We start from the raw sequence: 57,671 nt of genomic DNA, 5'->3' as shown, positions 1-57,671 counted from the left end.
GACGCGTACGTTGCCTGTGGCGAGGGGTTGGGCAAGGCGGGCGGCTATGCGATCCAGGGCCGGGCGGAGGCGTTCGTGCGCTTCCTCTCGGGCAGCCATTCGGGCGTGATCGGCCTGCCGCTGTTCGACACGCGCGCCCTTCTCGAAACCGCCGGCGTCGCGCTTGGCTGACTGGATCGTCGAGCGCGGTATCGGCGAAGTCCGCGCCGCGCGTATCGTCGACGGCGACATTGTCGAGGCCCGGATCGAACCCGACGACGCGTTGCGCGCCGGTACGATCCTTGCCGCCCGACTGGTCCGCCGCCTGCCCGTCCGGAATGAGGCCATCGTCGCGTGGGACGATGGCGAGGCGCTGATAAGCCCCCTTCCGCGTGCCGTGACCGAGGGCGCGACGCTGCTGGTCGAGATCACCCGTCCAGCCCTGTCCGAACCCGGCAAGCCCAAACGCGCCCGTGCCCGTCCTGCCGCGCCCGACGCGCAACCATGCGACGGCCCTTCGATCGCGGACCTGCCCGGCGCGCGCCTCGTCGGCCCGTTCGATCGCGATCTCCTCGGCGATGCCGGCTGGCCGCTGCTGATCGAGGAAGCGACCACGGGGCAGGTCGCCTTTCCCGGCGGCGCGCTGTCGATCGCACTGACCCCGGCAATGACACTGATCGATATCGATGGAGAACTCGCCCCCGCAGCGCTTGCCATCGCCGGTGCGCGCGCAGCGGCAGCGGCCATCGCCCGGCTCGACATCGCCGGGTCGATCGGCATCGACCTGCCGACGGTGAACGACAGGGCCGTCCGGCAGGCCACGGCCGAAGCGGTCGATGCGATCCTGCCGCAACCGTTCGAGCGCACCGCCGTCAACGGCTTCGGCTTCCTGCAGATCGTGCGGCGGCGGTCGCGTGCCTCGCTCCCCGAACTGTTCGCCCATGTGCCCGCCCATGCCCGCGCGCTGCTGCGACAGGCGGAACGCACCGGCGGCAGCGGCGAACGGACGCTGGCCGCGCATCCCGCCATCGTCGCGGCCATCGCCGCCCGGCCCGACTGGATCGCGGCGGTCGAACGCACGCTCGGCGCATCGCTCGCCTTGCGGGCGGAGAGCGGCCTCGCCATATCCGCGGGCCATGTCCAGGCCCGCTTCCCGTAACCGCTGTCCGCTGTGTTCGGCTCCGACCGAACCTGCCTTCCGTCCCTTTTGCAGCCGGGGGTGTCGCGACCGCGACATGCTGAACTGGATGGGCGAAGGGTATCGGATCGCGGGTCCTGCCGCTTCTTCCGACGAAAAATCGGAAACCGGGCTGGACAGCGACGATTCGCGCGGCTAACAGGCCGGCTCTTCCGGTCACCCGGACAGGCCCAGGTAGCTCAGTTGGTAGAGCATGCGATTGAAAATCGCAGTGTCGGCGGTTCGATCCCGTCCCTGGGCACCACCCCCAACATCGTTGTTCTGACCGGATAATTCCGCGCTGGTTCCGGCTGCTTCGGCCCCGGCAGGGGAACCGCAGTCATGGTCCCGCAGCTTGTCCAGGGCGAGCCGGTCGACGCCCGCCGAAATGCACCGTCCGCGTGACCGGTCCTGTCCCGAGCGTTGGCAGGGATGCCCGTGCCGTCCGTATGCGGGGCTGACGGTGATCGCGATCCCGGCTAGACGCAGCTTCGACCGACTACCCTGCCGATACCGGCATTTCGACTGGAGATCATGATGACCATCGGCGGATCGACCCCGGCCACGGAACTCGCCGCGATTCGGCCCGTCGCCCCCGCCCCGGCGATTACCGCCACCGAACGCGCGGAACGGATCGAGCGCGCACGGGCCCGGACGGCTAAGGCCGGTGCCGATGCGCTGCTCGTCCATACCGGGGCGTCGCTCGACTATTTCACCGGTATTCCATGGGGTGCCAGTGAACGGATGGTCGCGTTGTTCCTGCCGGTCACGGGTACGCCACGCATCGTCTGCCCGGCATTCGAGCGCGGTACGCTGGAGGCCGACCTAACCGTCGCCGCCGACCTGCTGCTGTGGGAAGAGGATCAGGACCCGACCGCGCTGGTCAAGGACGCGCTGCCCGCCGGGGCCACCCTCGCCATCGATCCGTTGCTCCCCTTCGCCTGGGGGCAGAAACTGGCGCGCCACGGCCTGACCCTGACCGACGGCGCACCCGCGATCGACGGCTGTCGCATGGTCAAATCGCCCGCCGAACTGGCGCTGCTGCAAAGTGCCAAGGACATGACGCTGGCGGTACAGGCCGCCGCCGCCCGCATCCTGCGTCCCGGCATCCTCGCCAGCGAGGTCGTCCGCTTCATCGACGAAGCCCATCGCGCGATCGGTGGCGGCGCTTCCTATTTCTGCATCGTCCAGTTCGGCCGCGCCACCGCCTTTCCCCACGGCCTGCCCGGCGACCGTGCGCTGAACGAAGGCGAACTGGTGCTGATCGACACCGGCTGTCGCGTCGGCGGCTATCACAGCGACATCACCCGCACCTATGCCTTCGGACCGGTCGGTGATGACGTCCGCGCGATCTGGGACATCGAACATGCCGCGCAGGCCGCCGCCTTTGCCGCCGCCGCACCCGGCGTGCCGTGCGAAGCGGTCGATGCCGCCGCCCGCGCGCTGCTGGTGCGTGAGGGTCTTGGCCCCGACTACCGCCTGCCCGGCCTGCCGCATCGCACCGGGCACGGCATCGGCCTGTCGATCCACGAACCCGCCTATCTGGTGCGCGGCGACACGACGCTGCTCGCCCCCGGCATGTGTTTTTCGAACGAACCGATGATCGTCGTTCCCGATCGCTTTGGCATCCGGCTGGAAGATCATTTTCACGTCACCGACACCGGCGCGGCATGGTTTACCAAGCCGCAGCCGTCGATCGACCGCCCGTTCGGATGACGCCGCTGATCGCGCTGCTGCTGGCGACGGTCGCGGTGCCATCGGCTGCCGCGCCCGGCCGCTATGCCGCGACGACGATCGGACCGCCACCCGCCGACCTCCGGCTCGACCCCTTCTACCAACGATATGTCGATGCCGGCGGCGTGCCGGTCGTGTCGTCGGCGAAGGTGCCCGACGACGCGCTGCTGTTCGCGCGCGACATCGCCATCGCGATGCTGGCCGATCGCCCCGACCTGCGCCGCTGGATGGCGGCGTCGGGCTATCGCGTCGCGATCATCGCCCTGACCGAAGGGCTGATCGATCTGCCCGAACAGCGCCACTGGACCAAACCCGCCGCCGACGATCCCCGCCTGACTCTGTGCGAGCGCAAACACTATGTCGAGCGGATCGGACGGCTGAGCGACCGCGATTACTGGAACAATCGTGCCCGCGGCATGGGTGGGCCGTTGACCACCGCCCCGGCCGAAAACCTGCTCGGTACGCCGGGCACGTGGTATTATGGCGAGAACACCTTCGTCCACGAATTCTCGCACGCCATCCTCGCCGCGATCCGGCAACGCGACACCGCGCTCCATGCCGCGGTAGAGCGTGCCTATGCCACTGCCATGGCGCGGGGGGCGTGGCGCGGCGAATATGCCGCGACGACAGTCGACGAATATTGGGCGGAGGGAACGCAGCTCTGGTTCAATACCAACCGCATGATCGTCGTCGATGGGCAACGGCTGCTCAACGACGACGACCTGCAACGCTATGACCCGACGCTCTACACGTTGTTGGCGCAGGTCTATGGCGACCGCCACCGCCTGCCCGGCGACGTCTTCTATCGCCATCCCGCGCGCATACCGCCCGGCGATCCGCCCAGGGCGACGGCGGAAATCTGCTGAACCCGCCGCGCCGCCGGTCGTCGTGTTCAGGGCAGCGGGTACGGCCCCTTGCCCTTGGCGGCGATGAAGCGGTCGACCCGCGCATCGATCATCGGCAGCGGCACCGATCCCAGGCTGAGCATCGCATCGTGGAACGCGCGATAGTCGAACGCCTCGCCCAGTGCCGCCTGCGCCTTCGCCCGCGCGTCGAGAAACGCCAGCTCGCCCATATAATAGCTTAGCGCCTGCCCCGGCCATGCGATGTAGCGATCGACCTCGGTCGTGATCTCGTGGTTCGACAGCGCGGTATTGTCGCGCAGGAACGCCTGCGCCTGCGCACGCGTCCAGCCCTTGGAATGAATGCCGGTATCGACGACCAACCGGGCCGCGCGCCACATTTGATAGCTGAGCATACCGAACAGGTCATAGGGGGTCTCGTACATCCCCATATCCTCGCCCAGCGCCTCGCAATACAGCGCCCAGCCCTCGCCATAGGCCGAGATATATTCGTTGCGGCGATATTCGGGCAGGTCGGTCAGTTCCATCGCGAACGGCATCTGGAACGCGTGGCCCGGCGCGCTTTCGTGCAGCGTCAGCGCCGGGAGCGAATACAGCCCGCGCGACGGCAGGTCATAGGTGTTGAGCAAGTAAATGCCCGGTCCGCCCCGCCCGCTGGTGTAGAATGGCGCGATATCGGGGTCCACGGCCTTGATCGCGAACCGCATCCGCGGCAACCGGCCGAAATAGGTCGCGGCCTTGCCGTCGAACGTCTTGGCGATCCATGCGGCACGGTTGAGCAGGTCCTGCGGCGTCTTCGCATAGAATTGCGGATCGGTGCGCAGATGGTTCAGGAACGACGGCAGATCGCCCTGCCACCCCACTTGCGTCATCACCGTCTGCATCCGCGCGCGGATCTTCGCCACCTCGCGCAGGCCGATCGCATGGATTTCCTCGGGCGGCAGGTCGCGGGTTACGAACTCGCGTACCTTCGACCGATAATAATTCCGCCCGTCGGGCAGGTCGTACGCCGCCAGCTTTTCCTGTGCCCCCGGAATATACTCATCGCGCAGGAACGCCATCAGCGTCGCATGTGCTGGCACCACCGCCTGCGCGATCACCCGCTTCGCATCGGCCCGCAATGCCGCCTGCCGCGCCGCCGGGATGGTCGCCGGCAGCGTCCGGAACGGCGCGTAGAACGGCGACGCTTCCCCCGCGCCCGCCTCCACGACCGCACGCACCCCGGCATCGCGCCCTTGCAAGGTGACGCGCGGCGGCGTGAAGCCCCGCTTCAGCCCGGCACGCATGTTCGCGATCTGCTCATCGAAATAGCGCGGGACGCTGGCCAACTGCGACAGATAGAGCCGCAACGCCGCCTCATCGCGGTAATTCTCGCGCGCCATGCCGGCCAGATCGATCCAGAAGCTGGTATCGGCGTTCAACGGCTTTTCATAATCGCGAAACTGCTGCCGGGCGAGCAACGCCGCGATCTGTGCGCGATAGACGGTATAATCGTCGCGGGCGGCCGGCCCCAGCGTCGCCGGATCGATCCGGTCGAGCGCGGCCATCGTTTCGGTCCAGCGTTGCGTCATCCGCGCCTGCGCCGCCGGTCCGACATCGGGCAGCGCCGCGTTGCGGCTGGTCGGCGAATCCTCGCCCGGACCGGTCAGCGTCTTGCGCCACGCATATTCGCGCTCGGACAATTGCCGGAACGCTGCGTCGCCCGACGCAGCCGGCGCGGCGGCGATGGTCGTCGTCGCCTGCGCGGCCACAGGTGCCGCGATCGACAGCGCCAGTGCCAGCGTGATCTTCATGCCCTGTCCCCCGTAACGTCGTCGATGTCGCGCAGCAGCGCCCGCGACACCCAAACTCCCTCGCGCTCGCTGATCGGGCGCAGCGCGTGGCGACGCGCGCCCGACACCCGCGCGCCCTGCCCCTCGATCGCGGCGAACACCGCCTCGGCACGGGCCATCTGCGCCGCGGCCTCGGCTCCCAGAAACCCGGCGGGATCAAGCGCGAGGATCAACTCGCCGCCCAGTGGCGACCCTTTACGCCCCGCATCCCATGCGATCGATTCCGCGCTGGTCAGGTCGCCGATCAGCGGCCCGGCGAGCAGTTCGACCATCAGTGCCAGCGCCGATCCCTTATGCCCGCCGAACGTCCGCATCGCCCCGGCCAGCACCGCCGCGGCGTCGGTCGTGTCGCTGCCGTCGGGCGCATGGCCCCAGTCGGTCGGCACCGGCCGGCCCGCGCGGCGATGCAGTTCGATCTCGCCGCGCGCCACCGCGCTGGTCGCGAAATCGAACACGAACGGCGCGGCACCGGCGCGGGGCCAGCCGAACGCGATCGGATTGGTGCCGAACACCGGCTGCGTGCCGCCGGCCGGCGCGACCCACGCATGGTTCGACGTCACCGCCAGCGCGACCAGCCCATGGTCGACCAGTGCCTCGACCTCGGGCCACAGCGCGGCGAAGTGGACGGCATGGTTGATCGCCAGCGCCGCGATCCCGTTCGCGCGCGCCGCCTCGATCAGCGCATCGCGACCGGTCTCGAACGCCAGCTGGGCAAAGCCGCCTTTCCCGTCCACCCGCACCACGCCCGCCGCCCGTCGTTCCAGCACCGGGACCGCATCGGGCACCACCACGCCGCTCGCAACCGAATGCGCCGCGACCAGCAACCGGTACAGGCCGTGCGCGCCGCAGCCATCGCGCTCCCCGACGACGATCGTCTCGGCGACCGCCGCGACATGCGCCGGGGCCAGCCCGACACGGGCAAGCGTCGCGCGGGCATAGTCGCGCACCTCGGACAGGGTCATGCGGACTTGCGGCTCGCTCACGCGGTGGCACCCGCCTTTGCGGTGAACAGCCGGACACCGAACACCGGCCCCGCGCTGTTCCTGTCATGCGGCACGAAGCGCACCTTCACCTGTTTCTTGCCTTTGGTCAGCGGCTCGGGCACCGGGTAATCCACGTCGAAGAACGCCCCCGGCCGATCGGCGTCGAGCGTCTGGGTTGCGATCCGTTGATTGTCGATCAGGATGTCGAAACTGCGCTTGCGCTCATCCCCCCAATAGGTTGCCTGCAGGACCAGCGGTCCGGGCTTCACCGCCATGGCGAATTCGAAAAAGCCCCCGGTGCGCGCGTCGCGCCCGTTCCGCCCGCGATAGACCAGCGGGTAGGAAATCTCGGACGTCAGCTGATGGTCGCGCTCGGGCTGCATCTCGCCCAGATGCATGACGTCGACCGACCGCGCCGCCAGATCCTTTTGCCGGGCCTGTTCGGCAAGGAAGCCGGCTTCCTCCACTTTCCACTGCGCATCGGTGAACCGCTTGAAATAGACCGCCGAGCGGCGATCATATTGGCGATAGAAGGGGACGAAGCTCAGGTCGCCGGGCCGGATCAGCCCGCGCGTCGCATATTGCGCATCCTCGCCCGCCACCGACACGAACCCGGCGAGCAGGTCGTCGCCGACCATCGACGGATCGGGCCTGTCCCATTCGCCATCGGCACGCCCGAGGTCGCCGGCCAGCACCAGCGGCCCGCGCAGCACCGCAATCGTCTGCGCATCGCCCGGCGTCGCCTCGATCCGCAGGTCGAGCGGCAGGCGGATCGTGACCGCATCGCCCGCCTTCCACCGCCGGGTGACGATCGCATATCCCCCGGCGGAGGCCGCGTCGACCGGTTTGCCGTTCACCAGCAGCTCGCGCCCCTTCGCCCAGCCCGGCACGCGCAGCGCGACCGGGAAGGTGCCCGCCTTGCCCAGCGATGCGAAGGTCAGCGTCGCCTCGCCCGTGAACGGATAGCCCGTCTCCAGCGCCAGCGTCGCGTCGCGCGCCTGCCATTTCGCGTCGGCGGGGATGTAGAGGTTGACGATCAGGGCATCGTCCCCGGTCCAGAAGATGCTTTCGCCGTGCTTGGCATGGCTTTCCATGCCGGTGCCGACGCAGCACCAGAATTCCTCGCCGTCGCGCGCCGAATAGTCGCGCTTCGCCCCGGTCATCAGCGGCGTCATGTAGGTGAAGCCGCCGTTCACCGGTTCCTGCTGCGCCATGACATGGTTCAGATGCGCGCGTTCGTAAAAGTCGAACAGCGCCCCGTCGGGCTGCCACGCATATAGATGCCGGGTCAGTTTCAACATATTGTACGTGTTGCAATGCTCGCACGTCTGTTCGGTGATGTGCTGCGCGATCGTGTCCGGCGCGCTGAAATATTCGCGGTCGGCATTGCCGCCGATCACATAGCTGTGATGCCGCGTCACCTGTTCCCAGAAGAAGCGCGCGGCGGTCGCCTGTTCGGGCTTGCCGGTGATCTCGTGCAGCCGCGCCAGCCCGATCAGCTTGGGCACCTGCGTATTGGCATGGAAATTCGCCAGCTGGTCACGCTTCTGCGTCAGCGGATCGAGGTTGCGCTTGTCATAGATCCGCTCGGCCAGCCGCAGCCAGCGCGCGTCGCCGGTCCGCGCGTGCAGTTCGGCGAAACTCTCGTTCAGCCCGCCATATTCGCAGGCGAGCATGACCTGTACCTGATCGTCGCTCAGCGCGGCGAACACCCGGTCGATATAGCCACCCAGTCCGATCGCGATCGCCATCGCCTGCTCGTTCGCGCCGATATGGTCGATGACGTCGAACAGCCCGGTATAGAGCTTGTGCCAGTTGTAATAGGGCACCCAGCAGCCGTTGAGATCAAACCCGGCCGACCGGATGTCACCGCGCATGATCTCCGGGAAAATCTCCTTCCCGTCGACGACGGTCCCGTCCTTGCGCTTGCGGGTGAAGCCCGCGACATAGCCGTCGCCATGGGCCGCCTGACACCGCGCCAGTTCGCCGATGATATAGGTCGCGCGCGCCACGCAGTCGGTGCAGCCGGTCTGGGCATGGGTCAGCGCCAGCCCCGACAGATAATGCCCCAGCGTATGGCCGGCGATCGTGTCGCTTTCCCATCCGCCATAGACCGGGGCCTTGGGCGTCATGCCGGCGAACTTGTGAAAATTGTGGAGCAGCCGGTCGGGCGACAACCGCAACAAATAGGCGCGGTTCACCTCGACCGCGCGCGCATAGTCGGACGGGCGCAACCGCACCGCCGACAGCGGAAACGGCTTGGCCGTTGCCGGCAACGCCGCCATGGTGCGCGCCGCCGCCGGCAGCGCGAGCACCGGCAACGTCGCGGACGACATCAGGAACGCACGACGTCCAACCAGCATTTCCATCTCCCAAGAATATTGTATACGATAGGGTAAGATGGGTCGGAGTCAACCGATCGGTTGCAGGCAGGGGGCAGGGTTATGCGGCGATACACGGTATATCTGGGCAGCGTGGCATTGGGCACGATGTTGTCGCTGGGGGCCAGCGCGATGCTGACCGCCGCCCCCGCGCCGATGCGCCATGCCGCCGCCACGCTGACGCTCACCCTCGATCCCGCCAGCCAGACGCTGCGCACCCTCTCCCCCGCCGCCGAACCGGCGTTCGATTTCGTACCCGGCGGGCGGGCCGCGACGCGCAAGGGCGATGGCTTCAACCAGATCGGCGATCTCCACCTGCGCGTCCGCAGCGCCGGTGGCACGTGGCGCGACTTCTCGTCGGCGCAGCACCGCGTTCCGGTCCGCGCGCTGCCGGCCGCCGGCACCGTGATCGCGCGCGCCGACATGACCGCGACGATGGGCGCGGGGTTCCCGCTCACCGTCGAGCGCACCTGGCTGCGTGAGCGCGGCACGCCGGTGCTGCGCTTTACCCTCGTCAATCGCGGCACCACGCCGGTCGAGGTCGGCGCGCTGGGGATGCCGATGGTGTTCGACAACATCATCACCGATCGTTCGCTGGAACAGGCGCATGCGCAGGCGAGCTTCGTCGACCCGTATATCGGCAACGACGCCGGCTATCTTCAGGTCACGCGCCTCAACGGGAAGGGGCCTGCGCTGCTGGTCGTACCCGATGGCCGCACCCCGCTCGAACAATATCGCATCCTCGACGATGCGCGGCGGAAGGGCGCGGGCAGCGTCTTCACCGATCGCACCCCGCGCCAGCAGACGTTCGAGGGCTTTTACGACTGGATGGTCGCCAGTGCTGCGATGGCGGACAAGGGGCAGCCATGGAACCCCGCGACCGGCTTCACGCTCGCCCCGGGCGAGCGGCGGACGTTCGGCGTGCGGCTGGTCACCGCGCCGTCGATCCGCGCGATCGAACCGACGCTGCAGGCCGAGCGCCGGCCGGTCGCGATCGGCTTTCCCGGCTATGTCGTCCCTACCGACAGCCCCGCCGACCTGTTCGTCCGTGCCGCGCAGCCGGTGCGCGACGTCGCCGTCACCCCTGCCGATGCGCTCACGCTGACCCGCGTCGCCGGCCCGGCGGGCTGGAACCGCTGGCGCGTCACCGGCACCGGCTGGGGCCGGGCGCGGGTCGCGATCACCTATGCCGATGGCAGCGTGCAGAGCGTCCATTACTACGTCACCAAGCCGCTCGCGCAGGTCGCCGCCGATCTCGGCCGCTTCAGCACGACGCGGCAATGGTTCGACGACGCCGCCGACCCCTTTCACCGCGCGCCCGCGATCCTCACCTATGATCGCGAGGCGAACCGCATCGTCACGCAGGACCAGCGCGTCTGGATCGCGGGGATGAGCGACGAGGGCGGCGGCGGCGCATGGGTGGCCGCGACCATGAAGCAGCTCGACCATCCCGATGCCGGCGAGGTCGCCAAGCTGGAGCAAATGGTCGACGAAACCGTGCTCGGCCGGTTGCAGATGGCGAGCGGCGGGGTGAAGAAAAGCCTGTTCTATTATGATCCCAAGGCGTTCGGGTCCTATTACGACAAGGGCATCGACTGGTCGACCTGGGCGTCGTGGGACAGGAAACAGGCCGACGATCTGGGCCGTTCGTATAATTACCCCCATGTCGCGATCGGGCATTGGGTGCTGTATCGGCTCGCACGCCATCACGCCGGGCTGGTCACCCGCCACGACTGGCGCTTCTATCTCGCCATGGCCGCGCGCACGACCGTCGCGATGATGCGCGACGCGCCGCATTATGCGCAATTCGGGCAGATGGAGGGCGAGATCTTCGTCGAGATCCTTACCGACCTGAAGCGTGAGGGGCTGACCGACGACGCGCGCGAGGTCGAGGGATTGATGAAGGCGCGCGCCGATCACTGGCGGACGCTCGCCTATCCGTTCGGCAGCGAGATGGCGTGGGATTCGACCGGCCAGCCCGAGGTCTATGCGTGGATGCGCTATTTCGACCACCCGCGCGAGGCAGCGGTCACGCGCGAGGTGATCCTGGGCTACGACCCGACGATCCCGCACTGGGGCTATAACGGCAATGCCCGCCGCTACTGGGACTTCCTCTACGGCGGCAAGGTGAAGCGGATCGAGCGTCAAATCCATCATTACGGCTCCGCGCTGAACGCCGTCCCGTTGTTCGACGCCTATCGCCGCGATCCGGCCGATCTTCATTTGCTGCGCGTCGCTTATGGCGGCCTCATGGGCGGCATCACCAATGTCGACCGCGAGGGCTTCGCCTCTGCGGCGTTCCACTCCGAACCCGATATGATGCGCTGGGATGCCTATACCGGCGATTACGGCATGGGCTATTTCGGCCATGCCTATGCCGCCGCGACCTATCTGGTGCAGGACCCGACCTTCGGTTGGCTGGGCTTCGGCGGGATCGTGCGCGAGGATGGCGGGGCGATCGCGATCGAACCGCGCGACGGGGCGCGCACCCGGCTGTTCATCGCCCCCGCCGGACAATGGATCACACTGGCGGCGGGAACGATCGCGCGTGCCCGCTGGCTGCCGGCAACGCGCCTTATCGAACTGACGCTCGACCCGGCGACCGCGACCACACCGACCGCGCATCTGTCGGTCGAGGCACCGGCCGGCGGCGCGGCCTATGCGATCGACAAGGGTGTGGAGGAGCGGGGGTTCACGACCGTCGCGCTGTCGTCGACCGCCACGACCTTGACCCTGTCCCCGCGCTAGCCACCACCGTCATCCCCGCGGAGGCGGGGATCCAGAACCTCTGACGACTGCGACTCCATCGCCGGACCTGCGCGTCTGGATCCCCGCCTTCGCGGGGATGACGGATGGGGTATGTCTACCGCGCCCCACCCAGCGCGCGCAGGAAGAAGTCGTATTCGCGCCGTTGCCCATAGGCGACCGGCCCGGTCGACCGGCCGGCGGCATGTTCGCCGTTCGGCACCACCAGCAGTTCGAAATCCTTGTCCGCACGAATCAGCGCGTCGACGACCTGCATCGTCGACGCCGGATCGACGTTCGAATCCTGCTCGCCGACCACCAGCAGCAGCTTGCCCTGCAACTTGTCGGCATGGACCACGCCCGACGCCGCCAGATAGCTCGCATCGACCGGCCAGCCGAGCCATTGTTCGTTCCAGTCGATCTTGTCCATGCGGTTGTCGAAACACCCGGCGAACGCGACCCCGGCCTTGTAGAAGTCGGGATGGAACAGCAGCGCGTTGAGCGTGCTCTGCCCGCCCGCCGACCCGCCATAAATGCCGACCCGCGACAGATCGACCGACGCGTCCTTCGCCGCCAGTGCCTTCATCCATGCGATCCGGTCGGGAAAGCCGCTGTCGGCCAGATTCTTCCACGCGACGTCATGGAATGCCTTCGACCGGTTGGCCGTGCCCATCCCGTCGATCATCACGACGATGAAGCCCAGATCGGCGATCTGCTGCATCCCCATCGCCTTGTCGCCGCCGGAAAACCCGCCGAACGGCCAATATCCCTTCGGCACGAAACTGTCGTGCGGCCCGGCATAGATGTTCTCGATCACCGCGTACCGCTTGCCCGGATCATAGTCGCGCGGCCGCACCACCATCCCGTAGATGTCGGTGGTCCCGTCGCGTCCCTTGGCGACGAACGGCTCGGGCGGGCGATAGCCGGCGGCGGTCAGCGCGCGCACGTCGCCCCGCTCCAGCGTCGCGATGATCCGGCCGCTCGACGCATCGCGCAGGTCGGTCACTTCCGGCAGGTCGGTGCGCGAATGCACATCGACGAAACTGGTGCCGTCGGGCGAGAAGCGCGCCTCGTGCGTTTCATCGCCATCGGTCAGCCGGGTCAGGTTACGCCCGTCGAAATCGATCCGGAACCAGTGTTTGTGATACGGGTCCTCGCCCGGGGTCACCCCGCCGGCCGAAAACCAGATGCGCCGCGCATCGTCATCGATGCGGGCGATATCGCGCACGACCCAGCGTCCCCGCGTGATCGGCCGCACCCGCCCGGTCGCGCCGTCGACCCAATACAGATGCCGCCAGCCGTCGCGCTCCGATGCCCAGATCAGTTCGCGCCCCTCGCCCTTCACGTCGTGCACGAAGCGGCGTTCGTTGAAGACGAAGGTCTTCGCATCCTCGCCGATAACGGCACGCGCCGTGCCGGTGGCGGTATCGACCGCGATCACCTTCGCCTGCTGGAAACCGCGCCGCAGATACTCGAACGCGAAGCTGCGGCTGTCCTTGCGCCACTGGATATCGGCGAGTTGCCACGGGTTCGGGAACAATGCGTCGGACACGTCGATCCGCCGTCCGGTCGCCGCCTCGAAGAGCACCGGCCGCTCCTGATCGATCGCATCGCCGGGCTTGGGATACAACTGCTCGGCCAATTTGGGCTGCACCTGCCCCACCGGCGACGACACCACCCGCGTCACGATCCGGCGATAGCCGGGCCGCACCCGGTACAGCGCCAGCCATTTGCCATCGGGGGACCAGACGAGCGTCTCGGGATCGTAGAAATCGCCGGGACTGCCGTCCTGACTGCGCCACGCCTCCGCACCGCCGTTCGCACCGCGCACGACCAGATTGTCGTCGACCATCAGCGCCTCGCGCGCGCCGTCGGGCGAGCGCTGCGGCACGTTCAGCGCCGGGACCTTCAGGTCCCGCACCACCCCGAACCCGCGCGGTCGCCGGCCCGGTTCGTCGACCGGCGCGCAGACATAGTCGGTCAGCGTGCAGCGCCACGGGACGTAATCGATCGCGAAGCGGATCGCGCGCCGCGCGCCCTCGAAATCGAAATGCTCGAACGGCAGCCGCAGCGGATCGACCGCCTGTCCCTGCGCCTTCGCAAGTCCCCTCGCCACCGCCGCCGCATCGAACGCCGCCGACTTGGCGCGCGTCGCGGTATCGACGTCGACGAACGCGAACCCGCCCGCGACCGTCTTGCGATAATGGAAGTGCCGCCCGTCCGCGTCCCATTCCGCCGGAAAGGCGATGTCGCGCGTCAGCCACTGCCATTGGTCGCGCAGCGCGATCGACTGCGCGACCCGGGGATCGGTCTGTGCCTGCACCGGCCCTGCCAACAGTGCGAGCGCCAGCAACAACCGCTTCATCGTGCCGCCTCCAGCGTGAACGTCCAGTCGATCGGGCGGAGCGGCACGCGATAGCGCATGTGCGGCCGCCCATCGGTGCTCCATCCGGTATCCCCGCCGACACCGCTCTGCGCGACGTCGATCAGCAGAGTACCGTCGCCATGCGGGCGGATGTCGCTGCTGTGCGCCTTGGCCGGCGGCTTTTCCATCAGATCGGCATAGGGAAAGGGCAGCGCGTTCACCGCCAGCGGCCGGTCACCGGTAACCCGTACGCCGGCCCCGTCGGCACCGGTCACCGCGATCCAGCGCACATCCTGCTTGGTCCCCGATTCCTGCGGCCGGGCATAGCCATGATATTGCTCGGCCAGCGTGCCGGCATACTCGCCGACCAGCGCCGCTGTCTTGCGATCGGCATAGCTTTCCCACGGCCCGCGCCCGTACCAGCGGATGCGGTCGAGCGACGGCGGCGTCCGGAACTGCATGCCGATGCGCGGCGGATCGGGCAGGTCGTCGCGCAGCGGCACGAACCGTACCGCCGCCCGCGCCACGCCGCCGGCATCCATCGTCCAGCGCGTCGTGACCTTCACCGATCCCACGCCCATGTCATGACGAACGACGATCGCATCGCCGTCGATCGCGATCGCATCCAGCCGCCGGTTGTTGCTGAACTGCTCCCACATCCGGTGGCTCTTGGTCATGCCGGTGCCGACGTCGTTGTCGGTCGGCGCCCGCCAGAAATCGGGCGCACCGCCGCTCAGCAACGTCGTCCGCCCGCGCGCATAGCGCCGGACCAGCCCGGTCGCCCGATCGATCTCCAGCACCGCATCGCCCGCCGCCAGCCGCAGGACGTCGCCGCCATCGACCGGTGTCGTGCTGCCCTGCGCCGCCGCCAGCGGACGCGGCGGCGACAGCGCGAATTGTTCGTACCCGACGACATGCCCCGCCGCGACCAGCGGGATCGCCCCCGCTTTGGCCCGTGCGCGCAGCACCAGCATCCGTTCCGCCCCGGCATCGCGCGCCGGCGGCAACGCCAGCGACAGCAGCGCGCGCTGCCCCGCTGCCACGACCGGCATCGCCACCCGCCCCGTCGCGACCGCGCGCCCGTCCTCCAGCACCGCATAATCGAGCGTGAAGCGCGACAGGTCGATATGGTCGTGCCGGTTCAGCACGACGAACCCCTCGTCCGCCCGCGCGAACGCGATCGGGGCATAGACCTTCGCCATCTCATAATATTCGGGATCGGGCGTCCGATCCGACCGGATGACGCCGTCGCCGACCGGGCTGTCGTCGCCGTCAGGAACGAAGTCGCGGCCCTGCGCCCAATAGTCGCGCCCCGCCGCGTCCTTGCGCAAGATGGTCTGGTCGACCCAGTCCCATACGAACCCGCCCTGCAATTTCCGGTGGGCGCGAATGACGTCCCAATAGTCCTGAAAATTGCCGAGGCTGTTGCCCATCGCATGGGCATATTCGCACAGGATCAGCGGCTGGGTGAATTCGGGCCGCTCGGCATAATCGACCATCTTTTCGACATCGTCGTACATCGGCGCGAAGATATCGACATAGGCATTGGTCGGGTGCCGCCACCCGCTCATGCTGTGCCCCAGAAAGCTGACCAGCCGGGTGTCGTCGCGCGCCTTCACCCACTTCGCCGCCGCCTCGAAACTGGTGCCGACGCCGGTCTCGTTGCCCAGCGACCAGAAAAGGATCGAGGGGTGGTTCTTGTCGCGCTCCACCATCCGTTCGACCCGGTCGAGATGCGCGGCCTTCCATTCGGGCTTGTAGCCGAGCAGCGTGCCCTCGAAATCACCGCTCTGTTGTGCCTGCGACAGATAGCCGTGACTCTCGATATTGGCCTCGTCCATCACGTACAGCCCGACCGCATCGGCCAGTTCGTACAGGCGCGGGTCGTTGGGGTAATGCGACGTGCGGACCGCGTTGACGTTCGCCGCCTTCATCAATTCCAGATCGCGGCGCAGCGTCGCTTCGGACACAATCCGGAAGGTATGCGGGTCATGTTCGTGCCGGTTGACGCCGCGGATCATGATCCGCCGGCCGTTGACGCGCACCTCGCCATCCTCGATCGTGACCGTGCGGAACCCGATCCGGCGTTGCGTCGCCTCGACCACGCGCCCCTTCGCATCGAGCAGTTCGACCAGCAGCGTATAGAGATCGGGCGTCTCGGCGCTCCATGCCCGCACCGCCGGCACGTCGCCGGTCAGCCGGACGGTGCGCTGCGCGTCCGGCACCCCCTCGCGCGTCAGTACCGCCCGCCCGCCATCGAGGACGCTTGCCCGCACCCGCACCCGCACCGCCGCGCTCGCCCCCGCCACCGCAACGTTCAGCACCAGCGTGCCGTCGCGAAACCCGTTCGCCAGCCCGGCACGCACATCGATGTCGCGCAGGTGCGTCGCCGGCGCGGCATATAGCGTCACGCTGCGCTCGATCCCGTTGACCCGCCAGAAATCCTGATCTTCCAGATAGCTGCCATCGGCATAGCGATACAGTTCGATCGCGACCGTGTTGCGCCCCGGCCGCATCGCCGCGGTCACGTCGAACTCGGCGGGCAGCTTGGAGTCCTCGGAATAGCCGATCCGCTGCCCGTTCACCCATAGATAATAGGCCGCACCCGCCGCCCCGATCGTCAGCAGCATCCGCCGCCCGGCAAAGTGCGGCGGCACCGTCACCTCGCGGCGATACGATCCGACCTCGTTCAGCCGGTGGTCGATTCGGGGCTGGTCCATCGGAAACGGATAACCCGATCCGACGAACACCGGCGTCCCCTGCCCCTGCGCCTGCAGGATGCCGGGCACCGCCACCGTGCCCCAGCCGCCGACGTCATAGTCGGGCCGTTCGAAGCCGACCGGCCGCGTTTCGGGGGTCGCCGATCGGTGGAACCGCCACTGGCCGTCCAGCGACAGGTGATAGCGCGATCGCACCGGATCGTCGCGCAGCGCGAGCGCCCGCGTCTCGAAGCCGTCGAACGTCGCGTGCATCGGTTCGGCACCGATCCGGATGACCTCCGGCCGCTCCCATTCGGCCGGTGCCGCCGTCTGCGCGGTGGCGGTCGCGACCGCCAGTGTGGACACCAGCATGGCAAGCGCGACGCGACCGATCATTGCTTCTTCTCCCTAGCCCGGTGGCCGATACCGCAGGGGCACCGGCCACCGGTATCCTTCCTCAGAATTCGGCCGACAGACCGACGAAGAAGGTCCGCCCGGCGACGTCGTACACGCCGGGATAGGTGTTGCCGTTGCCAAAGGACGCCAGCACGCCCTGTGCGATCGCCGGCGGATCGCGGTCGAGCAGGTTGTTGACGCCGATGCGCAGCGCCACATCCTTCATCACCGTCGCGCTGGCCGCCAGATCGAAATAGTTGGCGACCGGCAGGCGCGAATTCACGACATAGGTCGATCCCTTCAGGTTCTCGTCATCGGTGTTGAACGAGTTCTTCGTCGCGCCGATGTAGCGCCAGTTGAGCGAGATCGAACCCTTGCCGTCGGTGGAGGTCCAGGTGAAGCGCGCCTGGTGCCGCCACTCCGGGCTCGGCTGGCCGCAGGTGCCGCCGAACAGGCCCTTGCAGTCATAGGAACCAAGACCCGGCAGCGGTTCGGTCGTCAGGTCGCGCAGCCACGTTCCGACCATGCTCACGCTGAAATCGCCGAGGGCGGTGTCGACCCCGTAGTTCACCCCGAGGTCGAGACCGCTGGTGGCGAGCGAACCGGTATTCTGCGTCGTCGAGGTGACGAAGCCGGCGGTCGTCGCGTCGCCGCCGAACAGCACGCCGTTGCGCGGATTGCGGTTGAACAGCGAACAGAAGAACGGATCGCCGGTCGCGATGCACTGGCTGATCGTCAGCGTGACCGGGATCACGCCGATATAGTCCTTCACCTTGATGTTGAAATAATCGACCGACAGCATCAACCGCTTGGCAAAGCGCGGGGTCAGCACCAGCCCGGCGGTGTAGGTGTCCGCCTCTTCGGGGCGCAACGCCTGGTTGCCGCCGAAAAAGCCGGTGCACTGCTCGCTCGGGCATTCGATGATGTTGCCATATTGCGCGGCGGTGACGCCGGTATTCTGGCACTGCTGCAACGTCGCCGCCGGGCTGGTGCCGGAGCACGGGTCCTGCGTCGTCACATTGCCCGGGCTTTGCGCCCCGAACAGTTCGGAAATATTGGGTGCCCGGATCGCGCGGTTATATCCGCCGCGCAGGCGCAGGTCGCGCGACGGTGCCCAGGCGATTTCGCCCTTGTAGGTGGAAATGCCCTTGTCGCTGGTGCTGTAGTTCGAGAAGCGATAGCCGCCGGTCAGCGACAGTTCCCTGAAGAACGGCCGGTCCTCGACGATCGGCACCCGGACTTCGGTGAACCCTTCGGTCACATTGAAGCCGCCCTCGATCTCCTTCGTGCCCTTGGCGAGCGCCAGCGCGTCGGCCCGGAATTCGAGCGATTCACGACGATGCTCGACGCCGAAGACCGCGCCGATCCCGCTATCGGCCCATGGCAGCTTCACGCCATATTCGCCGCCGTCGACGGTCAGCGTGCCCGACAGGACCGTTTCCTTGTCCAGCCCCTCGGTGCTGGTCGGCGCATAGACATAGGCGAGCGCCGCCGCGGTCGGCCCGCCGAACTGGAAGACGTTGAGCGGAACGCAGCTCGGGTCCGAACCGTCGACGACCGAGCGGCACGTCGGCACGCCATTGACCAGATCGACCTTCAGCGCGCGGTTGGCGCGTTGCGGGTCGATGTCGTTCCGATACGTCTCGTTGAAGATCACCGTCGAAAACAGCGCATTGGCATCGTAGCGGATACCCGGCGCGATCTCGCCCCGGAAACCGCCGCTGACGCGATAGTCGGTGTGGCGCAGGTCGTCGCGGCGCGGCTGGGCCGGGGCGGCGACCGGACGATAGCCGATATAGACGTCCTGGTTGACGTTGGTGCCCGCCGCCGCGCTGCCGCACAGCAACCCTGCCTGCTGCGCGCTCATCAGCGGGTTGTTGCAGTTGATCGAATACGGATACCCCTGGAACAGGGCCGACGGCGCGACCTGCGAATTGGTGCGGTCGTCCATGAACATGAAGCTGCCATAGACTTCCACGGCCGGATTGACTTCATACTTCGCAAAGGCACCGGCAATGAAGCGGGTGTCGTTGCGCTGGAAGTAATTCAGCGGCGCGTAGTTGTAGCGGAAGTCGGGGTTATACTGGACCCAGGTCTTCTGACCGTCCTTGATATTGTTATACCCGCCGGCAGCGATGCCCGAGCGCAGCGGCACGAACCGCCCATACTGATTGTTCGACGATCCACCACAGGTCAGCGACGTCGCCGCCGATGGCGTGCCGGAGAACACCGGATCGAGCGCGCAGGCCGATACGTCGCGGTTATATTGCAGGATCGGCTTCACGTCGCGATAGCCGAAATAGGCGGTCACGTTGCCGCGATCCTCGGCGAAATTGGCACCCAGCGCGATGTTCGCGTCGAAACGCTGTCCATCGACCGGGCTGCGCAACGCCGGGGTGAAGCCCGCGCCGACGACCCGCGCACGGTTCGCGGCATTGTCGTTCTGATGCGCCGAGAAGCCATATTGCACGTCGGTCTTCACACCGTTCAGATTGTCGCGCAGCACGAAGTTGATGACGCCCGATACCGCGTCGGACCCGTACACCGCCGACGCACCGCCGGTCACGACATCGACCCGCTGCACCATGAACGACGGAATGAAGTTCAGGTCGGTCGCCTGGATCGGCAGCAGCCGCTGCCCGTTGACGAGCACGAGGTTACGATTGCTGCCGAGGTTGCGCAGGTTCACCTTCGCGGTCCCGTCCGATCCGTTCGACACATTCTCGTTCGCGTCCGGCGTGATCTGCGGCAGGCGATTGAGGACGCTCTCGATATTGGTTGCGCCCTGCAACCGGATCTCGGCGGCATCGACGGTCGTGATCGGGCTGTTGCTCATCACCCCCGGCTGGGCAAGGCGCGTGCCGGTGACGGTGATGACCTCGCCATCGCCTTCGCTCGCTTCGCCGGCGACCTGACCATCGGTCGTCGCTTGTGCGAAGGCCGGCAAGGCGTTCCCCAACACCAGCGCGGTTACCGCCGCGGATGCCAGCAATCTCGTCATACGTTGCATCGTCAACCCCCCATTGTTTGAAGGGAACATACACATCGAAACGAACTCATCAAATATATTATACTATGTACGAGCAGGAAAGTTAGTGCGGTGGTGCCGATAGCGTCCTTTCCGTGCGGGAAAGGGCCGAAAATGGTCACGGTATGACGATCGGCACCGTCGGTGACGATCCCGTGATACCGCTTTCTGCCCTCCGTCAGGCGGGTGGCGCGTCGGTCTGGAATTCGCGGCGCAGGTCGACCACCGTCTGCTCGATGTGACCATACATCGCCTCGCGCACCGCTGCGGCATCGCGCGACAGCCAGCGATCGAGCAGCTCGGCATGTTCGTCGTTCGCCCGCTGGTCGCGACCGAGCGGTTCGAGATGCTTGCGCACATAGCGTTCGCCCAGCACGTGCAGCCGCTCCAGCACCGTCGTGGTGATCGGCTGGCGCGACGGGCGCAGCAGCGCGAGGTGGAAGGCGCGGTTGAACGCGCCGACGCCTTCGCCATGCGCGTTGGTGGCCGCGTCGAGTCGCGCGAGGGTCCGGGTCGCCGTCTCGCGCTCCGCCTCGGTCGCGCGCACGGCCGCCGCCGCCGCGATCTCCGGCTCCAGCCGCAGACGCAGGGCATAGACTTCCTCGGCTTCGTCGATGGTCAGCTCGCGCACGAAATAGCCGTGATTGGCGCGCGACCGCAGCAGCCCCTCCTGCTCCAGCCGGGTCAGCGCCTCGCGCAGCGGGATCTTGCTGACCCCCAGTTCGGCGGCCAGCGCGTCCTGCCGGATCGCGCGGTCCTGCTCGACCCGGCCGGCGAGAATGCGGTCGCGGACCAGATCGACGAGCTGGTCGGACAGGTTGCGGATAATGATGCCGGTCATGGAAAGCGCCTCGTCCGGTCGGTATATTCCGGGGCTGGTGCCTTAGCTTGGCGGCGGGACGATGCGCAACCGCGCCTCATCCGAAGCGTCCCAGATCGAACGGGGTCAGGTCGACTGCCGGCGTCTCGCCGTGCAGCAGGGCCGCCAGCGCCTCGCCGGTCGTCGCCGACAGCGTCAGGCCGAGATGCTGATGACCAAAGGCATAGGCGATCGCCCCGCGCCGCCCGATCGCGGGCAGATAGTCGGGCAGCGTCGGCCGTGCGCCCATCCATGGTTCGACCGGCGCGCCGATCGACAGGCCGAGGCTGGCGACATGCCCGCACAACCGCGCCCATTTCCGGGGATCGGGGGCCATATCGATCCGCGCGAATTCGACGATGCTCGCCGCGCGCAGGCGGGTGGCGAAGCGGGTGACGATCATCGACCGATCCTCGAACACCACCGGCGGCAGGTCGGCGGGCCAGTCGCCGGGATCTCCCTCGATATGATAACCGCGCTCGGCGATCAGCGGCGCGGACAGGCCGGCCGGCGCGACCAGCGCGGCGGAGGCCGCCCCGGCCGCGACCACCGCGACGTCGGCGGCGTGGGTCGTACCGTCGTCCAGCGTCACCCGCCCGTCACCGCCGACCGCGCGTACCCGGCCCCGCACGAACGTCCCGCCCTGCGCCGCGAAGCGCGTGGTCAGTGCCTTGCCCAAGGCGGTCGTATCGACGATCTGCCCGCTGCCGACGAACCGGATCGCGCCGGCGATCGGAACGTCGGTCAGGGCGCGAAGCTGCGCCAGTTCCTCAGGCGTCGCATCGCGCACGCTCGCGGTGCCGGTATCGGCCGCCATCCATCCGCGCCGGCCCCGCGCCGCGCTGTCCGGCGTTTCCCACACCACGAAATGCCCGTCGACGCGCAGCAGGTCATCCGCGTCCGCCTCCGCCAGCACCTGTCGCCACGCGGGGATCGCGGTCGCGAGCAGCGCCGACAGTGCCGCCTTGCCACGCCGGAACCGCGCCGGACGCGCCGCGAGCAACATCCGCAAACTGAACGGCAACCACGCTCCGATCGCGCGCGGCGGCAACGCCAGCGCGCCCCCGCGCGAGAACAGCCGGCCCGGCACGCTCCGGATCGTCGCCAGCGACGCGAGCGGTTCGACCTGTTCGACCGCGATATGCCCGGCATTGCCCCATGACGCGCCCCGCCATGGAGCATCGGGCGCGACGATCGTCACCGCCGTGCCGCGCCGTTGCAGCGCCAGCGCGACGTTCAGCCCGACGACGCCGTCGCCGATGACGATCGCGGTCGCGGGCGCGCGCTCGATCATCCGCGTGCGCGCACCAGACTGCGCGCACGGCCATAGCCGAGGTAGAAGACGACCCCGACCACGTTCCACAATCCGAACCGGACCAGCGTCTGCGTCGGCAGGCTGACCAGCAGGTACAGACAGCCGAGGATCGCCAGCGTCCCCACCACGAACGGCGCGGGGCAGCGGAACACGCGCGGCATGTCGGGTGCCCGCTTGCGCAGCACCATCATGCACGTCGCGACCGCGATGAACGCCAGCAGCGTCCCCGCATTCGCCAGTTCGGCGATCTCGTCGAGCCGGAAGAAGCCCGCCACCGCCGCCACGAACACGCCGGTCACCATCGTCACCAGCGCCGGCGACCCGGTCCGCGCCGACACCCGGCTGAGCGAGCGCGGCAACAACCCGTCGCGCGACATCACGAAGAAGATGCGGCTCTGCCCGTACATCATCACCAGAATGACCGACGGCAGCGCGATCAGCGCCGCCAGCCCGATCGCCCACGCCGCGAACGGATGCTGCAACGTCCGCAACACATAGGCCAGCGGCTCGGCGGAGCGGCCGAGGTCGACATAGCTGACCGCCCCGATCGCTGCGACCGCGACCCCCATATAGATGGCGGTGCACGCCGCCATCGACCCGATGATCCCGATCGTCAGGTCGCGGCCCGGATTGCGTGCCTCCTCGGCCGAGGTCGCGACCGCATCGAAGCCGTAAAAGGCGAAGAACACGATCGCCGCCGCCGCCATCACCCCGCGCGTCGCCCCGCCCTGCACCTGGCTGCCAAAGCCATAGGGCATAAACGGTTCGAAATTGCTGCCCGAAAACGCCGGCAGCGCGAAGAAGACGAACACGGCCAGCGCGACCATCTTGATCGCGACCAGCGCGATGTTGAACGTCGCGCTCTCCTTGGTCCCCGCCACCAGCATGCCCGCGATGCCCAGCGCCACCAGCACGGCGGGCAGGTTCACCAGTCCCCCGCCATGCGGCCCCGACAGCAACAGCGGCGGCAGATGCACCCCGGCACTCTGCAACCATCCGACCAGATAGGCGGACCATCCGACCGCCACCGTCGAACAGGCCAGCGAATATTCGAGGATCAGGCTCCACCCGACGATCCACGCGATACTCTCGCCGATCACCGAATAGGTATAGGTGTACGCGCTGCCGGCGGTCGGGATCAGCGTCGCCATCTCGGCATAGGCCAGCGCCGCGCAGGCGCACACCGCGCCCGCAATCGCAAAGGACAGGATCACCGCCGGCCCGGCCCGATCCGCGCCGACCCCGGTGAGCGTATAGATGCCGGTCCCGACGATCGCGCCGATCCCCAGCGCGATCAGATGCGGCCAGCTCAGCGTCTTGCGCAGCTTGCGGTCCGGATCGGACTCGTTCGCGTCGAGGGGCTTCAGCGGCCCCAATATCCCTCGTGCCAAGCCCCTGCCCCCTCGTTCGTGTTCTAGTGCCGCATCATACCACGGTGAATCCGGCGAAGAACGGGTCCTCGCGATCGATCCAGATCGTGTTGAATCCCGTAGCGATCGCCGATCCCTCGATCGAGGGCACGATCGCGGCCTGCCCGCCGATCATCGTCTCCGCCTCGACCCGCCCGACGAAGCGGCTGCCGATATAGCTTTCATGCACGAAGCGGTCGCCGACCTGCAACCGGCCGGTCGCCGCCAGATGCGCCAGCCGCGCCGACGTACCGGTCCCGCACGGGCTGCGGTCGATCGCGCGCTCGCCATAGAAGACCGCGTTGCGCCCGTCCGCGCCGTCGCCCTTCGGCCGGTCGGCCCACAGCACATGGCTGACGCCCCGGATCGTCGGTTCCAGAGGATGGACCGGGTCATAGACCGCCCGCACCTGCTCGCGGATGGTCCGGCTGAGTTCCACGAGCCGCGCCGCGCCGAGATCGTCGAGGCCGGTATAGGCTCCCTGCGGCTCGATGATCGCATAGTAATTGCCGCCATAGGCGACATCGATCGACAATGGCCCCAAGCCCGGCACGTCGATCCGCACGTCCTGCGCCGCCAGATAGGCGGGCACGTTGCGGATCTTCACCGATCGCACCCGGTTGCCGTCGGCGACATAGTCGATGTCGATGACGCCGGCCGGCACCTCGACACGCAGCCTGCCCGGCTCGCGCGGGGTAATCAGGCCGTTCTCGAGCCCGAAGGTGATCATCCCGATCGTGCCGTGCCCGCACATCGGCAGGCAACCCGACGTCTCGATGAACAGGATCGCCGCATCCGCATCGCCGCACGGCGGGTACAGGAACCCGCCCGACATCATGTCGTGCCCGCGCGGCTCGAAGCATAGCCCGGTGCGGATCCAGTCGAACCGCGCCAGGAAATCCTGCCGCCGTTCCGCCATGCTGGCACCCCGCAACAGCGGCGCGCCCCCGGCCACCAGACGGACGGGATTGCCCGCCGTGTGGCCGTCGATGCAGAAGAAGGTGTGGCGCATCAGGCGGCGAGTGCCGCCTTGAGCACCGGGCGGGTCGCCGCGCACTTTTCGACCATCGCGATGACCTCGGCCCGGCGCGCCCCTTCGAGCGGCAGGCGCGGCAGGCGGACGCGTTCCGACCCGCGACCCATGATCTCTTCGGCCAGCTTGATCGACTGGACCAGATCATGTTCGGCATCGAGGTGGAGCAGCGGCATGAACCAGCGATAGATGCGCCGCGCCTCTTCCCAGTCGCCACGATAGACCGCCGCGATCAGCGCGACCGATTCCTGCGGGAACGCGCTGGTCAGGCCCGATACCCAGCCGCTGGCGCCGAGCAACATGCCCTCCAGCGCGACGTCGTCCAGACCCGCCATCACGATATAGCGATCGCCGAAGCGGTTGATGACGTCGGTGAAGCGGCGCGGATCGGGCGCGCTTTCCTTGACCGCGACGATGTTCTTGACCGGATCGAGCAGTTCGAGCGTCGCGAAGTCGACCGACACCCGGTATGCGGGCGGATTGTTGTACAGCATGATCGGCAGGCCGGTCGCGTCGGCGACGGTGCGGAAATGCGTCGCCAGTTCGTTCGGCGTCGGCACATAGACCATGGCCGGCAACAGCATCAGCGCATCGATGCCGATCGCCTCGACCTCCTGCGCGAACGCCGCCGCGCGGTGCGTCGTGAATTCGGACACGCCGCATACCAGCGGCACGCGCCCGCCGACCGCCTCGACACCGGCGCGCAGCACCGCATGCTTTTCCGCTACGTCGAGCGAATTATTCTCGCCACAGGTGCCGAGCAGGATCAACCCGTCGACACCATCCTCGACCAACGCTACCAATCCACGCTGCGTCGCGTCGATATCGACCGAACCATCCGCCGCGAACTGCGTCGTCGCTGCGGGATAGACGCCCGTCCACATGCTCGAACCAGAAACCACATCATCCTCCATGATCGTGATTTTCGTATACGATATTAAGTCGATGCTGCCAACTGAAATCGGGCGATTTTTTGCACCGATGCGGATTGATTCCTGTGCGAGGTCTGCAATTACGAAAAAGCGCGCGTTTGAGCTATTTAACCCGTGTCTCGGACATGCACGACGCCTCTGCGGATCGGCCCTTTCCCGGCGAAGGCGAGGCGTGTGCGAGAATGGCAACCTTGGTCAAGGACCGCCGTACCCCCGCGCACGCGGGGGTCCAGAGCCAAGGATAACAATGGCTTGCGCTTGGAACCCTGCCCCCCCCGCCTCCGCGGGGGTACCGCAAGGGGAGGGGCGCGGGACTTTCACAGAGGTCTCGCGAAGGCCAAGGACCTGACGGCCGACGCCGGTACCTCACCCGAACGCTTTCCCGACGGGATTTCGGTGTCCGCAAGACCGCCGCGACCATGCCGACTCCCGAGCCCCTGCCGCTTACCCCGAGACTCCCGCAAGAGCCCCTCGCGAAAGCTCGCCCCCTCACCCCGCCGGGTCGATCGCCCCCAGCCGCCCGGCGACCACCGGCCCCAACCGCGCGACGATCCGGTCGACGCCCTGCGCATTGGGGTGGATGCCGTCGGGCAGCATCAGCGCCCGGTTGCCCAGCACGCCCGCCAGAATGAACGGATCGAGCGTCGCGTCATATCGCTTGGCCATGTCCGGCCAGATGCGGTTGAACGTCGCGGCATAGTCCGGACCCAGATTGGGCGGCACCAGCATGCCGGTCAGGACCACCGGGATGCCGCGCTTCTGCAATTCATCCAGCATCGCGACGAAATTGGCCCGCGTCTCGGCGGGCGGAATCTGGCGCAGCACGTCGTTGCCGCCCAGCCCCAGCAGCACGAGGTCGGGTTTCCGGTCGAGCCGGTCGAGCGTATAGGCCAGCCGCTGCCGCCCCGCCGCGCTAGTATCGCCCGAAATCCCGCCATTCACGACCCGCGCGTTGATGCCGTCCGCGCGCAACGCATCCTGCAGATCGTCGGGCAGGCTGTCCCCGCGGGCGAGGCCATAGCCGGCATACAGGCTGTCGCCGAACGCCAGCACCAGCCGCTCCGGCCCGGCCACCGGCTTCACCGACGCCGCCTTGGGGCTTGCGGCGGACGCGGCATTGCTCACCGTCACCGGGATCGTCTCATTCCCCTCCGACAAATCGGGCTGACCGCATCCCGACAGCAGCAACGCGCCTTGGAGAATGGCGAACGCGCCCGCATATGTGGGTCCCTGCTTCGTCACTGGCGACAAACCTTCCATGCAATCCGTTTCGAACGATATGGTCATCGACGCGTGCGGTGTCACCCTGACGCTGGGCGAAGGCGACGCTGCGACCCGCATCCTGCACGGTATCGACCTTGCCGTCCCTGCCGGGACCAGCGTCGCGCTCTTGGGTGCGTCGGGATCGGGCAAGTCGTCGCTGATGGCGGTGCTGTCCGGCCTCGAACGCGCGACCGGCGGGCAGGTCCATGTCGCGGGCGCGGACTTCGGTGCAATGGGCGAGGATGATTTGGCCCGCGCGCGGCGCGGCCGGATCGGCATCGTGCTACAGGCATTCCACCTGCTGCCGACGATGACCGCGCTCGAAAACGTCGCGGTACCGATGGAACTGGCCGGGGTGGCCGACGCCTTCGCCCGTGCCGAAGCCGAACTGGCATCGGTCGGTCTGGCCCACCGCCTCCACCATTATCCGACGCAATTGTCGGGCGGCGAACAACAGCGCGTCGCGATCGCACGCGCGCTGGCCGGACGCCCGGCGCTGGTCTTTGCCGACGAACCGACCGGCAATCTCGACCGCGCGACCGGTCATGCGGTCATGGATCTGCTGTTCGAACGCCGCGCCGCGACACGGGCGACCCTGCTGGTCATCACCCACGACCCGGCGCTGGCCGAACGCTGCGACCGGGTGGTCGAACTGGCCGATGGCCGCATCGCGCGAGACAGCGCACGATGAGCGTTGCGCTGCGAAAGCCGCGCTTGCCCTCCCCAGCGAAGGCAAGCCCGATGCGAACGTCCCGGCCGGAGCCGCATCCACGCCGTACCCCGGCGGAGGCCGGGGTCCAGTTGGCAAGGTCTTTTGGTAGGATACTGACGTCCCCCAACTGGGTCCCGGCCTTCGCCGGGGTACGGATTTCGGACGTTCGCAGCGCCTTCGTACAGGCCCCACATCCACAAACGCGCGAACCGCACGCCCCTCACCGTACCCCCGCGCAGGCGGGGGTCCAGAGCGGCACACGCGACCGGCGTTTCTGCTTGGCTCCGGACCAGCCAACCCGCACGCCCCCCCCCCGAGCCACCGCATGACCGACTGGCGTCTCGCATGGACCTTCGCGCGTCGCGAACTCGATGCCCGCTTCCGTGGGCTGCGGCTATTGCTGGTCTGCCTGATCCTCGGCGTCGGTGCGCTGGCCGCGATCGGCAGCCTGACGCGCTCGATCACCGGCGAACTGTCCGCGCGCGGCCAGAGCCTGCTCGGCGGCGACCTCGAACTGTCGGTGTCGCAGCGCACCGCCGATCCGGCCGAGCGCCGGTCGATGGCGAGGCTGGGTCGCGTGTCCGAAACGCTGCGGATGCAGTCGATGGGTGTCAACTTCGGCGGGGAAACGGCCCCGATCGAGCTGAAAGCGGTCGACCGGTCCTATCCGCTCTATGGCGCGCTGACCCTGCAACGCGGCACCGCCCGCCCGCTGTCCCCGACCGAGACCTATGTGGGGCCGGCGCTGGTCGAACGGCTGAAACTGCGGGTCGGTGGCCCGGTCCGGTTCGGTACCGCGCGCTTCACCGTCGCCGGCATCATCGCCGACGAACCCGACCGGTTGAGCGAAGGATTCACCCTCGGCGCAGTGGCTTTGGTATCGCTGGAGGGATTGCAACGCACCGGCCTGATCGCGCCCGGCAGCCTGTACGAGAGCAAATACCGCATCGCCAGCCGCTATGACCCGGGGCAAGCGATCAAGGCGTTTACCGACCGCTATCCGGCGCAGGGCTGGGACAGCCGCACCCGCGACCGCGCCTCGCCCGGGGCCGAGCGCTTCCTGACGCGGATGGGCGAATTTCTGGTGCTGGTCGGCCTCACCGCGCTGGTCATTGCGGGCATCGGCGTCGGCAACGGCGTGTCGTCCTACCTCGCCACCCGCCGGTCGAGTATCGCGACGCTGAAGGTGCTCGGCGCGACCTCCGGCCTGATCGCGCGCGTCTATCTGTTTCAGATCATGGTAGTTTCTGCGATCGGCATCGCCATCGGACTGGCGATCGGCATTGCCGCCGTGCCGCTGATCGTGGCGGTCGCGGGCGACGTGCTGCCGGTCGCGCCCCGCTTCGCGATCCAGCCCCTGCCGCTGGTACAGGCTGCCGCCTACGGCCTGCTCATCGCCCTCGCCTTTGCCGCGCCGCCTTTACTGGCGGCAGGCGCGGTTCCTGCCGCCGGGCTGCTGCGCGGCGTCCATGACGGCCGTCGACCGCCGAGGTGGAAGGCGGCGGCATGGATGGGTGCAGCGTTCGCGGGGATCGTCGCGCTGGTCCTGACGACCAGCGAACGCCCATGGTTCGGCGCGGCGTTCCTTGCCGCCGCGGCAGGACTTCTCCTGCTACTATCGATACTTGGCTGGTCGATCCGCTGGGCCGCCGCGCGCCTGCCCCGCCCCCGCCGTCCGTTGTTGCGGCTCGCGGTCAGCGCGCTGCACCGCCCCGGCGCGCGTACCGGCGCGCTGGTCGTGGCGCTGGGCCTCGGCCTGACCCTGTTCGTGCTGCTGGCAACCATCCGCACCAGCCTCGACGCCAACATCGCCCGGACCGTTCCGGCGCGCGCCCCCGCGCTGTTCGCGCTCGACGTGCCCCCGGCCCGCGAATCGTCGTTCCGTGCAACCATCGTCACCTTCCAGCCCGACGCCGACATCCAGACCGTGCCGCTGATGCGCGGCACGATCACCGCCTATGGCACCACCCGCGTCGCCGACCTGAAAACCATTCCGGAGGGTGCCTGGGCGCTGCGCGGCGAACGCGGCCTGACCTTCGCCCGCGACCTGCCGCCGGGCAGCGAACTGGTGGCGGGAAAATGGTGGCCCGCCGACTATGCCGGCGAACCGCTGGTCTCGGTCGACGAACGCATGGGCGAAGCGCTGAATCTGAAGCTCGGCGACCCGCTGACGATCAGCGTCGCCGGGCAGGAACGCACCGCCCGCATCACCTCGTTCCGCAAGATCGAATGGGACACGATGGGCTTCAATTTCGTGATGGTGTTCAGCCCCAACGCCCTGTCCGACGTACCGCACAACCTTGCCGCGACGATCACCATGCCGCCGGGCCGCGAACGCGCCGTCATCCGCGCGCTGTCGGCCCGCTTCCCCTCGACCTCCGTGGTCGAAGTACGCGACGTGATCGGGCAGGTCCGCGATATCGTGTCGCAAATGGCCACCGCCATCGCTGCCGCGGCGGGCATCGCCATCCTTGCCGGCATCGCGGTGCTGATCGGCGCGATCGCCGCCGCGCGCGAAACCCGGACCTATGATTCGGTGATCCTGAAGACGCTCGGCGCGACGCGTGGCCAGATACTGGCGGCGCAGGCGCTCGAATATCTGTTGCTCGCCGTCATCCTCGCCGCCCTCGCCGCCGCGATCGGGATCGCGGGCGGGTGGTATGTCGTGGTCGAACTGTTCGCGTTCGACTGGCTGCCCGACTACCGCGCGATCGGCCTGACGCTGGCGACGGGGGTCGGGGTGACGTTGGGGATCGGCCTGCTCGGCGCGTTGCCGATCCTGAGTGCGAGGCACGGGGAGGGGGACCGCCGCGAAGCGGTGGTGGAGGGGGCGTTCCGAGCAACGGGGCGGTGCCGTCTGCCGACACCCCCCTCCACCAGCCTGCGGCTGGTCCCCCTCCCCGTGCCGGGGAGGATTTACAGCCACCAAATAAAAAACCCCGGCAGTTGCCTGCCGGGGCTTTTCGATCAAACCGCTGCGCGGGGAGCGCCGCCGCGACCGCGACCGCCCCGGCCGCGACCGCCGCCGGCACCGCCGCCACCCGGACGACCGCCGCCACCGGTACCGGCCTCACGCTGCGGCGGGCGACCACCGCCCTGCCCTTCGCTGCGCTGCGGCTGACCGCCGCGGGCCGGACCACCGCGACCATGCGCCGGCTTGGCACCATGGGCATGGGTCGCGCGCGGACGCGCCGGGCCACGCTCGCTGGGCAGACGCTCGGGACGATCGGGGGCATAGGGCGCACGGCTCGCCTTGATCTGCGCGCTCTGTTCGAGGAAGTCGGCAGGCAGCGGCACGACCTCGATCTTCTGCTTGGTCAGCCGCTCGATCCCCTTCAGGAACGGCCGCTCGTCATCGGCGCAGAAGCTGAACGCCACGCCCGACGCACCCGCGCGCGCCGTCCGCCCGATGCGGTGGACATATTGTTCCGAAACATTGGGCAGTTCGAAGTTCACGACATGGCTGACGCCCGACACGTCGATGCCGCGTGCGGCGATGTCGGTCGCGACCATGATCGGCACGGTGCCGTCGCGGAACGCGGCCAGTGCCTTCTCGCGCTGCGGCTGCGACTTGTTGCCGTGGATCGCGTTCGACGCGATGCCATTGGCCGCCAGCAGCTTCACGACGCGGTCGGCGCCATGTTTGGTGCGGGTGAACACCAGCGCGCGATCGATCTTCGTGTTGCGGAAGAACATCGTCAGCAGCGCCTGCTTCTCGGTCTGCTGCACGTGCGTGACATATTGCTCGACGCGCTCGGCGGTCGACGACACTGGCGTCACCGCGACGGTCGCCGGATCGGTCAGATACTTGTCGGCCAGTTCGCGGATATCCTTGGGCATCGTCGCCGAAAAGAACAGCGTCTGACGCGACTTGGGCACCATCGACACGATGCGGCGCAGCGCGTGGATGAAACCGAGGTCGAGCATCTGGTCGGCTTCGTCGAGCACGAGGATCTCGAGCTCGCCCAGGCCGAGGCACTTCTGGTCGATCAGGTCGAGCAGCCGGCCCGGCGTCGCGACGAGGATGTCGACACCCGCCGCCACGTCGCGGATGTTGCGCGGCACCGGCACGCCGCCGAACACGGTGGCGACGGTCAGCTTGCTGTGCTTGGCATAGGCGCGGGCATTGTCGGCGATCTGGCTGACCAGTTCGCGCGTCGGGGCCAGCACCAGCATGCGGCAGCGCATCGGGCGGCGACGGACATTAGCCTTTACCAACAGGTCGATCGACGGCAGCACGAAGGCGGCGGTCTTGCCGGTACCGGTCTGGGCGATGCCCAGCAGGTCGCGCCCTTCGAGCACGAGCGGGATCGCGTCGCGCTGGATCGGGGTGGGGGTTTCGTAATTCTTGGCGGCGAGCGCGTCGAGAATCGACTTCGACAAGCCGAGTGACTGGAAGGTCATGGCAGTTCCTGAAATAGGGTCCGGCACCCGAAACGCAGCAAGGCGCACGGGCAGCGGGCAAAAAATTGCGACCCGCGTGACTAGGGAAGCCGGTTGGAGCTGCGACGCGGAGCCGAGACCATCACGGTCCGATCACGCTGCCTGAAAAAGCGTCGCTGCACTGCGGTAGATACGCAAGACGGTCGCGATGGTCAAGCCACCGTCCGTTTTGCTTGTTTTCGCTATGGCAACCCGCAGATGAACACCGTACAGCCTGGATATGAACGAACTCGCCGCGTTCGGCGCGCCTTCCGGCGGTCCTGTTGCCGCCGACCCGGTCGACAACCTGCCGCGCCGCCAGTTGCGCTTGCTGGGGGAAGCAGCTGACAGGATGCTGGCCGCCGACGACCCGGCGGCGATGGTCGAGGACCTCTTCGCGCTGATCGCCGACGAATTGCGGCTCGACGTGTTCTTCAACTATCGACTGGACGCCGACGGCCTCACGCTGGTCGCCCATGCCGGCCTGACCGAGGCGGAGGCCGCGGCCGGTGGGCGGCTGGAGGTGGGGCAGGCAGTGTGCGGCTATGCCGCCAAGGAACGCCGCGCGATCGAGGCATTTGCGGTGCAGGCGTCGGACGATCCGCTGACCGGTTTCGTCCGGGACCTCGGGATCGACGCCTATGCCTGTACCCCGTTGATCCATGGATCGACGCTGCTCGGCACGCTCGGCTTCGGGCGGCGCTGGACCGACCGGTTCGATGCCGACGAACTCGCCTTTCTCCATACCGTCTGCCACTATGTCGCCCTCGCCAAATACCGGCTGAAGATCGAGGCCGAGTTGCGGGAGGGGATCGCGATCCGCGAACGCCTGCTCGGCGAACTGAACCATCGCGTCCGCAACGCGCTGCAAACCGCGGTCGCCGTGGTCCGGCTGGGCGCGGCGGATACCAGCGACGACACGGCAAAGGCCGCGCTGGCCGCCGCCGCCGCCCGGCTCGAAGTACTCGCCGCCGCCCATCGGCCGCTCTATGCCGTCGACACGCCGACCCAGATCGATATCGCCGCGCTGCTGGATGCGATCACCGAACGCGGCGATGGCGATCCGGTCGAGGTGACGACGCGCGGCACCGCCTGCCTGCCGATCGAACAGGCCGTCGCCGTCGCGCTGCTGGTCCATACGATGCTGGACCCCGATCCCGAGGCGCTGACGGCGGTCGTGATCGACGCCGGCGAGGATGCGATGCACATCGCCCTGACCGGTCCGACGATGGGGGTCGCCCGTCCCGCGCTCGACGATGGCCGTCTGGTGCGGGGCCTGTCGCGGCAGCTGCGCGCCACCGTCGCGCGCAACGGCACCGACCGCCTCACTCTCTCCATTCCGGGACGTGCCCATGGCGGATAAGCTGCGGATCATGCTGGTCGAGGACGAAGCGATCGTCGCGATGCTGGTCGAGGATGCGCTGACGCTGCACGGCCATATCGTCACCGGCATCGCCGATACGCAGGCGAGCGCGCTGGCGCTGGCCGAAGCCGACCGGCCCGATCTCGCGCTGTGCGACGTGCGGCTGGCGCAGGGGGATTCGGGCCGGACCGTCGCGGTCGCGCTGGCGGCGCGCGGCATCCCCTGCTTGTTCCTCAGCGGCAATTGCCCCGACGTCGCCGACCACCCGCTGATCCTCGGCTGCGTCGCCAAGCCGTTCTATACCGCCGGCCTCGGTTACGCGATCGCGGCGGCGATGGCCCGCGTGCATGGCGAGGCCCCCGAGAAGATTCCGAACGAGCTGCGCTTCTACGCACCCGTCGACTGAACCTGCCCACCGGCGACGTGGAACCGCGTCGCGTCGCCGGCGATCCCATCGAACAGCCCGGCCTCGGTTCCGGTCAGCCACACCTGCCCCACGCCCGCCGCGCGCGCGAACAGCGCCGCGCGGCGTTCCGGATCGAGATGCGCCGCCACCTCGTCGAGCAACAGCACCGGCCGACGCCCGGCAGGCCCGGCGACCAGTTCGGCATGGGCGAGGACCAGCCCCAGCAACAGCGCCTTCTGTTCGCCGGTCGAACAGCGCGCCGCCGCCTGTCCCCGGTCGCGATCGGTGACGATCAGGTCGGCGCGGTGCGGCCCGCTCAGCGCGCGTCCCGCCGCCGCGTCGCGCGCGCGCCCCGCCGCCAGTTCGCGCGCGAACAGGGCGGCGTCGCCATGCCACCCCTCCACCGTCAGGGCGGCGCGCGGGAAATCGGCGGCGGGCGTCTGCGCGATCCGCGCGTCGAGCATCGCCACGCAATCGGCCCGCGCCGCACCCAGCGCCACGCCATGTTCGACCATCCGCGCCTCCAGCGCCGACAGCCAGTCGGGATCGGGTGCGGCATCCTCCGCCAGCAGACGATTGCGCTGCCGCATCGCCGCGTCATACCGCGTCGCCTGCGTGGCATGGCCGGGCAACAGCGCCAGCGTCATCCGGTCGAGAAAGCGTCGCCGCTCGCCCGCCGGTTCGACGAACAGCCGGTCCATCGCCGGGGTCAGCCACAGCACCGACAGCCATTCGGCCAGCACCGTCGCCGATGCCCCCGCCCCGTTCACCCGCACGATCCGCCGTTCTGGGGCATTGGCCTGCGTCCCCGTGCCCAGTCGCACATCGCCCGCCAGTTCGGCAGCGACGCCGAAGCCGCCCGCCCCGCCCTCGCGCGCCATGTCCGACAGCGCGGCACGACGCAGCCCGCGTCCGGGAGCCAGCAGCGATACCGCCTCCAGCACATTGGTCTTGCCCGCGCCGTTCGGCCCGCTCAGCACGACGAATCCCGGCCCCGGTTCGAGTGTCGCCGCCGCGTGATTGCGAAAGTCGGTCAGGGTCAGTCGGGTCAGCATCTGCGACCGACCGTTACCCGCGTGCCCCGCCCGACGGAACCCGCCATGGTTCCGGCCAGGTTATACGAACGCAACTTTCCGCGCCGCCGGGAATTTGGGTTGTCAAATTACAACAGGGATACGCCATGACCCGCTTCGCTCTTGCGGCAGCCGCCGCCTTCGCTCTCACCGCCTGCGCATCGCAGACGCCGGAGCAGCTACAGGCCGAACAGCTGCGCGATCAGGCCGATGCCGAAGCCGGCGCGATCGAGGCCGCCGCCGAGAATCAGACGGCGCAGATGAAGGTCGAGGCCGAAGGGTTGCGCAACCAGGCGCAGCAGGCCGGCGGCTATGACGCCGAACGGCTGAAGGTCCGCGCCGACGCGATGAAGGACGAGGCAAAGCTGGTCGAGGAACAGGCCGAAGCCCGCGCCAAGGCCGTCCGCGATGCGGGCGAAGCGAAGGCGAGCGCGGCATTGGCCAAGTAAGCGCGACCTTCCGGAAAGGAAACGAACCCAGGGGTCGCCTTCACCCTTCCCCGCCATCGGCGTCTTTTCCCTCTCCCGGCGGGAGAGGGAGGGTGACCCAGTCGGTCGAGTTCGGCTCTAAATCCCCTGCAACCCCTGCTCGCGCAACCGCTGCTGCGCGGCGTGATACGCGACCGGCTCGGCAATGTTCAGCCGCCGCCGCGCCACGTCGAGCGGCTCGGCCAGCAAGGCCTCATAGGCCTCGGCATGGAGCCAGCGTGCGCGCCGGCCGTTGCGATACCCTTCCCACACCGCCTTCGCGAACGCCCGCTCGCCGGTGACGCGGAGCGACTTCAGTGCTGCGCCCAGCCCGATCGCTGCCCAGCCCAGTCCGCCGGTCTGCGCATAGGAAAACGCGACGAGGCACGCCTCGCCCAGATGCTCCTCGGCGGTATAGCCGGTCAGGACGTGCCAGATGTCGTGGACGTCGCGCTCGCGCCGACCGAACCAAGCGACCGGATGAGGTGCGTCCTGCCAGCCCTCGCCATCGGCATAGCTGATCTCCGCCAATCCCTGTGCCGAAAAACCGGTGCGGTCGAGGAACGCGCGATACTGTGCGCCGACGCTGCCGTCGGGCAGCGCATCGATCCATGCCCGGTTGGAGAAGCGCGTGGTCAGTTCGACATGCTCGTACGCGATCCGCCCGCCGCCCGGTTCGGTCAGCAACCGCGCATAATTGCGGTGGCTGGTATCGGCGTTGAGCGCGCGCATGATGCGGAACACCTGTACCGTATCATTGCCGTCCGCCAGCAACCGCCTGAGCGCCGCCCATGCCGTGCCCCAGTCGCGGCGCACCGGTTGTACCGCTTCGATCCCCTGCGTCGCCATCACCGACTCCGTTACTTACATCGCTGTAAGTATTCGCAAGCCGGCGCGTCGTCAAGCACGAGCCAAGCGTACCGTATCGCCACCGCAAGCGTCTGATCAGCTGCCTCGAAACGTCGCCCCAGCGGAGGCTGGGGCCTTGTTCGGCGCTTGTCCCGTGTCATCAGCCTGCACCGGGATGATGCCCGGTTCGATGGAGGTGGATCGGGCTTTGGTACGCCGGATCAACCGGCAGTCGGTTTTGCCCGCGATCGGCTCTCGGCGATCTGCGCTCCGCCGCGTTCGCACGATGCGCTGATGACCGGATAGGACAGGTCGGTATTGCGCGCGAGGATTGCGGGCATCGCCGCCTGACATTCCGCGACCGATTGATAGCTGGCCGGGGCGATCCGCTCGCGACTGCACGTCGCGCCGTCGTCGCCGCAGCCCAGGATCGCCATGATGTAGACCAAAGGTGCCATCGCCTGTCTCCTCCCCTGTTTCAATACGTTCGGGCACAGCTTGTTCCGACGAAGCGTTGCGCCGACGCGCCCGGTTCCCCAAATGGCGCTTGCAATGCCCCCCGATACCTCAACCGCCTCCGGCCCGACCCGGCCGATGCTGGCGACGCTCCGCCGATTCCTCCCCTATCTGTGGCCCGCCGGGTCCACGGGACTGAAGGTGCGCATCGTCGCCGCGCTGGCACTCGTCGTCGCGTCGAAGGTCGTGCAGGTGCGCGGCGCGCCGTTCGCGTTGCAGGGCGCGATCGACACGATGGCGGCGGGGTCGCGCGATGCGCTGTGGCTCGTCGTGGCACTGGTCGCGGGCTATGCCGCCGCGCGCTTCGCCGGCACCCTGTTCGACAACTTACGCAACGTCGTGTTCGAACGCGTTGGACAGGACGCGACGCGGCGGCTGGCGGCGTCGGTCTTCCGCCATCTCCATGCGCTGTCGCTGCGCTTCCATCTCGAACGGCGTACCGGCGCGGTGACCAAGGTGGTCGAGCGCGGGACCAAGAGCATCGACACCATGCTCTACTTCCTGCTGTTCAACATCGCCCCGACCATCCTTGAACTGGGCCTGGTGCTGTGGATCTTCGGCACGCGGTTCGGCAGCTGGCTGGTCATCGGCACGGTGGCGATGGTGGTGTTCTACATCGCCTTCACCCGCTGGGTCACCGACTGGCGGTCGTCCTTGCGCGAACGGATGAACGATCTCGACACCGGCGCGGTCGCGCACGCGGTCGATTCGCTGCTGAATTTCGAAACGGTCAAATATTTCGGCGCGGAGGAGCGCGAGGCGGCACGCTATGACAGCGCCGTCGCCGGCTATGCCGATGCGGCGGTGAAGTCCGAAAACTCGCTGGCGCTGCTCAACATCGGACAGGCGCTGATCACCGCGCTGATGCTCGGCGGCGGCATGGCGCTGATCGTCTTCGGCTGGGCGCGTGGGGTATTTTCGGCGGGTGACGTCGTGCTGGTCTCGACGCTGTTGACCCAGTTGTTCCGGCCGCTCGACCTGCTCGGCATGGTCTATCGCACCGTGCGGCAGGGCGTGGTCGATATGGGCGCGATGTTCGACCTGATCGACACCCCGGCCGAGGTCGTCGATGCCCCCGGCGCACCGGCGCTGACGGTCTCGCGCGGCCATGTCCGGTTCGAAGGGGTCGGCTTCGGCTATGGCGACGGTCGCACGATCCTGAACGGGATCGACCTCGACGTCCCGCCGGGCACTACGCTGGCGGTGGTCGGGCCGTCGGGCGCGGGCAAGTCGACGCTCGCCCGGTTGCTGTTCCGGTTCTACGATCCGACCGCCGGGCGCATCACCATCGACGGACAGGATATCGCCGCCGTGTCGCAGGCGTCGCTGCGCAGCGCGATCGGCATCGTGCCGCAGGACACGGTGCTGTTCAACGACACGATCGGCTACAACGTCGCTTATGGTCGCGCCGACGCGACCGCCGACGATATCGCGCGGGCGGCGCAGGGTGCGTCGATCGCGGGATTCATCGCCAGCCTGCCGCAGGGGTTCGACACCCGCGTCGGCGAGCGCGGACTGAAGCTGTCGGGCGGCGAGAAACAGCGGGTCGCGATCGCCCGGACGCTGCTGAAAAACCCGCCGGTGCTGATCCTCGACGAAGCGACCAGCGCGCTCGACAGCCGAACCGAAGCCGACATCCTCGCCACGCTGGAAGCGATCGAACGCGGGCGCACGACCATCGTCATCGCCCATCGCCTGTCGACCGTGGTCCATGCCGACCGTATCGTCGTGCTGGAGGGGGGCCGGGTCGTCGAAAGCGGCTCGCACGGCGAACTGCTCCGCGCGGGCGGCACCTATGCCGAGATGTGGGCGCGGCAGGCGGACGAGCGCGAGGCGGCGATGGCCGAAGCGTGAGGCAAATCGACATTCGGTTCCTGGTACGCGGGACGACTGCTCTATTCGCTATCGTCGCTCCCGCCTGCGCGGGAATGACGAACATTCGCGATCGTCGCTGAATGTCGATCCAACCTGGTGCCTGATCCAGCCAACCGGAAACGTCGCCCCAGCGAAGGCTGGGGCCTCGTGCGGCTCTCGTCTCGTGCCATCACTGGGAGTGACGTCTGATTCGATCTGGATGGATCAAACGCTAAACCGTATCCGATGGACACTCCATCGCGCCCATGCGTATCCGGCGGGGCGATGCGGGAGAGCGAACGATGAACGACCGGCTGAAAAAAGCGGTGACGACCACGGCGCTGGTCGGCGGTGGCTTCGCGCTATGGACCGCCCTCGCCGCCAGCGCGTCGGAAGCATTGGTGCCGGCGGACGGGGATTTCGTCGACGTCCCCGGCGGGCGGCTCCATTATGTCGATACCGGCGGCAATGGTCCGGTGATGGTGATGCTGCACGGCCTGTACGGGCAGCTGCGCAACTTTTCCTATGCGCTGACTGCCGAACTTGCCGATCATCGCCTGATCCTCGTCGACCGGCCCGGCTGGGGACACAGCAGCGTCGATGGGGGCCAGCCGCCGATCGAGGAACAGGCCCGCATGGTCGCCGACCTGATCGATGCGCTGGGCCTCGATCGGCCGCTGCTGGTCGGCCATTCGATGGGTGGTGCGGTGGCGCTCGCCTTTGCGCTCAACCATCCCGGCAAGGTGCGCGGTATCGCGCTGATCGCCCCGCTGACCCAGCCGATGGACCATATTCCGCCGATCTTCCGGGGCAAGGCACCGCCCGCCCCGCTCCGTGGCCTCGCCGCATGGACGGTCGGGGTGCCGCTGACGACGCTGACCGGACCGGCCGTCGCCAGGCATGTCTTTGCGCCCGATGCGGTGCCGATGGATTTCGGCACGCGCGGCGGCGGCCTCGTCGCGCTGCGCCCTTCCAGTTTTCAGGCGGGCGCGTTCGAGATCGACGACGCCAACCGCGCGGTATCGGGCATGGCCGCACGCTATGGTTCGATCGGCCTGCCGGTCGCGATCCTGTACGGCCGGGACGACCATCTGCTCGATCCGCAGCATCAGGGTGATCGCACCGCCGCGATGATCCCCGGCGCGACGCTGACCAACATCGCCGGCGGCCACATGATCCCCGTCACCCATGCACGCGAGACCGCCGACTGGCTGCGAACGGCTGCGACCGCGTGAGGGCGCTGCTGCTGGCGGTGCTGCTGCTGAGCGGTTGCACTACCGCGTACGGCGACGGCATGGGCGACATCCTGCGCGGGCAAGGCATCGCCGCGCGCGAACCCGACTACGACGTCCCCTATGTCCCGACGCCCGAACCGGTCGTCGACGCGATGCTGGCGATGGCGCAGGTCGGGGCGAACGACACGCTGATCGACCTCGGTTCGGGTGACGGCCGCATCGCGATCGCCGCCGCTCGTCGCGGCGCGCGGGCGAACGGGATCGAGATCGACGCGGCGCTGGTCGAACGCGCCCGGCGCAACGCCGCGCTCTACACGCTGACCGACCGCGCCCGCTTCTCTCGCGCCAATCTGTTCGACGTGCCGCTGCGCGACGCCAGCGTGGTGACCATGTACCTGCTGCCGAAGATCAACCTTGCGCTCCGCCCGCGCCTGCTGAACGAATTGCGGCCGGGTACGCGGATCGTCACCCATGCGTTCGACATGGGCGAATGGCGTGCCGACGAAGAACGGCTGGTCGCCGATCGCCGCGTGTTCCTGTGGATCGTCCCCGCCGTCGCGGGTGGCGACTGGCTGGCGACCCTGCCCGACGGACGACAGGTGCCGCTGCATGTCGATCAGCGGTTTCAGGACGTGACCGGCACCCTCGGCAATGCCGCGATCGCCGGCACCCTGCGCGGCACCGCAATCCGCCTCACCGCCGCCGGACGCAGCTACACCGGCACGGTCGGCGAAGCGACGATCACCGGCGACGGCTGGCGCGCGGTCCGTCTGCCTTAAGAGTCCGTTTGGAAACTCGCGAAAAGGCGAGTTTCAAGGCGGTGCCGGCCCGCTCCCCCTCCCGGCCACCCACAGCGTATCCTGAATGGGTGGTCGGGAGGGGGAGCGGGCCGGCACCGCAAAACGCGCAACCGCGCGTTTTCGAACAGCCTCTTAACCCTCGACGCCCACGCCCTGCATCCCTAGGTGGAGGGCGATGGCGCTCGACCCGATCCCCGTATTGCAATCGACCTTCGGCTTTCCCGACTTCCGCGGTGTCCAGCGGCAGGTGGTCGACCGCGTGCTGGCCGGACAGCGGACGCTGGCGGTTATGCCGACCGGTGCGGGCAAGTCGCTGACCTATCAGCTGCCCGCCACGATGCTGAACGGGACCTGCGTCGTCGTCTCGCCGCTGATCGCGCTGATGCACGACCAGTTGCGCGCCGCGACCGCCGTCGGCATCCGCGCCGCCACGCTGACCAGCGCCGACGACAATCGCGCCGAGACGCGCGGGCGGTTCCTCGATGGCGAGCTCGACCTGCTCTACGTCGCGCCCGAACGCGCCTCGGGCGGCGATTTCCGCGACCTGCTGTCGCGCGGCAACCTCGCCCTGTTCGCGATCGACGAGGCGCATTGCGTCAGCGAATGGGGCCACGACTTCCGCCCCGACTATCGCCTGCTGCGGCCATTGTTCGACCAGTTCCCCGACGTCCCCAGGCTGGCGCTGACGGCCACCGCCGATGCGCATACCCGCGCCGACATCCTCGAACAGCTGGGCATTCCGCACGACGGGCTGATCGTCGCCGGCTTCGACCGGCCCAACATCCGCTACCACATCACCCCGCGCGATCAGGGCACGCGCCAGATCGCCGACGTCATCGCCGCCACTCCCGGCCCCGGCATCGTCTATGTCCAGTCGCGCGCCGGGACCGAACGGTTGGCGGAGGCGCTGGCCAAGACCGGGCGTCCGGTCCGCGTCTATCATGCCGGGCTCGACTCCGCCGTGCGTCAGCGCAACCAGCATGATTTCGTCGCGTCCGAGGATATGGTGATGGTGGCGACGATTGCGTTCGGGATGGGGATAGACAAGCCCGACGTGCGCTTCGTCGCACACGCCGGACTGCCGAAATCGATCGAGGCCTATTATCAGGAGACCGGCCGCGCCGGGCGCGACGGCGATCCGGCGGCCGCGCATCTGTTCTGGGGGGCCGACGACTTCGCCCGCGCGCGCCAGCGGATCGGCGAGGTCGAACCGGCGCGCCAGCCGGGCGAGCGGCAGCGGCTGAACGCGCTGGGTGCGCTGGTCGAGACCGCCGGGTGCCGCCGTGCGATCCTGCTGCGCCATTTCGGCGAATCGCCGCCCGAATATTGCGGCAATTGCGACAACTGCCTCACGCCGCCCAACGCGATCGACGCGACGCAGGTCGCGCAGAAATATCTGTCGGCGGTGTTCCGGACCGGCATGATGTTCGGCGCGACCTATATCGAACAGGTCCTGACCGGCCAGTCGACCGAACGTAGCATGACCAACGGCCACGAACAGCTGTCGGTATGGAACATCGTCGACGGCGACGAGACCGCGCTGCTCAAACCCGTCGGCCGCGCATTGCAACTGCGCGATGCGCTGCGCGCCAACGACCATGGCGGGCTGGAATTCGGCCCCGCCGCGCGCGGGCTGTTGAAGGGCGGCGATACGCTGTCGCTGATCGTCCCGCCCAAGCGCGAGCGGCGGCGGCGCGGCAGCGGCACGGCACCCCCCAACCCGACCGGCGATCCGCTGTTCGAGGCACTGCGCGCCAAACGCCGCGAACTGGCGCAGGAAGCCGGCGTGCCGCCCTATGTCATCTTTCACGACTCGGTGTTGCGCGACATGGCGACCGACCGACCGCAGACGATCGGCGGCATGCGACGCATCACCGGTATCGGCGAAAAGAAGCTGCAGGCGTATGGCGACGCGTTTCTCTCGGTAATCAAGCAGCACTAAATTCCTCCCCACATCGTGGGGAGGGGGACCGTCCGCGAAGCGGATGGTGGAGGGGGATCGCGGCAAACGGAATGGCTGCGTCTGCGGCGATCCCCCTCCACCATGCTGCGCATGGTCCCCCTCCCCGTGCCGGGGAGGATTTGCGTCGCCCCCGCCGCACCGCTATCGTCCCTCCCCATGCAAATCCGCCGTATCGACGACCGCATCTCGGTCAGCCCGCAGATCACCGCCGACGACGTCGCCACGCTGAAGGCGCAGGGCTTCACCACCATCGTCAACAACCGCCCCGATGGCGAGGAAGCCGGCCAGCCAGGCGGCGATACGATCGCGGCGGCGGCGGCGGCGGCCGGGCTCGCCTATCACGCGATCCCGATCACCCATGCCGGGTTCAGCCACCCGCAACTCGACGCGATGGCCGATGTGCTGGAACAGGCCGACGGTCCGATCCTCGCCTATTGCCGCTCGGGCACGCGATCCTGCAATCTGTGGGCGCTCGCCAGTGCCAAGGGCGGCCGCGACTCGGCCGAACTGGTCGCGGCGGGCGGTACGGCGGGCTATGACCTGTCGGGCATCCGACCCATGCTGGACGCGCTTTCCAAAGGTTAAGTCGCGGGTACCTTAACGTACGTAACCACATCGGTTCAGGCGCTTAACCAAATCGCAACGGCCAGTGCCGCATCCCTCTGCCCGTACCAACAGGGGTTATCGATATGGGCATTGGTCTGGACGGCGCCCGCTTTCTCCACGAAAGCCGGGCAGAAGAAGCGCAGCGCAACACCGGCGCGGCGTGGTTCGAACTCGGCATCTGCTATTCGAGCGGGACCGGTGGCGCGATCATCGATCTGGTCGAAGCGCACAAATGGTTCAACCTCGCCGCGATGTCGGGGCTGGAGGACGCACAGCATTGGCGCGCCGAAATCGCCTGCGACATGACCCCGCGTCAGATCGCCGATGCGCAGAAAGCCGCCCGCGCCTTCCTGCGGACCGAAACCCGCCCGAACTGACCCGCTTCGCGGCCGGACGTGCCGGCCGCCAAGCGGATCGGAACCCCGTCACCGCGCCGATCCGAACATCCTCCCGGCGTGCCGGAACGATGTCCTGTCGCGACGGGATCAGGGTCAGTCCGCCGCCTTTTTCGGTGCGGCTTTCTTCGGTGCGGCCTTTTTGGCAGCAGGTTTTTTCGCCGCCGGCTTGGCGTCATCCTTTGCCGCCGCTTTCTTCGGTGCCGCCTTCTTCGCCACCGGCTTCTTCTTGCCCTTAGCCGGAGCCGCCGCCGCACGGTCGTCGATCAGTTGCGCCGCTTCTTCGAGGGTCAGCGCACTCGGTTCGATCGACTTCGGGATCGTCGCGTTGGTCGTGCCATCGGTGACATAGGGGCCATAGCGCCCTTCCATCAGCTTGATCTCGGCCTCGGTCCGCGGATGCGCGCCGAGCACCCTCAGCGGCTCTTTCGCCGCCCCGCGCGCCGGTCGCCCGCCGCCCGCCGCCGCCTCAGCCAGCTTGACCACCGCCGCGTTCATGCCGGTTTCGAACACGTCCGCCGTCGTCTGCAACCGCGCATATTTGCCGGCATGCTTTAGATACGGGCCATAGCGCCCGATCGCCGCCTCGATCGGCTCGCCCGTTTCCGGATGGTTGCCGATGGTGCGCGGCAGGCTGAGCAGCTTGAGCGCCCATTCGAGGTTCAACTCGCCGATATCCTTCGGGATCGACGCACGCTTGGCATCCTTGCCCTCGCCAAGCTGGATATAGGGGCCGAACCGACCCGATTTGCGCTCGACCTCCAGCCCGGTTTCCGGGTCCTTGCCCAGTCCTTCGGGACCGGCGTCGCCGCCTTCCTCACCGCCCGGCTGCGCGAAGCGGCGGGTATATTTGCAGTCGGGATAGTTGGAACAGGCGATGAACGCGCCGAACTTGCCGCCGCGCAGGGCCAGCCGGCCCTCGCCGCAATTCGGGCACAGGCGGGGGTCGGTCCCATCGGCCTTTTCGGGGAACAGGTAACTCCCAAGAAACTGGTCGAGCTCGGCGGTGATCGCGCTCGGCTGCTGCTCCATCACTTCCGACGTGCGCGGCTTGAAATCGCGCCAGAATGCTTCGAGCACCGCCTGCCACTCGGCACGCCCGCCCGACACGTCGTCCAGCTCCTCCTCCAGCTCGGCCGTGAAGTCATAGCCGACATATTTCTCGAAAAAGCGTTCGAGGAACGCAGTCAGCAACCGCCCGGTCTCCTCGGCAAAGAACCGGTTCTTCTCGACCCGGACATAGCCGCGATCCTTCAGCACCTGAATGATCGAGGCATAGGTCGACGGACGCCCGATCCCCAATTCTTCCAGCCGCTTGACCAGCGACGCTTCGGAGAAACGCGGCGGCGGCTGGGTGAAATGCTGTTCGGCGACCACGTCCTTCTTGGCCGGGCTGTCACCCGAGCGCAGCAGCGGCAACCGGCGCGAATCCTCATCCGCCGCATCGTCGCGCCCTTCCTCGTACAGCGCGAGGTATCCGGGGAAGAGCACGACCTGCCCGGTCGCGCGCAGGCCGGTCTGGCCGGTCTGGTCCTCGAACTCGACGGCGGTGCGCTCCATCCGGGCCGACGCCATCTGGCTGGCAAGCGCCCGCTTCCAGATCAGGTCGTACAGACGGCCATGATCGCCCGATCCCGCGCGGTCCTTCGAAAAATCGGTCGGGCGGATCGCCTCGTGCGCTTCCTGCGCATTCTTGGCCTTGGTCTGGTACTGGCGCGGCTTGTCCGGGACGTAGCTGCCGTCATAGCGGTTGGCGATCGCGCCACGTGCCGCATCGATCGCCGATCCGTCCATCTGCACGCCGTCGGTCCGCATATAGGTGATCGCGCCGTCTTCGTAGAGCGACTGCGCCACCCGCATCGTATGGCTGGCGGAAAAACCCAGCTTGCGCGCCGCTTCCTGTTGCAGCGTCGAGGTGGTGAAGGGCGGCGGCGGATTGCGCGTCGCGGGCTTCGTCTCGACATTGGTGACGGTGAAGCGGCCAGCGACCACCGCCGCCTTCGCGACCTCGGCCGACCCGGCATCGCCCAGCGACAGCTTGTCGAGCTTCTTGCCCTTCAGCTTGACGAGGCGCGCGTCGAACGGCGTGCCATCGGCCTCCATCTTGGCCACGACCGACCAATATTCCTGCGCGACGAACGTCTCGATCTCGCGCTCGCGCTGGACCAGCAGGCGCAGCGCGACCGACTGGACGCGTCCGGCCGACTTGGCGCCGGGCAGCTTGCGCCACAGCACCGGCGACAGGGTGAAGCCGACCAGATAGTCGAGCGCGCGTCGTGCCCGATATGCATCGATCAGGTCGGTATCGAGCTCGCGCGGGGCCTTCATCGCGGCGAGGATCGCGGGCTTGGTGATCGCGTTGAACGTGACCCGCTCGACCTCCTTGGGCAGCGCGCGACGCTTCTTCAGCACCTCCTGCACATGCCAGCTGATCGCCTCGCCCTCACGATCGGGATCGGTGGCGAGGATCAGGCGGTCGGCGGTCTTGGCGAGGTCGGTGATCGCCTTCAGCTGCTTCGTCTTGTCCGCATAGGTTTCCCAATCCATGGCAAAGCCGTCATCCGGGTTCACCGACCCATCCTTGGGCGGCAGGTCGCGGACATGGCCGTAGGAGGCGAGGACGCGGTAATCCGACCCCAGGTATTTTTCGATGGTCTTCGCCTTGGCGGGCGATTCGACGATGACAAGCTGCATGATGTGGCGGTCGGTCCTTGTGCGTACGCGTACGAGAGTGGGGAGCGCCGGGGGGTGGCGTCAAGTCGGGTTGGGCTGGTGACGCAGCGCGGTTACGCTTTGATGGCAGGTGATTACTCCAGGCTGACCCGCCCGCCGGCATGCCGGTCGAGCCGCCCGGCGAGTTCGAGTTCGAGCAGCACCGTCTGTACCACCGTCGTCGGGCATCCCGATTGCCGCACCAGTTCGTCGACCACCACCGGCACCGGCCCCAGCAGTCCGGTAATCCGCGTCCGGTCGCCATCGCTGGCGTCGGTCGCCGTCGGTTCGCCGACATAGCGCCCGCCCGGTGCCCGCACCGCGCGCGCATCGATCGGGCGGAGCATCTCGGCCACGTCGGCGGCGTTCTGCACCAGCGTAGCACCGTCGCGAATCAGCGCATTGCATCCCTGCGCCCGCGGATCGAGCGGCGATCCCGGCACCGCCATTACCTCGCGCCCCGCCTCTCCCGCCAGCCGGGCGGTGATGAGCGACCCCGATCGCGGAGCCGCCTCGACCACTACCGTGCCCAGCGCCAGCCCGGCGATGATCCGGTTGCGCGACGGGAAATGGCGGGCGAGCGGCTGCGTGCCCGGCGGCTGTTCGGCGAGGAGCAACCCGCGAGTCGCCACCTCTTCCTGCAACGCCGCGTTCTCGGGCGGGAAGACGACGTCGATGCCGCTGGCGATGACGCCGATCGTCGCATGGCCGATCGCGCCCTGATGCACCGCCGTGTCGATGCCGCGCGCCAGCCCCGACACCACGCAATATCCCGCCGCGCCCAGTTCGTCCGCCAACCCCCGCGCGAAACGGCAGGCCGCCGCCGACGCGTTGCGGGCACCGACCATCGCCACGCACGGCCGCGCCAGCAGCGACAGGTCGCCGCGCACGATCAGTGCGGGCGGCGCGCTGTCCAGTTCGGCCAGCAACGCCGGATAGTCGGGATCGCCGAGCAGCAGAAAACGCCCGCCGAGCGCACGCACCGTCGCGATTTCCCGCCGCACCGCGCCTTCGTCGGCCAGCACCGGTGCCCGGCCGCCCCCGCGCGCCGCCAGCATCGGCAACGCGTCGATCGCTGCCGCAGCGTCGCCGTACCGCTCGATCAGCGCGCGAAACGTGACCGGGCCGATATTGGCCGACCGGATCAGCCGCAGCGCCGCGAAGCGGGCCGCTTGCGGCTCATTCACGCTTGCGGCCGATCCTCGGCTCGGTCCCGGCGACCAGTCGTTCGATATTCTCGCGATGCTTCCACAGCACGATCAGCGCAAGGCCGAGGAACAGGATCACGAGGTCGAACCGCCCGGCCCATGCCGACGCGATCGGTGCGGCGACCGACGCCGCCATGCCCGCGACCGACGAAATACGTACCGTCGCCAGCAACCCCAGCCACACGATGGCATAGACCAGTCCAGCGAACGGGCAGAGCGCCACCACCACGCCCATCATCGTCGCCACGCCCTTGCCGCCGCGAAAGCGCAGCCACAGCGGATAGCAATGGCCGACGAACGCCGCCGCACCGGCGACCGGTTCCTCACCCGGAAACAGCGCCGCGACGATCCACACCGCCGCCGCCCCCTTCAACAGGTCGAGCAGCAGCGTCGCCGCCGCCAGTCCTTTCCGCCCGGTACGCAGCACGTTGGTCGCGCCGATATTGCCCGACCCGATCGTGCGCAGGTCGCCGGCACCGGCGATGCGGGTCAGCAATATGCCCCATGGGATCGATCCCAGCACATAGCCGATCAGCAACGCCGCCGCCGGCGGGATCCAGAGTATTTCGCTCGGCAGGATAGCCCCCTGAACTTGCCGTCTGTCGCATGGAGGGTAAGGGGTTCGGCGACGGCATGCAACGCGGCCGGATACGCCAAAGGGAGTATGCCCGGTGATGGGCCAGACGACGCAACCGATCCTGTTCTTCGATTCAGGCGTCGGCGGCCTGTCGGTGGTCGCGCCGACCCTGGCGCTGCTGCCGACCGCGCCGATCGTCTATGCCGCCGACTCGGCCGGTTTTCCCTATGGCACCCGGACCGAGGCGGAGATCGCCGCGCGGGTGCCGGCGCTGCTCGGGCGGCTGGTCGAGCGGTATCGCCCGCGCCTCGTCGTGATCGCGTGCAACACCGCATCGACCATCGCGCTGCCGGTGGTGCGTGCCGCGCTCGACGTGCCGGTCGTCGGCACCGTGCCCGCGATCAAGGTCGGGGCGGAAATGTCGCACAGTCGCGTCATCGGTGTGCTCGGGACGCAGGCGACGGTGCGCCAACCCTATGTCGACGACCTTGCCGTACGCTTTGCCGGCGACTGCACCGTGCTGCGCCATGGATCGGCGGCACTGGTCGAACTGGCCGAGGGGGCGCTGGCCGGCGATGCGCCGCCGCCGGGCGCAATCGCCGCCGAACTCGCCGGACTGCTCGACCAGCCGGAGGGAGGACGCATCGACGTCATCGTCAACGCCTGCACCCATTTCCCGCTGATGGAGGCAGAAATGCGCGCGGCCGCCCCGCACATCGCCTTCGTCGACGGCGGCCCCGGCATCGCGCGGCGCATCGCGGTGCTCACGGCGGGACAGCCCTTTCCCGAAGCGCCGGTCCCCGGACGACTCGTCTTCACCCGGCTGGGTGCGCGCGAGCGGACGATCGCGGCCGGGCTGGAATCACGCGGGTTCGGGTCGGTCGAGGCGTTGTAGGTCCGAGAAAACCTTCACCCCGTGGACAAAATGTCCAAGGCGCTCGATCACCCTAACCGCTTTTATCCGCTGGAAACGTCGCCGCGCAACAGGTACACCCCGGTTCCATGAGCATCGACGCAGTTCCGGCCCGCTCGGTCGATTACAACCGTGTCTTCGCACAGGCGATCGACCGCCTGCACGAAGAAGGACGCTACCGCGTCTTCATCGACATTCTGCGCAACAAGGGGCAGTTCCCCAATGCGCGGTGCTTCGCCGGGCATAACGGGCCGAAGCCGATCACCGTGTGGTGCTCGAACGACTATCTTGCGATGGGCCAGCATCCCGCGGTCATCGCGGCGATGGAAGAGGCGCTGCACGATGTCGGCGCCGGTTCGGGCGGCACCCGCAATATCGGCGGCAACACCCATTATCACATCGACCTCGAAACCGAGCTTGCCGACCTGCACGACAAGGAAGCGGCGCTGCTGTTCACCAGCGGCTATGTCTCGAACGAGGCGACGCTGTCGACCATCGCCCGCATCCTGCCGGGCTGCATCATTTTTTCGGACGAGTTGAACCACGCGTCGATGATTGCGGGCATCCGGCATTCGGGCTGCGAAAAGCGAGTGTTCCGTCACAACGACCTCGCCCATCTCGAAGAACTGCTGGCCGCCGAAGACCCGTCGGTGCCCAAGCTGATCGCGTTCGAGAGCGTCTATTCGATGGATGGCGACGTCGCGCCGATTCATGCGATCTGCGACCTTGCGGACAAATATAACGCGCTGACCTATCTCGACGAAGTCCACGCCGTCGGCATGTATGGCGCGCGCGGCGGCGGCATTTCCGAACGCGACGACGCGGCATCGCGACTGACGATCGTCGAGGGGACGCTGGGCAAGGCATTCGGGGTGATGGGCGGCTATATCGCCGCCGATCGTACGGTCATCGACGTGATCCGCTCCTATGCGCCGGGCTTCATCTTCACGACCAGCCTGTCGCCGGTACTGGTCGCCGGGGCGCTGGCCAGCGTCCGCCACCTGAAGGCATCGACGGCGGAGCGCGAGGGGCAGCAGGCGGCCGCCGCGACGCTCAAGACGCTGTTCGCCGATGCCGGGCTGCCGGTGATGGACACGACCACGCATATCGTGCCGCTGATGGTCGGCGACCCGGTAAAGGCGAAGCGGATCAGCGACATCCTGCTGCGCGAATACGGTGTGTATGTTCAGCCGATCAATTATCCGACCGTCCCGCGCGGCAGCGAACGGCTGCGCTTTACGCCAGGGCCAGCGCACGACACGGCGATGATGCAGGAACTGACCGCCGCACTGGTCGAGATCTGGGGCCGGCTGGAACTGAAGAAAGCCGCCTGAAACCTGCCGCTCCCGAACGGAGCGGCAGGTTTCAGTGCACGACCCGGTTGCCACCGGCCAGCATAACGCCTTGCAGCTTCGCACGGGCTTCGTCGATGACCCATTCGATGCCGTTGCCATGACCGGCAACCATCGCCGCCGATGCGGTGACGGTCCCGATCGCCTCCCCCGACCCGCGCAGCTTGAACTTGCGACCTTGGAGCAGCTGCAACGCCTCTTCGGCCTGTGCGCGCAGCGCGGTCATCGTCTGCCCCGGAATGGCGAGGATGAATTCGTTGCCCGACCAGCGAATGGCTTCCTGGTCGGGAAACGCCTTTGCCAGTTTCGTGGCGAAGGCGTTGAGAATATTGTCGCCGACCGAATTGCCATAGATCCGGTTGATCCCGGGCAATCCGTCGATCCCGAACATCAGCAGGGCATAGCGTTGATCCTGCGCCGCGATCTTGTCGAGCACCCGGCGGGCCCCCGTCTGGTTCAGCGCATTGGTCAGTTCGTCATGCTCGGCATCGACCGCGCCGGTTCGCCCCGCCGCGCCCGTCGCCAACAGGCGCGCGACCTGTTCGCGCAGTTCGGCCAGGCTCCGCTCCGTCGCCGCCACCCGCTGAACGATCGAGGCATCGTCCGCGTCCACTGGCGATGTTCCCGGATGATCGGCAAGCGTTGCCGCTGCTGCCGCCTGCGCCGCGCCCAATTCGACGAAGCGCGTATTGGTCAGCCCCGCACCTTCGATCGATGCCAGTATATCGTCGGATAGAATTTTGTACGAACCGGACAGATGCGCCAGCGCGGTGCCATAATTGAAGGCACTCGGTTCAAGCTGGTGATATTCCAAAAATGCCAATGCAGCACGAGCGTGTGCGATCTCTATCTGCATAGGTCATTGCATATCAATGAACCCGCCAATGTTCAATCGGTAGGTTACTGAAATAGATGGATCTTGTCACTACTATGAAATGGTAGATCTGTACTGGTGTCCGGCTGATCATGGACCCAGTTCTTGCCAGTCCCATGCTTTCCGGTGATTTCGCGATGCGCGAAACCTATGGTTGCGCCAACAGTCCGGTGAGCAGCGTCATCACCGCCAGTCCGACCGACAGCGGCACGCGCAGCTTCATCCACCACGCCGGCACATGCCCCGCACGGACCAGCGTCATGTCGACCAGCAGCGATCCGAGCAGCCCCGCGGCCACGATCGCCGACGCCGACAGCACCGACGCGAACAGGATCGCGCCCGCGACCAGCGCGACCAGCGTCGGCACCACCGCGATACCCAGCCACAGCGTCAGCGCCGCGCCGCTCACTCGCGCCGACACCGCGCCCCACCACATCCCGCCCAGAAAACTCAGGATGAGCGCCGAATAGAATAGCGCCAGCGCCAGCATCATGCCGCCCTTGGCCGGATCGATCAGCCGGACCGCGACCGCGACGATCGGCGGCAGCAGCCCGGCATAGCCCAGCAACAACGCGGCAAGCGGCGGACGGACGACCGGAGCCGTATCGATCGCGTCAGTCACGGCAATATCCCTCCCCCGGCTTGACCGTCAGACAATCGTTCTTGCCCGCCAGCCATTTCAGCCCGGTCGCATCGCCGTTGCCCGGTCGCAACAGCAGCGTCTCGCCAACGCGTTCGAACCGGATGCCTTCGGGCGTTACCGTGCCTACGAAATTGCCCTTATTGTCAAGGTCATATTGCATTTCGAGCTTCACATCGCCCTGCGCCGGATCGCTGACGACCAGATAAGTGCCTTCGACCCCGACCCAGCGGCCGAGATAGCGGGTCGCTCCCAGCGCGGCGGTATCGCTGGCGGTCGGGGTTGGCGTGGGGGTCGGAGATTGCGCCGGGGTCGGGGCCTTTGGCGCAGGCAGCGGCGTGGCGGCGCTGTTTTCGATCGCAGCCTGTGTCGCGGCACCTTCGCTGCGCCGTTCCGACGCGCCGCACGCGCTTAGTGCAAGTGCCGCGACGATGATCGTTCCACGCATCCTTGCCATCCCTTTCGCCTTTCCCAACGACCTCAGCCTAGCGCCCGGCCATCCCGACGGCTAGAAGCGGCCCATGGCCCGTATCGCAATCGCATCCGACCACGCCGCCCTAGGGCTCAAGACAGAACTCGTCACTTGGTTGCAAGACCAGGGACACGAAGTCGCCGACCTCGGCCCCGACGGGCCGGCCAGCGTCGACTATCCGGACTATGGATACAAGCTGGCACAAGCAGTTAGCGGCAACGACGCCGATTTTGGCGTTGCGTTGTGCGGATCGGGCATCGGCATCTCGATCGCGGTCAATCGCGTCGCCGCCTGCCGCTGCGCATTGGTGTCCGAACCCCTGTCGGCGGCGCTCGCCCGCGAACATAACGACGCCAACGTCATCGCGATGGGTGCCCGGCTGATCGGCAGCGAGATGGCGAAGGCATGTCTGACTGCGTTCCTGACGACCCCGTTCGGCGGCGACCGCCATCAGCGCCGCGTCGACAAGCTCGGCAATCCCCCCGCCTGAATCCCGATTCCCCGGGTGGCATTTCAATGACACCCGGACTAAAGCGCGCGCGACCTCTTCTCTCCGGGAGCCGCGCCCCATGACCGACCAGTTCCGCCCCGACGGTTTCTTCGAAACCACCCTAGCCGATGCCGACCCCGCCGTGTTCGCGGGCGTTACCCACGAACTGGAGCGCGAGCGCTATCAGATCGAGCTGATCGCATCGGAAAACATCGTTTCGAAGGCGGTGCTGGAAGCACAGGGTTCGGTCTTCACCAACAAATATGCCGAGGGTTATCCCGGCAAGCGTTACTATCAGGGCTGCCACCCCTCCGACGAGGTCGAGCAGCTGGCGATCGACCGCGCCAAGCAGTTGTTCGGCTGCGGCTTCGTCAACGTCCAGCCGCATTCGGGCGCGCAGGCGAACGGCGCGGTGATGCTGGCGCTGACCAAGCCCGGCGACACGATCATGGGCATGAGCCTCGACGCCGGCGGTCACCTGACCCACGGCGCGAAGGCGGCGATGTCCGGCAAGTGGTTCAACGCGGTCCAATATGGTGTCGATCGCGAAACCCATCTGATCGACTATGACGAGGTCGCGGCACTGGCGCGCGAGCACAAGCCGACGCTCATCATCGCCGGCGGCTCGGCCTATCCGCGCCATATCGACTTCGCCAAGTTCCGCGCGATCGCCGATGAAGTCGGCGCGAAGTTCATGGTCGACATGGCCCATTTCGCCGGCATCGTCGCCGCCGGCCTGCACCCGACCCCGTTCGGCCAGGCGCATGTCGTCACCACCACCACCCACAAGACGCTGCGGGGCCCGCGCGGCGGCATGGTGCTGACCAACGACGAAGCCATCGCCAAGAAGATCAATTCGGCGGTGTTCCCGGGGCTGCAGGGCGGTCCGTTGATGCACGTGATCGCGGCCAAGGCGGTCGCGTTCGGCGAGGCGCTGCGCCCCGAATTCAAGGACTATATCCGCGCGGTGGTCGAGAACGCGCAGACGCTGGCCGCCACCCTGAAGGATCGCGGTGCCAATGTCGTCGCCGGCGGCACCGACACGCATTTGGCGCTGATCGACCTGACCCCGCTTGGCGTCACCGGCCGCGATGCCGACGAGGCGCTGGAGCGCGCGGCGATCACCTGCAACAAGAACGGCATCCCGTTCGATCCTCTCCCCCCGGTCAAGACCAGCGGCATCCGCGTCGGATCGCCCGCCGGCACCACCCGCGGTTTCGGCAAGGCCGAGTTCACCGAAATCGGCCATATGGTCGCCGATGTGCTCGACGGCCTGCGTGCCAAGGGCGAGGCCGGGGACCCGCAAGTCGAGGCGGACGTTAAGGCACGGGTTCGGGCGCTGTGCGAGCGGTTCCCGATCTACCCGGGTCTGTAAGGAGGTCACATGGTCAAGGACAAATCGGTCGGCAAGAGCATGGCGAAATGGGGCGCACTGGGCGCGGTCATCGCCATTCCGGTGCCGTTCGTCGGCCCGCTGATCGGCGCGGCTGCCGGTGCGGGCTATGCCTATTACAAGGCGAAGAAGCAGACGCGTTACTGACGCGCCCCGTCCGCGCCGCCATTTGGTGGCGCGGACGGTTTGACAGGAAGACCGATGCGCTGCCCGTTCTGCGCCCATGACGACAGCCAGGTGAAGGACAGCCGGCCCAGCGACGATGGCGCGGCGATTCGGCGGCGGCGGCAATGCTCCGGCTGCGGCGCGCGTTTCACGACCTTCGAACGTATCCAGCTGCGCGACCTGACCGTGGTCAAATCGGGCGACCGCCGTCAGCCCTTCGACCGCGACAAGCTGCTCCGCTCGGTCGCCACCGCCTGTCGCAAACGCCCGATCACCCCGGCACAGGTCGAGCGTCTCGTCTCGGGTATCCAGCGCCAGCTGGAAACGACCGGGGACAGCGAAGTCGCATCGGGCCGCATCGGCGAGCTGGTAATGGAGGGGCTGCAGGGGCTCGACCCCGTCGCGTACATCCGCTTCGCCAGCGTCTACAAGGACTTCCGCGAAGCGAAGGATTTCGAGGAATTTGCGGGGACGGTCGGGGATGCGGCGAAGGGGTAAGGTCGTGTTCCCCTGCTCAAATTGTTTGGTTCGAGCAGCTTCGAGCAAAGTCGCGAAGCGTCTGTCGAGAACGCTCCGCTAACCGGGCCCCCTTCCCTCCGTTCAGTTCGAGCAGTATCGAGCCTGTCGAGATACGCCCGTCGAGAACCCGTCGCGGCTCCGCAAAACGCCAAGGCCCGCCAATGTTCTACGCCTACATCCTCAAATGCTCGGACGGCACCTATTATACCGGCCACACCGACGACCTCGACCTCCGCGTCGCCGAGCATCAGTCCGGCGCGATCCCCGGCTACACCGCTGACCGCCGACCGGTCGAACTGATGTGGAGCGAAACCTTCCAGACCCGCACCGAAGCGCTGGAGCGGGAAGCACAGGTAAAGGACTGGTCGCGCAAGAAGAAGGAAGGTTTGTTCCGCGGCGACTGGTCGACGATCTCCACCGCGGCGAGTTCTCGACAGCCGCATCTCGACAAGCTCGATGCTGCTCGATCCGAGCGAGAGGGTAGCGCGACCGCCCAACCCGTCATCGTCCTCGTCCGCCCCCAACTCGGCCAGAATATCGGCAAGGCTGCCCGCGCCATGCTGAACTTCGGCCTCACCGACCTGCGCCTTGTCGCGCCGCGTGACGGCTGGCCCAATCCCGAAGCCGGCCCGGCTGCCAGCGGTGCCGATCAGGTCCTGCGCGATGCCGTCGTCTATGACAGCGTCGCCGATGCCGTCGCCGACTGCGCCCATGTCTACGCCACGACCGTCCGCAAGCGCGGCATCACCAAACCGGTCGTCACACCCGAAGTCGCCGCACAGGCGATCCGGGCCGATGCCGGTCGCTCCGCGATCCTGTTCGGCCCCGAACGATCGGGTCTCGAAACCGATGACGTGGCGCTCGCCCGCACGATCCTGACCGTGCCGATCAATCCCGAATTCGGCTCGCTCAACCTCGCGCAGGCGGTCATTCTCGTCGCCTATGAATGGTCGAAGGGGCAGGACCTCGCCAGCCCGTCGATCGTCGACCTCGGCGAACCCGCCCCGCACGAGGAACTGGAAGGCATGATCGGCCAGTTGGACGACATGTTGGAAGCCGCCCGCTTCTTCTTCCCGCCCGAACGCGCCGTCACCTCGCGCCGGACGCTGCGCACGCTGCTGACCAAGCCCGGCTGGACGTCGCAGGAGGTGCGCACGATGCGCGGCGTACTTTCGGCACTGGACGGGGCGAAACGGCGGCGCTGACGGCGATTGAACGGTAGCGCGGACCGCGATAGCCTCGCGCGTCCGCACGATCCGAAAGACCAACCATGCGCTTCAAAATGCTCGCACATCTTGCCGCCGCGCTGATCGTGACACCGTTGTCGGCCGCCCCAGCACCGCAATCGGCGAAGACCTCCGAACCGGCATAGCAGGCAGCGGCAAAGCTGAAGCGCGGCGTCAATATCATCGGCTACGACCCGCTATGGCGCGATCCCGCCAAGGCGCGGTTCCAGACGAAGCATTTCGCGATCATCAAACAGGGCGGCTTCGATTTCGTCCGCGTGGTGCTGCAGGCGCTCGAGCATATGGATGCGCAGAACCGGCTGAACCCGCAGTGGCTGGCGACGCTCGACCGGGTGGTCAAGGAGGCGACTGCCGCCGGCCTGACCGTCATTCTCGACGAACACGATTTCAATCCCTGTTCGGCGGCGCCCGACGCCTGCGAACCGAAGCTGATCGCGTTCTGGCAGCAGATCGGCGAACGCTATCGTAATGCGCCGAACACGGTGCTGTTCGAACTGCTGAACGAACCGCACTCCCCGCTTGACGCCGCGCGGTGGAATGCGATGCTCGCCAGGCTGATCCCGGTGGTGCGCGCGACCAACCCTGACCGGACGCTGGTGATCGGCCCGACCCGCTGGAACAATCTGGAAGAATTGTCGACGCTGACCCTGCCACGGGACGACCGGAACATCATCGTGACGTTCCATTCCTACGAACCATTCCGCTTCACCCATCAGGGCGCGCCGTGGGCCGAGGATATGGCAAAGGTCAGCGGCATCCCCTTCACCGCTGCCGACGAAGCGCAGATCAAGGCCGATTACGACAAGGTGACGGCATGGTCGAAGGCGAACAACCGCCCGATCCTGCTCGGCGAGTTCGGCGCGTACGACAAAAGCGGCATCCCGATGGCAGCCCGCGTCCGCTATACGTCGGCGGTTCGCCGCGAGGCGGAGGCGCATGGCTTCCCTTGGGCCTATTGGCAATTCGACAGCGACTTCCTCGTGTACGATATCGACAAGGATCGCTGGGTCGAACCGATCCGACAGGCCTTGGTGCCGACCGGTCGATAGGTGAGGGTTAAACTCTATCACCTTTGGTTGCTCTCACCCTTCGCCGCCCTCGGCGTCTTTTCCCTTTCCCGGCGGGAGAGGGGAGGGAGCGGCGCAGCCGCGGAAGGGTGAGGGCGATCACGTTTGATCAAAAGAGACTCTAGCCAGCGCCTCATGCGGCGCAGCCGCCTTTGAGGGCGGCGTCAAAGGCGAGAAGCATTCCGGCTACAGCCGCTACAGCAAGCGCGCTGATGTACCGGAACGAGCGGATTGCCCTGTACCGGGAGCGTAGAGGTCTCAGTTCGCGGAGCAATTGATGCGCGTGTCCGGAACGCCCGACAGCCCCGTCTTTGTTGAGACGGGGCTGTCGGTATGTTTGGTATGGTTGCGGGGACAGGATTTGAACCTGTGACCTTCAGGTTATGAG

General features: G+C 67.6%; 46 protein-coding genes, 1 tRNA gene and 1 pseudogene (1 of these 48 running past the window's edge). 26 read left to right on the top strand and 22 right to left on the bottom strand.

Features of this window, described 5'->3' with window-relative positions:
* The 6 genes from ASE50_RS08620 to ASE50_RS08600 form a co-directional block, all read left to right on the top strand.
* A protein-coding gene (locus tag ASE50_RS08620) for a Maf family protein (protein WP_056398581.1) crosses the window boundary here: on the top strand, positions 1–171 show its 3' portion. Its footprint begins 399 nt before the window's first position; only the last 171 of its 570 coding nucleotides appear in the window; its start codon lies off the left edge, out of view; it ends in the stop codon at positions 169–171.
* Positions 164–1,138, top strand: coding sequence for a hypothetical protein (locus tag ASE50_RS08615; RefSeq protein ID WP_056398578.1), 975 nt, complete (start codon positions 164–166; stop codon positions 1,136–1,138). The genes ASE50_RS08620 and ASE50_RS08615 overlap by 8 nt, the downstream gene beginning before the upstream one ends.
* Positions 1,116–1,316, top strand: a complete 201-nt coding sequence (locus ASE50_RS18220) for a DNA gyrase inhibitor YacG (protein WP_082438918.1) — start codon at positions 1,116–1,118, stop codon at positions 1,314–1,316. Before ASE50_RS08615 ends, ASE50_RS18220 begins: the two co-directional genes overlap by 23 nt.
* A 29-nt stretch (positions 1,317–1,345) precedes the next feature.
* Positions 1,346–1,421, top strand: a tRNA-Phe gene (locus tag ASE50_RS08610).
* Between the two features lie 272 nt (positions 1,422–1,693).
* On the top strand, positions 1,694–2,872 hold the full coding sequence (locus tag ASE50_RS08605; protein WP_056398651.1) for a M24 family metallopeptidase: 1,179 nt from the start codon (positions 1,694–1,696) through the stop codon (positions 2,870–2,872).
* Complete coding sequence (locus ASE50_RS08600; RefSeq protein WP_235512267.1) at positions 2,869–3,756, top strand: glycoside hydrolase; 888 nt, start codon at positions 2,869–2,871, stop codon at positions 3,754–3,756. Before ASE50_RS08605 ends, ASE50_RS08600 begins: the two co-directional genes overlap by 4 nt.
* Before the next feature lie 26 nt (positions 3,757–3,782).
* Here the strand turns inward: ASE50_RS08600 and ASE50_RS08595 are convergent, their stop codons facing one another.
* The 3 genes from ASE50_RS08595 to ASE50_RS08585 are packed head-to-tail and all read right to left on the bottom strand — an operon-like array spanning position 3,783 to position 8,931.
* Positions 3,783–5,546 carry a DUF885 domain-containing protein gene (locus ASE50_RS08595; protein WP_056398575.1) on the bottom strand — a complete coding sequence of 588 codons (1,764 nt, stop codon included), beginning with the start codon at positions 5,544–5,546 and terminating at the stop codon, positions 3,783–3,785.
* Positions 5,543–6,547 carry an Ldh family oxidoreductase gene (locus tag ASE50_RS08590; protein WP_056398647.1) on the bottom strand — a complete coding sequence of 335 codons (1,005 nt, stop codon included), beginning with the start codon at positions 6,545–6,547 and terminating at the stop codon, positions 5,543–5,545. The genes ASE50_RS08595 and ASE50_RS08590 overlap by 4 nt, the downstream gene beginning before the upstream one ends.
* Positions 6,548–6,564: 17 nt before the next feature.
* Positions 6,565–8,931, bottom strand: coding sequence for a glycoside hydrolase family 127 protein (locus ASE50_RS08585; protein ID WP_056398642.1), 2,367 nt, complete (start codon positions 8,929–8,931; stop codon positions 6,565–6,567).
* An 81-nt stretch (positions 8,932–9,012) separates the two neighbouring features.
* On the opposite strand from ASE50_RS08585, the gene ASE50_RS08580 reads away from it, so the two are divergent.
* Complete coding sequence (locus ASE50_RS08580) at positions 9,013–11,697, top strand: DUF5695 domain-containing protein (protein WP_056398572.1); 2,685 nt, start codon at positions 9,013–9,015, stop codon at positions 11,695–11,697.
* A 115-nt stretch (positions 11,698–11,812) separates the two neighbouring features.
* Here ASE50_RS08580 and ASE50_RS08575 read toward each other — a convergent pair whose 3' ends face one another.
* The 9 genes from ASE50_RS08575 to ASE50_RS08535 all read right to left on the bottom strand — a co-directional run bounded on the left by ASE50_RS08575 (position 11,813) and on the right by ASE50_RS08535 (position 26,990).
* Positions 11,813–14,059 (bottom strand): S9 family peptidase, encoded by a 2,247-nt coding sequence (locus ASE50_RS08575; RefSeq protein ID WP_056398569.1) that lies wholly within the window; start codon positions 14,057–14,059, stop codon positions 11,813–11,815.
* Positions 14,056–17,154, bottom strand: a complete 3,099-nt coding sequence (locus tag ASE50_RS08570) for a glycoside hydrolase family 2 TIM barrel-domain containing protein (protein ID WP_235512265.1) — start codon at positions 17,152–17,154, stop codon at positions 14,056–14,058. Before ASE50_RS08570 ends, ASE50_RS08575 begins: the two co-directional genes overlap by 4 nt.
* Before the next feature lie 61 nt (positions 17,155–17,215).
* Positions 17,216–20,164: a TonB-dependent receptor domain-containing protein gene (locus ASE50_RS08565; protein ID WP_056398565.1), complete on the bottom strand. Its 2,949-nt coding sequence runs from the start codon at positions 20,162–20,164 to the stop codon at positions 17,216–17,218.
* A gap of 196 nt (positions 20,165–20,360) precedes the next feature.
* Positions 20,361–21,023, bottom strand: a complete 663-nt coding sequence (locus ASE50_RS08560) for a GntR family transcriptional regulator (RefSeq protein WP_056398562.1) — start codon at positions 21,021–21,023, stop codon at positions 20,361–20,363.
* 76 nt (positions 21,024–21,099) lie between these two features.
* A complete protein-coding gene (locus ASE50_RS08555) occupies positions 21,100–22,335 on the bottom strand; it encodes an NAD(P)/FAD-dependent oxidoreductase (RefSeq protein ID WP_156347265.1) in 1,236 nt (411 codons plus the stop codon).
* Positions 22,332–23,747 carry an amino acid permease gene (locus ASE50_RS08550; protein WP_056398561.1) on the bottom strand — a complete coding sequence of 472 codons (1,416 nt, stop codon included), beginning with the start codon at positions 23,745–23,747 and terminating at the stop codon, positions 22,332–22,334. The genes ASE50_RS08555 and ASE50_RS08550 overlap by 4 nt, the downstream gene beginning before the upstream one ends.
* Before the next feature lie 34 nt (positions 23,748–23,781).
* A complete protein-coding gene (locus ASE50_RS08545; protein ID WP_056398633.1) occupies positions 23,782–24,777 on the bottom strand; it encodes a 4-hydroxyproline epimerase in 996 nt (331 codons plus the stop codon).
* Positions 24,777–25,712: a dihydrodipicolinate synthase family protein gene (locus ASE50_RS08540; RefSeq protein ID WP_056398558.1), complete on the bottom strand. Its 936-nt coding sequence runs from the start codon at positions 25,710–25,712 to the stop codon at positions 24,777–24,779. Before ASE50_RS08540 ends, ASE50_RS08545 begins: the two co-directional genes overlap by 1 nt.
* Positions 25,713–26,219: 507 nt before the next feature.
* Positions 26,220–26,990: an arylesterase gene (locus ASE50_RS08535; RefSeq protein WP_082438917.1), complete on the bottom strand. Its 771-nt coding sequence runs from the start codon at positions 26,988–26,990 to the stop codon at positions 26,220–26,222.
* Here ASE50_RS08535 and ASE50_RS08530 point away from each other — a divergent pair.
* Together ASE50_RS08530 and ASE50_RS08525 are read left to right on the top strand one after the other, a co-directional pair.
* On the top strand, positions 26,989–27,684 hold the full coding sequence (locus ASE50_RS08530; RefSeq protein ID WP_056398555.1) for an ABC transporter ATP-binding protein: 696 nt from the start codon (positions 26,989–26,991) through the stop codon (positions 27,682–27,684). The genes ASE50_RS08535 and ASE50_RS08530 overlap by 2 nt on opposite strands.
* Before the next feature lie 346 nt (positions 27,685–28,030).
* Positions 28,031–30,496: pseudogene (locus ASE50_RS08525) on the top strand (ABC transporter permease); the annotation flags it as partial.
* Positions 30,497–30,672: 176 nt separating this feature from the next.
* Here the strand turns inward: ASE50_RS08525 and ASE50_RS08520 are convergent.
* Entirely contained in the window at positions 30,673–32,109 is a 1,437-nt protein-coding gene (locus ASE50_RS08520; protein ID WP_056398553.1) for a DEAD/DEAH box helicase, read from the bottom strand.
* A gap of 259 nt (positions 32,110–32,368) precedes the next feature.
* Between ASE50_RS08520 and ASE50_RS08515 the strand changes: the two genes are divergently transcribed.
* Complete coding sequence (locus tag ASE50_RS08515; RefSeq protein ID WP_056398549.1) at positions 32,369–33,490, top strand: histidine kinase dimerization/phosphoacceptor domain -containing protein; 1,122 nt, start codon at positions 32,369–32,371, stop codon at positions 33,488–33,490.
* On the top strand, positions 33,480–33,896 hold the full coding sequence (locus ASE50_RS08510) for a response regulator (RefSeq protein ID WP_056398546.1): 417 nt from the start codon (positions 33,480–33,482) through the stop codon (positions 33,894–33,896). The genes ASE50_RS08515 and ASE50_RS08510 overlap by 11 nt, the downstream gene beginning before the upstream one ends.
* On the opposite strand, the gene recF is transcribed toward ASE50_RS08510, so the two are convergent.
* A complete protein-coding gene (recF, locus tag ASE50_RS08505; RefSeq protein WP_056398544.1) occupies positions 33,878–34,951 on the bottom strand; it encodes a DNA replication/repair protein RecF in 1,074 nt (357 codons plus the stop codon). The genes ASE50_RS08510 and recF overlap by 19 nt on opposite strands.
* A 125-nt stretch (positions 34,952–35,076) precedes the next feature.
* On the opposite strand from recF, the gene ASE50_RS08500 reads away from it, so the two are divergent.
* Positions 35,077–35,418, top strand: coding sequence for a hypothetical protein (locus ASE50_RS08500; RefSeq protein WP_056398539.1), 342 nt, complete (start codon positions 35,077–35,079; stop codon positions 35,416–35,418).
* 117 nt (positions 35,419–35,535) lie between these two features.
* Here ASE50_RS08500 and ASE50_RS08495 read toward each other — a convergent pair whose 3' ends face one another.
* Together ASE50_RS08495 and ASE50_RS08490 are read right to left on the bottom strand one after the other, a co-directional pair.
* Positions 35,536–36,285 carry a Coq4 family protein gene (locus ASE50_RS08495; RefSeq protein ID WP_056398536.1) on the bottom strand — a complete coding sequence of 250 codons (750 nt, stop codon included), beginning with the start codon at positions 36,283–36,285 and terminating at the stop codon, positions 35,536–35,538.
* 221 nt (positions 36,286–36,506) lie between these two features.
* On the bottom strand, positions 36,507–36,743 hold the full coding sequence (locus ASE50_RS08490) for a hypothetical protein (protein ID WP_056398533.1): 237 nt from the start codon (positions 36,741–36,743) through the stop codon (positions 36,507–36,509).
* Between the two features lie 94 nt (positions 36,744–36,837).
* Between ASE50_RS08490 and ASE50_RS08485 the strand changes: the two genes are divergently transcribed.
* From ASE50_RS08485 to ASE50_RS08460, 6 genes are all read left to right on the top strand, one after another.
* Complete coding sequence (locus ASE50_RS08485) at positions 36,838–38,655, top strand: ABCB family ABC transporter ATP-binding protein/permease (protein ID WP_056398625.1); 1,818 nt, start codon at positions 36,838–36,840, stop codon at positions 38,653–38,655.
* 266 nt (positions 38,656–38,921) lie between these two features.
* Positions 38,922–39,890 (top strand): alpha/beta fold hydrolase, encoded by a 969-nt coding sequence (locus ASE50_RS08480; protein WP_235512263.1) that lies wholly within the window; start codon positions 38,922–38,924, stop codon positions 39,888–39,890.
* On the top strand, positions 39,887–40,669 hold the full coding sequence (locus ASE50_RS08475) for a class I SAM-dependent methyltransferase (RefSeq protein ID WP_056398527.1): 783 nt from the start codon (positions 39,887–39,889) through the stop codon (positions 40,667–40,669). The genes ASE50_RS08480 and ASE50_RS08475 overlap by 4 nt, the downstream gene beginning before the upstream one ends.
* A gap of 196 nt (positions 40,670–40,865) precedes the next feature.
* Complete coding sequence (gene recQ, locus ASE50_RS08470) at positions 40,866–42,632, top strand: DNA helicase RecQ (protein WP_056398524.1); 1,767 nt, start codon at positions 40,866–40,868, stop codon at positions 42,630–42,632.
* Between the two features lie 177 nt (positions 42,633–42,809).
* Complete coding sequence (locus tag ASE50_RS08465) at positions 42,810–43,238, top strand: TIGR01244 family sulfur transferase (protein ID WP_056398519.1); 429 nt, start codon at positions 42,810–42,812, stop codon at positions 43,236–43,238.
* A gap of 104 nt (positions 43,239–43,342) precedes the next feature.
* Complete coding sequence (locus ASE50_RS08460) at positions 43,343–43,636, top strand: SEL1-like repeat protein (RefSeq protein WP_056398516.1); 294 nt, start codon at positions 43,343–43,345, stop codon at positions 43,634–43,636.
* Between the two features lie 114 nt (positions 43,637–43,750).
* Here ASE50_RS08460 and topA read toward each other — a convergent pair whose 3' ends face one another.
* From topA to plsY, 3 genes are all read right to left on the bottom strand, one after another.
* Positions 43,751–46,348: a type I DNA topoisomerase gene (topA, locus tag ASE50_RS08455; RefSeq protein ID WP_056398513.1), complete on the bottom strand. Its 2,598-nt coding sequence runs from the start codon at positions 46,346–46,348 to the stop codon at positions 43,751–43,753.
* Positions 46,349–46,461: 113 nt separating this feature from the next.
* Positions 46,462–47,553 carry a DNA-processing protein DprA gene (dprA, locus tag ASE50_RS08450; RefSeq protein WP_056398510.1) on the bottom strand — a complete coding sequence of 364 codons (1,092 nt, stop codon included), beginning with the start codon at positions 47,551–47,553 and terminating at the stop codon, positions 46,462–46,464.
* Positions 47,546–48,112 (bottom strand): glycerol-3-phosphate 1-O-acyltransferase PlsY, encoded by a 567-nt coding sequence (gene plsY, locus ASE50_RS08445; protein WP_235512260.1) that lies wholly within the window; start codon positions 48,110–48,112, stop codon positions 47,546–47,548. Before plsY ends, dprA begins: the two co-directional genes overlap by 8 nt.
* A 136-nt stretch (positions 48,113–48,248) precedes the next feature.
* On the opposite strand from plsY, the gene murI reads away from it, so the two are divergent.
* Positions 48,249–49,046, top strand: coding sequence for a glutamate racemase (murI, locus tag ASE50_RS08440; protein ID WP_056398504.1), 798 nt, complete (start codon positions 48,249–48,251; stop codon positions 49,044–49,046).
* 107 nt (positions 49,047–49,153) lie between these two features.
* The gene (gene hemA, locus ASE50_RS08435; protein WP_056398500.1) at positions 49,154–50,398 is read left to right on the top strand and encodes a 5-aminolevulinate synthase; all 1,245 of its coding nucleotides are present in this window, start codon (positions 49,154–49,156) and stop codon (positions 50,396–50,398) included.
* 31 nt (positions 50,399–50,429) lie between these two features.
* On the opposite strand, the gene ASE50_RS08430 is transcribed toward hemA, so the two are convergent.
* The 3 genes from ASE50_RS08430 to ASE50_RS08420 form a co-directional block, all read right to left on the bottom strand.
* Positions 50,430–51,272, bottom strand: coding sequence for a GGDEF domain-containing protein (locus tag ASE50_RS08430; RefSeq protein ID WP_056502706.1), 843 nt, complete (start codon positions 51,270–51,272; stop codon positions 50,430–50,432).
* Positions 51,273–51,438: 166 nt separating this feature from the next.
* A complete protein-coding gene (locus tag ASE50_RS08425) occupies positions 51,439–51,912 on the bottom strand; it encodes a DUF3429 domain-containing protein (protein ID WP_056398495.1) in 474 nt (157 codons plus the stop codon).
* Positions 51,905–52,378, bottom strand: coding sequence for a hypothetical protein (locus tag ASE50_RS08420; RefSeq protein WP_056398491.1), 474 nt, complete (start codon positions 52,376–52,378; stop codon positions 51,905–51,907). The genes ASE50_RS08425 and ASE50_RS08420 overlap by 8 nt, the downstream gene beginning before the upstream one ends.
* 73 nt (positions 52,379–52,451) lie before the next feature.
* Here ASE50_RS08420 and rpiB point away from each other — a divergent pair, with 73 nt between their 5' ends.
* The 6 genes from rpiB to ASE50_RS08395 all read left to right on the top strand — a co-directional run bounded on the left by rpiB (position 52,452) and on the right by ASE50_RS08395 (position 57,265).
* Positions 52,452–52,892: a ribose 5-phosphate isomerase B gene (rpiB, locus tag ASE50_RS08415; protein WP_056398489.1), complete on the top strand. Its 441-nt coding sequence runs from the start codon at positions 52,452–52,454 to the stop codon at positions 52,890–52,892.
* Between the two features lie 79 nt (positions 52,893–52,971).
* Positions 52,972–54,267, top strand: a complete 1,296-nt coding sequence (gene glyA, locus ASE50_RS08410) for a serine hydroxymethyltransferase (RefSeq protein WP_056398487.1) — start codon at positions 52,972–52,974, stop codon at positions 54,265–54,267.
* Between the two features lie 9 nt (positions 54,268–54,276).
* A complete protein-coding gene (locus ASE50_RS19220; protein ID WP_200909452.1) occupies positions 54,277–54,432 on the top strand; it encodes a hypothetical protein in 156 nt (51 codons plus the stop codon).
* A 54-nt stretch (positions 54,433–54,486) separates the two neighbouring features.
* On the top strand, positions 54,487–54,948 hold the full coding sequence (gene nrdR / locus ASE50_RS08405) for a transcriptional regulator NrdR (RefSeq protein ID WP_056398484.1): 462 nt from the start codon (positions 54,487–54,489) through the stop codon (positions 54,946–54,948).
* A gap of 182 nt (positions 54,949–55,130) precedes the next feature.
* Positions 55,131–56,174 carry a TrmH family RNA methyltransferase gene (locus tag ASE50_RS08400; RefSeq protein ID WP_082438914.1) on the top strand — a complete coding sequence of 348 codons (1,044 nt, stop codon included), beginning with the start codon at positions 55,131–55,133 and terminating at the stop codon, positions 56,172–56,174.
* A 182-nt stretch (positions 56,175–56,356) separates the two neighbouring features.
* Positions 56,357–57,265 carry a glycoside hydrolase family 5 protein gene (locus ASE50_RS08395; RefSeq protein WP_056398482.1) on the top strand — a complete coding sequence of 303 codons (909 nt, stop codon included), beginning with the start codon at positions 56,357–56,359 and terminating at the stop codon, positions 57,263–57,265.
* Positions 57,266–57,671 lie beyond the last annotated feature (406 nt).

Origin of the sequence: Sphingomonas sp. Leaf5 (genome assembly GCF_001421155.1) — a bacterium.
GTDB lineage: Bacteria > Pseudomonadota > Alphaproteobacteria > Sphingomonadales > Sphingomonadaceae > Sphingomonas.
Note: the sequence above shows the minus strand (reverse complement) of the source record. Positions and strands in the feature narration are given on the sequence as shown.

What these genes read in the sequence shown, in the direction of transcription:
- ASE50_RS18220 (WP_082438918.1), top strand. Translation starts at nt 1,116, where the DNA reads ATGTCCAGGCCCGCTTCCCGTAACCGCTGTCCGCTGTGTTCGGCTCCG.
- ASE50_RS08605 (WP_056398651.1), top strand. Translation starts at nt 1,694, where the DNA reads ATGACCATCGGCGGATCGACCCCGGCCACGGAACTCGCCGCGATTCGG.
- ASE50_RS08600 (WP_235512267.1), top strand. Translation starts at nt 2,869, where the DNA reads ATGACGCCGCTGATCGCGCTGCTGCTGGCGACGGTCGCGGTGCCATCG.
- ASE50_RS08595 (WP_056398575.1), bottom strand. Translation starts at nt 5,546, where the DNA reads ATGAAGATCACGCTGGCACTGGCGCTGTCGATCGCGGCACCTGTGGCC.
- ASE50_RS08590 (WP_056398647.1), bottom strand. Translation starts at nt 6,547, where the DNA reads ATGACCCTGTCCGAGGTGCGCGACTATGCCCGCGCGACGCTTGCCCGT.
- ASE50_RS08585 (WP_056398642.1), bottom strand. Translation starts at nt 8,931, where the DNA reads ATGCTGGTTGGACGTCGTGCGTTCCTGATGTCGTCCGCGACGTTGCCG.
- ASE50_RS08580 (WP_056398572.1), top strand. Translation starts at nt 9,013, where the DNA reads ATGCGGCGATACACGGTATATCTGGGCAGCGTGGCATTGGGCACGATG.
- ASE50_RS08575 (WP_056398569.1), bottom strand. Translation starts at nt 14,059, where the DNA reads ATGAAGCGGTTGTTGCTGGCGCTCGCACTGTTGGCAGGGCCGGTGCAG.
- ASE50_RS08570 (WP_235512265.1), bottom strand. Translation starts at nt 17,154, where the DNA reads ATGATCGGTCGCGTCGCGCTTGCCATGCTGGTGTCCACACTGGCGGTC.
- ASE50_RS08565 (WP_056398565.1), bottom strand. Translation starts at nt 20,164, where the DNA reads ATGCAACGTATGACGAGATTGCTGGCATCCGCGGCGGTAACCGCGCTG.
- ASE50_RS08560 (WP_056398562.1), bottom strand. Translation starts at nt 21,023, where the DNA reads ATGACCGGCATCATTATCCGCAACCTGTCCGACCAGCTCGTCGATCTG.
- ASE50_RS08555 (WP_156347265.1), bottom strand. Translation starts at nt 22,335, where the DNA reads ATGATCGAGCGCGCGCCCGCGACCGCGATCGTCATCGGCGACGGCGTC.
- ASE50_RS08545 (WP_056398633.1), bottom strand. Translation starts at nt 24,777, where the DNA reads ATGCGCCACACCTTCTTCTGCATCGACGGCCACACGGCGGGCAATCCC.
- ASE50_RS08540 (WP_056398558.1), bottom strand. Translation starts at nt 25,712, where the DNA reads ATGGAGGATGATGTGGTTTCTGGTTCGAGCATGTGGACGGGCGTCTAT.
- ASE50_RS08530 (WP_056398555.1), top strand. Translation starts at nt 26,989, where the DNA reads ATGCAATCCGTTTCGAACGATATGGTCATCGACGCGTGCGGTGTCACC.
- ASE50_RS08535 (WP_082438917.1), bottom strand. Translation starts at nt 26,990, where the DNA reads ATGGAAGGTTTGTCGCCAGTGACGAAGCAGGGACCCACATATGCGGGC.
- ASE50_RS08520 (WP_056398553.1), bottom strand. Translation starts at nt 32,109, where the DNA reads ATGACCTTCCAGTCACTCGGCTTGTCGAAGTCGATTCTCGACGCGCTC.
- ASE50_RS08515 (WP_056398549.1), top strand. Translation starts at nt 32,369, where the DNA reads ATGAACGAACTCGCCGCGTTCGGCGCGCCTTCCGGCGGTCCTGTTGCC.
- ASE50_RS08510 (WP_056398546.1), top strand. Translation starts at nt 33,480, where the DNA reads ATGGCGGATAAGCTGCGGATCATGCTGGTCGAGGACGAAGCGATCGTC.
- recF (WP_056398544.1), bottom strand. Translation starts at nt 34,951, where the DNA reads ATGCTGACCCGACTGACCCTGACCGACTTTCGCAATCACGCGGCGGCG.
- ASE50_RS08500 (WP_056398539.1), top strand. Translation starts at nt 35,077, where the DNA reads ATGACCCGCTTCGCTCTTGCGGCAGCCGCCGCCTTCGCTCTCACCGCC.
- ASE50_RS08495 (WP_056398536.1), bottom strand. Translation starts at nt 36,285, where the DNA reads ATGGCGACGCAGGGGATCGAAGCGGTACAACCGGTGCGCCGCGACTGG.
- ASE50_RS08490 (WP_056398533.1), bottom strand. Translation starts at nt 36,743, where the DNA reads ATGGCACCTTTGGTCTACATCATGGCGATCCTGGGCTGCGGCGACGAC.
- ASE50_RS08485 (WP_056398625.1), top strand. Translation starts at nt 36,838, where the DNA reads ATGCCCCCCGATACCTCAACCGCCTCCGGCCCGACCCGGCCGATGCTG.
- ASE50_RS08480 (WP_235512263.1), top strand. Translation starts at nt 38,922, where the DNA reads ATGCGTATCCGGCGGGGCGATGCGGGAGAGCGAACGATGAACGACCGG.
- recQ (WP_056398524.1), top strand. Translation starts at nt 40,866, where the DNA reads ATGGCGCTCGACCCGATCCCCGTATTGCAATCGACCTTCGGCTTTCCC.
- ASE50_RS08465 (WP_056398519.1), top strand. Translation starts at nt 42,810, where the DNA reads ATGCAAATCCGCCGTATCGACGACCGCATCTCGGTCAGCCCGCAGATC.
- ASE50_RS08460 (WP_056398516.1), top strand. Translation starts at nt 43,343, where the DNA reads ATGGGCATTGGTCTGGACGGCGCCCGCTTTCTCCACGAAAGCCGGGCA.
- topA (WP_056398513.1), bottom strand. Translation starts at nt 46,348, where the DNA reads ATGCAGCTTGTCATCGTCGAATCGCCCGCCAAGGCGAAGACCATCGAA.
- murI (WP_056398504.1), top strand. Translation starts at nt 48,249, where the DNA reads ATGGGCCAGACGACGCAACCGATCCTGTTCTTCGATTCAGGCGTCGGC.
- hemA (WP_056398500.1), top strand. Translation starts at nt 49,154, where the DNA reads ATGAGCATCGACGCAGTTCCGGCCCGCTCGGTCGATTACAACCGTGTC.
- ASE50_RS08430 (WP_056502706.1), bottom strand. Translation starts at nt 51,272, where the DNA reads ATGCAGATAGAGATCGCACACGCTCGTGCTGCATTGGCATTTTTGGAA.
- ASE50_RS08420 (WP_056398491.1), bottom strand. Translation starts at nt 52,378, where the DNA reads ATGCGTGGAACGATCATCGTCGCGGCACTTGCACTAAGCGCGTGCGGC.
- rpiB (WP_056398489.1), top strand. Translation starts at nt 52,452, where the DNA reads ATGGCCCGTATCGCAATCGCATCCGACCACGCCGCCCTAGGGCTCAAG.
- glyA (WP_056398487.1), top strand. Translation starts at nt 52,972, where the DNA reads ATGACCGACCAGTTCCGCCCCGACGGTTTCTTCGAAACCACCCTAGCC.
- ASE50_RS19220 (WP_200909452.1), top strand. Translation starts at nt 54,277, where the DNA reads ATGGTCAAGGACAAATCGGTCGGCAAGAGCATGGCGAAATGGGGCGCA.
- nrdR (WP_056398484.1), top strand. Translation starts at nt 54,487, where the DNA reads ATGCGCTGCCCGTTCTGCGCCCATGACGACAGCCAGGTGAAGGACAGC.
- ASE50_RS08400 (WP_082438914.1), top strand. Translation starts at nt 55,131, where the DNA reads ATGTTCTACGCCTACATCCTCAAATGCTCGGACGGCACCTATTATACC.